Origin of the sequence: Robertmurraya korlensis (genome assembly GCF_023715225.1) — a bacterium.
Taxonomy (GTDB): Bacteria; Bacillota; Bacilli; order Bacillales; family Cytobacillaceae; genus Robertmurraya_A.
Window position 1 is genome coordinate 1 of the sequence record NZ_JAMBNS010000002.1, and the last position, 57,671, is coordinate 57,671.

At 37.1% G+C, this 57,671-nt stretch carries 63 protein-coding genes and 1 riboswitch (1 of these 64 running past the window's edge); of the genes, 22 read left to right on the forward strand and 41 right to left on the reverse strand.

The window, feature by feature from the left end; genetic code table 11:
* Positions 1-145: 145 nt before the first annotated feature.
* From M3175_RS04475 to M3175_RS04485, 3 genes are all read right to left on the reverse strand, one after another.
* Complete coding sequence (locus M3175_RS04475; RefSeq protein ID WP_251515332.1) at positions 146-2,494, reverse strand: putative bifunctional diguanylate cyclase/phosphodiesterase; 2,349 nt, start codon at positions 2,492-2,494, stop codon at positions 146-148.
* 12 nt (positions 2,495-2,506) lie between these two features.
* Positions 2,507-3,073, reverse strand: coding sequence for a hypothetical protein (locus M3175_RS04480; RefSeq protein WP_251515334.1), 567 nt, complete (start codon positions 3,071-3,073; stop codon positions 2,507-2,509).
* A gap of 612 nt (positions 3,074-3,685) precedes the next feature.
* Complete coding sequence (locus M3175_RS04485; RefSeq protein ID WP_251515335.1) at positions 3,686-4,357, reverse strand: YdcF family protein; 672 nt, start codon at positions 4,355-4,357, stop codon at positions 3,686-3,688.
* Positions 4,358-4,443: 86 nt separating this feature from the next.
* On the opposite strand from M3175_RS04485, the gene M3175_RS04490 reads away from it, so the two are divergent.
* Positions 4,444-5,409: a phosphotransferase enzyme family protein gene (locus M3175_RS04490; RefSeq protein WP_251515337.1), complete on the forward strand. Its 966-nt coding sequence runs from the start codon at positions 4,444-4,446 to the stop codon at positions 5,407-5,409.
* 5 nt (positions 5,410-5,414) lie between these two features.
* On the opposite strand, the gene M3175_RS24840 is transcribed toward M3175_RS04490, so the two are convergent.
* From M3175_RS24840 to M3175_RS04500, 3 genes are all read right to left on the reverse strand, one after another.
* The gene (locus tag M3175_RS24840) at positions 5,415-5,543 is read right to left on the reverse strand and encodes a hypothetical protein (protein WP_285852167.1); all 129 of its coding nucleotides are present in this window, start codon (positions 5,541-5,543) and stop codon (positions 5,415-5,417) included.
* A gap of 99 nt (positions 5,544-5,642) precedes the next feature.
* A complete protein-coding gene (locus tag M3175_RS04495) occupies positions 5,643-6,653 on the reverse strand; it encodes a DUF3231 family protein (protein WP_251515339.1) in 1,011 nt (336 codons plus the stop codon).
* 59 nt (positions 6,654-6,712) lie between these two features.
* Positions 6,713-8,641, reverse strand: coding sequence for an endonuclease MutS2 (locus M3175_RS04500; RefSeq protein WP_251515341.1), 1,929 nt, complete (start codon positions 8,639-8,641; stop codon positions 6,713-6,715).
* Positions 8,642-9,101: 460 nt separating this feature from the next.
* Between M3175_RS04500 and M3175_RS04505 the strand changes: the two genes are divergently transcribed.
* Positions 9,102-9,485 carry a GtrA family protein gene (locus M3175_RS04505; protein ID WP_251515343.1) on the forward strand — a complete coding sequence of 128 codons (384 nt, stop codon included), beginning with the start codon at positions 9,102-9,104 and terminating at the stop codon, positions 9,483-9,485.
* Positions 9,486-9,518: 33 nt separating this feature from the next.
* Here M3175_RS04505 and M3175_RS25135 read toward each other — a convergent pair whose 3' ends face one another.
* Complete coding sequence (locus tag M3175_RS25135) at positions 9,519-9,608, reverse strand: histidine phosphatase family protein (RefSeq protein ID WP_371321658.1); 90 nt, start codon at positions 9,606-9,608, stop codon at positions 9,519-9,521.
* 152 nt (positions 9,609-9,760) lie between these two features.
* On the opposite strand from M3175_RS25135, the gene M3175_RS04510 reads away from it, so the two are divergent.
* Together M3175_RS04510 and M3175_RS04515 are read left to right on the forward strand one after the other, a co-directional pair.
* Positions 9,761-10,225 carry a hypothetical protein gene (locus M3175_RS04510; protein ID WP_251515345.1) on the forward strand — a complete coding sequence of 155 codons (465 nt, stop codon included), beginning with the start codon at positions 9,761-9,763 and terminating at the stop codon, positions 10,223-10,225.
* A gap of 113 nt (positions 10,226-10,338) precedes the next feature.
* Complete coding sequence (locus M3175_RS04515) at positions 10,339-11,163, forward strand: DUF2935 domain-containing protein (RefSeq protein ID WP_251515348.1); 825 nt, start codon at positions 10,339-10,341, stop codon at positions 11,161-11,163.
* 236 nt (positions 11,164-11,399) lie between these two features.
* Here the strand turns inward: M3175_RS04515 and M3175_RS04520 are convergent, their stop codons facing one another.
* From M3175_RS04520 to M3175_RS04535, 4 genes are all read right to left on the reverse strand, one after another.
* Positions 11,400-12,263, reverse strand: coding sequence for a permease (locus tag M3175_RS04520; RefSeq protein ID WP_251515350.1), 864 nt, complete (start codon positions 12,261-12,263; stop codon positions 11,400-11,402).
* 74 nt (positions 12,264-12,337) lie between these two features.
* Positions 12,338-12,784 carry a MarR family winged helix-turn-helix transcriptional regulator gene (locus M3175_RS04525; RefSeq protein WP_251515352.1) on the reverse strand — a complete coding sequence of 149 codons (447 nt, stop codon included), beginning with the start codon at positions 12,782-12,784 and terminating at the stop codon, positions 12,338-12,340.
* 142 nt (positions 12,785-12,926) lie between these two features.
* Entirely contained in the window at positions 12,927-15,155 is a 2,229-nt protein-coding gene (locus tag M3175_RS04530) for a sensor histidine kinase (RefSeq protein WP_251515354.1), read from the reverse strand.
* Positions 15,133-15,825 carry a response regulator transcription factor gene (locus M3175_RS04535; protein ID WP_251515355.1) on the reverse strand — a complete coding sequence of 231 codons (693 nt, stop codon included), beginning with the start codon at positions 15,823-15,825 and terminating at the stop codon, positions 15,133-15,135. The genes M3175_RS04530 and M3175_RS04535 overlap by 23 nt, the downstream gene beginning before the upstream one ends.
* A 226-nt stretch (positions 15,826-16,051) precedes the next feature.
* Between M3175_RS04535 and M3175_RS04540 the strand changes: the two genes are divergently transcribed.
* The gene (locus tag M3175_RS04540; RefSeq protein ID WP_251515357.1) at positions 16,052-16,468 is read left to right on the forward strand and encodes an SRPBCC family protein; all 417 of its coding nucleotides are present in this window, start codon (positions 16,052-16,054) and stop codon (positions 16,466-16,468) included.
* Entirely contained in the window at positions 16,465-16,791 is a 327-nt protein-coding gene (locus M3175_RS04545; RefSeq protein ID WP_251516234.1) for an ArsR/SmtB family transcription factor, read from the forward strand. The genes M3175_RS04540 and M3175_RS04545 overlap by 4 nt, the downstream gene beginning before the upstream one ends.
* A gap of 74 nt (positions 16,792-16,865) precedes the next feature.
* Here the strand turns inward: M3175_RS04545 and M3175_RS04550 are convergent, their stop codons facing one another.
* Positions 16,866-17,390: a P-loop NTPase family protein gene (locus tag M3175_RS04550; protein ID WP_251515359.1), complete on the reverse strand. Its 525-nt coding sequence runs from the start codon at positions 17,388-17,390 to the stop codon at positions 16,866-16,868.
* A gap of 162 nt (positions 17,391-17,552) precedes the next feature.
* A riboswitch (cyclic di-GMP riboswitch) is annotated at positions 17,553-17,637 on the forward strand.
* Positions 17,638-17,732: 95 nt separating this feature from the next.
* Here M3175_RS04550 and M3175_RS04555 point away from each other — a divergent pair.
* Positions 17,733-18,806, forward strand: coding sequence for a DUF5667 domain-containing protein (locus M3175_RS04555; protein ID WP_251515362.1), 1,074 nt, complete (start codon positions 17,733-17,735; stop codon positions 18,804-18,806).
* Positions 18,807-18,857: 51 nt separating this feature from the next.
* Here M3175_RS04555 and M3175_RS04560 read toward each other — a convergent pair whose 3' ends face one another.
* From M3175_RS04560 to M3175_RS04570, 3 genes are all read right to left on the reverse strand, one after another.
* On the reverse strand, positions 18,858-19,535 hold the full coding sequence (locus M3175_RS04560; RefSeq protein WP_251515365.1) for an NAD(P)H-dependent oxidoreductase: 678 nt from the start codon (positions 19,533-19,535) through the stop codon (positions 18,858-18,860).
* 73 nt (positions 19,536-19,608) lie between these two features.
* Positions 19,609-20,328, reverse strand: coding sequence for a DUF421 domain-containing protein (locus tag M3175_RS04565; RefSeq protein WP_285852170.1), 720 nt, complete (start codon positions 20,326-20,328; stop codon positions 19,609-19,611).
* A 116-nt stretch (positions 20,329-20,444) separates the two neighbouring features.
* Positions 20,445-21,587: an MFS transporter gene (locus M3175_RS04570; RefSeq protein ID WP_251516242.1), complete on the reverse strand. Its 1,143-nt coding sequence runs from the start codon at positions 21,585-21,587 to the stop codon at positions 20,445-20,447.
* 328 nt (positions 21,588-21,915) lie between these two features.
* On the opposite strand from M3175_RS04570, the gene M3175_RS04575 reads away from it, so the two are divergent.
* Positions 21,916-22,671 carry a MerR family transcriptional regulator gene (locus tag M3175_RS04575; protein WP_251515369.1) on the forward strand — a complete coding sequence of 252 codons (756 nt, stop codon included), beginning with the start codon at positions 21,916-21,918 and terminating at the stop codon, positions 22,669-22,671.
* An 85-nt stretch (positions 22,672-22,756) separates the two neighbouring features.
* On the opposite strand, the gene M3175_RS04580 is transcribed toward M3175_RS04575, so the two are convergent.
* Positions 22,757-22,909, reverse strand: a complete 153-nt coding sequence (locus tag M3175_RS04580) for a hypothetical protein (RefSeq protein WP_251516296.1) — start codon at positions 22,907-22,909, stop codon at positions 22,757-22,759.
* 134 nt (positions 22,910-23,043) lie between these two features.
* Entirely contained in the window at positions 23,044-24,015 is a 972-nt protein-coding gene (locus M3175_RS04585) for a GNAT family N-acetyltransferase (protein ID WP_251515372.1), read from the reverse strand.
* Between the two features lie 209 nt (positions 24,016-24,224).
* Here M3175_RS04585 and M3175_RS04590 point away from each other — a divergent pair, with 209 nt between their 5' ends.
* The 3 genes from M3175_RS04590 (at position 24,225) to M3175_RS04600 (ending at position 27,205) form a co-directional block, all read left to right on the forward strand.
* Positions 24,225-25,070 carry an ABC transporter ATP-binding protein gene (locus tag M3175_RS04590; protein WP_251515375.1) on the forward strand — a complete coding sequence of 282 codons (846 nt, stop codon included), beginning with the start codon at positions 24,225-24,227 and terminating at the stop codon, positions 25,068-25,070.
* Between the two features lie 144 nt (positions 25,071-25,214).
* The gene (locus M3175_RS04595) at positions 25,215-26,201 is read left to right on the forward strand and encodes a FecCD family ABC transporter permease (protein WP_371321663.1); all 987 of its coding nucleotides are present in this window, start codon (positions 25,215-25,217) and stop codon (positions 26,199-26,201) included.
* Positions 26,198-27,205 (forward strand): FecCD family ABC transporter permease, encoded by a 1,008-nt coding sequence (locus M3175_RS04600; RefSeq protein WP_251515381.1) that lies wholly within the window; start codon positions 26,198-26,200, stop codon positions 27,203-27,205. Before M3175_RS04595 ends, M3175_RS04600 begins: the two co-directional genes overlap by 4 nt.
* A gap of 69 nt (positions 27,206-27,274) precedes the next feature.
* Here the strand turns inward: M3175_RS04600 and M3175_RS04605 are convergent, their stop codons facing one another.
* Together M3175_RS04605 and M3175_RS04610 are read right to left on the reverse strand one after the other, a co-directional pair.
* Positions 27,275-28,735, reverse strand: a complete 1,461-nt coding sequence (locus M3175_RS04605; RefSeq protein ID WP_251515384.1) for a PAS domain-containing protein — start codon at positions 28,733-28,735, stop codon at positions 27,275-27,277.
* Complete coding sequence (locus M3175_RS04610) at positions 28,732-29,142, reverse strand: ATP-binding protein (protein WP_251515387.1); 411 nt, start codon at positions 29,140-29,142, stop codon at positions 28,732-28,734. The genes M3175_RS04605 and M3175_RS04610 overlap by 4 nt, the downstream gene beginning before the upstream one ends.
* Before the next feature lie 233 nt (positions 29,143-29,375).
* On the opposite strand from M3175_RS04610, the gene M3175_RS04615 reads away from it, so the two are divergent.
* A complete protein-coding gene (locus M3175_RS04615) occupies positions 29,376-29,732 on the forward strand; it encodes a hypothetical protein (protein ID WP_251515390.1) in 357 nt (118 codons plus the stop codon).
* 62 nt (positions 29,733-29,794) lie between these two features.
* Complete coding sequence (locus tag M3175_RS24845) at positions 29,795-29,929, forward strand: hypothetical protein (RefSeq protein ID WP_285852171.1); 135 nt, start codon at positions 29,795-29,797, stop codon at positions 29,927-29,929.
* 123 nt (positions 29,930-30,052) lie between these two features.
* Here M3175_RS24845 and M3175_RS04620 read toward each other — a convergent pair whose 3' ends face one another.
* A complete protein-coding gene (locus M3175_RS04620; protein ID WP_251515393.1) occupies positions 30,053-30,481 on the reverse strand; it encodes a DUF1801 domain-containing protein in 429 nt (142 codons plus the stop codon).
* A 134-nt stretch (positions 30,482-30,615) separates the two neighbouring features.
* On the opposite strand from M3175_RS04620, the gene M3175_RS04625 reads away from it, so the two are divergent.
* Positions 30,616-31,593: a DMT family transporter gene (locus M3175_RS04625; RefSeq protein ID WP_251515397.1), complete on the forward strand. Its 978-nt coding sequence runs from the start codon at positions 30,616-30,618 to the stop codon at positions 31,591-31,593.
* A gap of 69 nt (positions 31,594-31,662) precedes the next feature.
* On the opposite strand, the gene M3175_RS04630 is transcribed toward M3175_RS04625, so the two are convergent.
* The 5 genes from M3175_RS04630 to lipP1 form a co-directional block, all read right to left on the reverse strand.
* A complete protein-coding gene (locus tag M3175_RS04630) occupies positions 31,663-32,139 on the reverse strand; it encodes a GNAT family N-acetyltransferase (protein WP_371321659.1) in 477 nt (158 codons plus the stop codon).
* Complete coding sequence (locus M3175_RS04635) at positions 32,129-32,668, reverse strand: P-loop NTPase family protein (protein WP_251515400.1); 540 nt, start codon at positions 32,666-32,668, stop codon at positions 32,129-32,131. Before M3175_RS04635 ends, M3175_RS04630 begins: the two co-directional genes overlap by 11 nt.
* A gap of 101 nt (positions 32,669-32,769) precedes the next feature.
* Positions 32,770-33,360 carry a histidine phosphatase family protein gene (locus M3175_RS04640; protein WP_251515402.1) on the reverse strand — a complete coding sequence of 197 codons (591 nt, stop codon included), beginning with the start codon at positions 33,358-33,360 and terminating at the stop codon, positions 32,770-32,772.
* Positions 33,361-33,465: 105 nt separating this feature from the next.
* Entirely contained in the window at positions 33,466-35,088 is a 1,623-nt protein-coding gene (locus tag M3175_RS04645) for a flavin-containing monooxygenase (protein ID WP_251515405.1), read from the reverse strand.
* A gap of 20 nt (positions 35,089-35,108) precedes the next feature.
* Positions 35,109-36,056 carry a LipP1 family hormone-sensitive lipase gene (gene lipP1, locus M3175_RS04650; protein ID WP_251515409.1) on the reverse strand — a complete coding sequence of 316 codons (948 nt, stop codon included), beginning with the start codon at positions 36,054-36,056 and terminating at the stop codon, positions 35,109-35,111.
* A gap of 162 nt (positions 36,057-36,218) precedes the next feature.
* Here lipP1 and M3175_RS04655 point away from each other — a divergent pair, with 162 nt between their 5' ends.
* A complete protein-coding gene (locus M3175_RS04655; RefSeq protein ID WP_251515412.1) occupies positions 36,219-36,893 on the forward strand; it encodes a response regulator transcription factor in 675 nt (224 codons plus the stop codon).
* A 51-nt stretch (positions 36,894-36,944) separates the two neighbouring features.
* Here the strand turns inward: M3175_RS04655 and M3175_RS04660 are convergent, their stop codons facing one another.
* Entirely contained in the window at positions 36,945-37,448 is a 504-nt protein-coding gene (locus tag M3175_RS04660; protein ID WP_285852173.1) for a GNAT family N-acetyltransferase, read from the reverse strand.
* 280 nt (positions 37,449-37,728) lie between these two features.
* Here M3175_RS04660 and M3175_RS04665 point away from each other — a divergent pair, with 280 nt between their 5' ends.
* Positions 37,729-38,343, forward strand: coding sequence for an acetate uptake transporter (locus M3175_RS04665; RefSeq protein ID WP_160545440.1), 615 nt, complete (start codon positions 37,729-37,731; stop codon positions 38,341-38,343).
* A 39-nt stretch (positions 38,344-38,382) separates the two neighbouring features.
* On the opposite strand, the gene M3175_RS04670 is transcribed toward M3175_RS04665, so the two are convergent.
* Both M3175_RS04670 and M3175_RS04675 read right to left on the reverse strand, forming a co-directional pair.
* Complete coding sequence (locus M3175_RS04670; protein WP_251515415.1) at positions 38,383-38,880, reverse strand: hypothetical protein; 498 nt, start codon at positions 38,878-38,880, stop codon at positions 38,383-38,385.
* Positions 38,877-39,377 carry a hypothetical protein gene (locus M3175_RS04675; RefSeq protein WP_251515417.1) on the reverse strand — a complete coding sequence of 167 codons (501 nt, stop codon included), beginning with the start codon at positions 39,375-39,377 and terminating at the stop codon, positions 38,877-38,879. The genes M3175_RS04670 and M3175_RS04675 overlap by 4 nt, the downstream gene beginning before the upstream one ends.
* A gap of 130 nt (positions 39,378-39,507) precedes the next feature.
* Here M3175_RS04675 and M3175_RS04680 point away from each other — a divergent pair, with 130 nt between their 5' ends.
* The gene (locus M3175_RS04680; RefSeq protein WP_251515420.1) at positions 39,508-41,175 is read left to right on the forward strand and encodes a ribonuclease J; all 1,668 of its coding nucleotides are present in this window, start codon (positions 39,508-39,510) and stop codon (positions 41,173-41,175) included.
* A 52-nt stretch (positions 41,176-41,227) separates the two neighbouring features.
* On the opposite strand, the gene M3175_RS04685 is transcribed toward M3175_RS04680, so the two are convergent.
* Positions 41,228-41,575 carry a DUF805 domain-containing protein gene (locus M3175_RS04685; RefSeq protein WP_251515423.1) on the reverse strand — a complete coding sequence of 116 codons (348 nt, stop codon included), beginning with the start codon at positions 41,573-41,575 and terminating at the stop codon, positions 41,228-41,230.
* Positions 41,576-41,743: 168 nt separating this feature from the next.
* Here M3175_RS04685 and M3175_RS04690 point away from each other — a divergent pair, with 168 nt between their 5' ends.
* Complete coding sequence (locus M3175_RS04690) at positions 41,744-42,064, forward strand: hypothetical protein (RefSeq protein ID WP_251515426.1); 321 nt, start codon at positions 41,744-41,746, stop codon at positions 42,062-42,064.
* 77 nt (positions 42,065-42,141) lie between these two features.
* Here M3175_RS04690 and M3175_RS04695 read toward each other — a convergent pair whose 3' ends face one another.
* Positions 42,142-43,572 (reverse strand): 6-phospho-beta-glucosidase, encoded by a 1,431-nt coding sequence (locus M3175_RS04695; protein WP_251515428.1) that lies wholly within the window; start codon positions 43,570-43,572, stop codon positions 42,142-42,144.
* 228 nt (positions 43,573-43,800) lie between these two features.
* Here M3175_RS04695 and M3175_RS04700 point away from each other — a divergent pair, with 228 nt between their 5' ends.
* Positions 43,801-44,679 carry a MurR/RpiR family transcriptional regulator gene (locus M3175_RS04700; protein ID WP_251515431.1) on the forward strand — a complete coding sequence of 293 codons (879 nt, stop codon included), beginning with the start codon at positions 43,801-43,803 and terminating at the stop codon, positions 44,677-44,679.
* Positions 44,680-44,734: 55 nt separating this feature from the next.
* Here the strand turns inward: M3175_RS04700 and ilvA are convergent, their stop codons facing one another.
* From ilvA to M3175_RS04720, 4 genes are all read right to left on the reverse strand, one after another.
* Complete coding sequence (gene ilvA / locus M3175_RS04705) at positions 44,735-45,904, reverse strand: threonine ammonia-lyase (RefSeq protein ID WP_251516248.1); 1,170 nt, start codon at positions 45,902-45,904, stop codon at positions 44,735-44,737.
* 637 nt (positions 45,905-46,541) lie between these two features.
* On the reverse strand, positions 46,542-48,044 hold the full coding sequence (locus tag M3175_RS04710) for a malate:quinone oxidoreductase (RefSeq protein WP_251515434.1): 1,503 nt from the start codon (positions 48,042-48,044) through the stop codon (positions 46,542-46,544).
* A 385-nt stretch (positions 48,045-48,429) separates the two neighbouring features.
* Positions 48,430-48,582, reverse strand: a complete 153-nt coding sequence (locus M3175_RS04715; protein WP_251515436.1) for a hypothetical protein — start codon at positions 48,580-48,582, stop codon at positions 48,430-48,432.
* 25 nt (positions 48,583-48,607) lie between these two features.
* Positions 48,608-49,171, reverse strand: coding sequence for a GNAT family N-acetyltransferase (locus tag M3175_RS04720; protein ID WP_251515438.1), 564 nt, complete (start codon positions 49,169-49,171; stop codon positions 48,608-48,610).
* A gap of 134 nt (positions 49,172-49,305) precedes the next feature.
* On the opposite strand from M3175_RS04720, the gene M3175_RS04725 reads away from it, so the two are divergent.
* Together M3175_RS04725 and M3175_RS04730 are read left to right on the forward strand one after the other, a co-directional pair.
* Positions 49,306-49,869 (forward strand): CBO0543 family protein, encoded by a 564-nt coding sequence (locus M3175_RS04725; protein WP_251515440.1) that lies wholly within the window; start codon positions 49,306-49,308, stop codon positions 49,867-49,869.
* 67 nt (positions 49,870-49,936) lie between these two features.
* Positions 49,937-50,281 (forward strand): DUF3889 domain-containing protein, encoded by a 345-nt coding sequence (locus M3175_RS04730; protein WP_251515442.1) that lies wholly within the window; start codon positions 49,937-49,939, stop codon positions 50,279-50,281.
* A 50-nt stretch (positions 50,282-50,331) separates the two neighbouring features.
* On the opposite strand, the gene M3175_RS04735 is transcribed toward M3175_RS04730, so the two are convergent.
* From M3175_RS04735 to M3175_RS04755, 5 genes are all read right to left on the reverse strand, one after another.
* The gene (locus M3175_RS04735) at positions 50,332-50,757 is read right to left on the reverse strand and encodes a hypothetical protein (RefSeq protein WP_306663941.1); all 426 of its coding nucleotides are present in this window, start codon (positions 50,755-50,757) and stop codon (positions 50,332-50,334) included.
* A gap of 128 nt (positions 50,758-50,885) precedes the next feature.
* Positions 50,886-51,521 carry an SCO family protein gene (locus tag M3175_RS04740; RefSeq protein WP_251515446.1) on the reverse strand — a complete coding sequence of 212 codons (636 nt, stop codon included), beginning with the start codon at positions 51,519-51,521 and terminating at the stop codon, positions 50,886-50,888.
* Positions 51,522-51,606: 85 nt separating this feature from the next.
* The gene (locus M3175_RS04745; RefSeq protein ID WP_251515448.1) at positions 51,607-53,301 is read right to left on the reverse strand and encodes a cbb3-type cytochrome c oxidase subunit I; all 1,695 of its coding nucleotides are present in this window, start codon (positions 53,299-53,301) and stop codon (positions 51,607-51,609) included.
* A gap of 19 nt (positions 53,302-53,320) precedes the next feature.
* A complete protein-coding gene (locus M3175_RS04750) occupies positions 53,321-53,782 on the reverse strand; it encodes a cytochrome c oxidase subunit II (RefSeq protein ID WP_251515450.1) in 462 nt (153 codons plus the stop codon).
* 11 nt (positions 53,783-53,793) lie between these two features.
* The gene (locus M3175_RS04755; RefSeq protein ID WP_251515452.1) at positions 53,794-53,937 is read right to left on the reverse strand and encodes a hypothetical protein; all 144 of its coding nucleotides are present in this window, start codon (positions 53,935-53,937) and stop codon (positions 53,794-53,796) included.
* Between the two features lie 215 nt (positions 53,938-54,152).
* Between M3175_RS04755 and M3175_RS04760 the strand changes: the two genes are divergently transcribed.
* A complete protein-coding gene (locus M3175_RS04760; RefSeq protein ID WP_251515454.1) occupies positions 54,153-54,638 on the forward strand; it encodes a hypothetical protein in 486 nt (161 codons plus the stop codon).
* 85 nt (positions 54,639-54,723) lie between these two features.
* Here the strand turns inward: M3175_RS04760 and M3175_RS04765 are convergent, their stop codons facing one another.
* Positions 54,724-55,521 (reverse strand): ABC transporter ATP-binding protein, encoded by a 798-nt coding sequence (locus M3175_RS04765; protein WP_251515456.1) that lies wholly within the window; start codon positions 55,519-55,521, stop codon positions 54,724-54,726.
* A gap of 114 nt (positions 55,522-55,635) precedes the next feature.
* Positions 55,636-57,671, reverse strand: the 3' portion of a protein-coding gene (locus tag M3175_RS04770; protein WP_251515458.1) for a M14 family metallopeptidase. 772 nt of this gene lie beyond the right edge of the window; only the last 2,036 of its 2,808 coding nucleotides appear in the window; its start codon lies beyond the right edge, outside the window; its stop codon occupies positions 55,636-55,638.

Consider the following 57,671-nt stretch of genomic DNA (forward strand, 5'->3'; position numbering starts at 1 on the left):
TCTTGGCCATGATAAATCCCCCGTTTTCGTATGAATTCATTATAAACGGGATTTTTTCTTAAGACATAAAAAACCCCGAATAAGGGGCACCTTTTTTAATAGTGTCCGTTATTCGGGGTATAGTTCAATGAAATGCTCCACTTTTTTATTTATTGGTAAGTTGCTGTTGCAAAAGTACTTCTGTATCTAGCTTGTTTAATGGAGGACTGTATAGATACCCTTGGTATTCGTCGCATTCAATGGATTGTAAGAATAGCTTTTGACATTCGTCTTCTACTCCCTCTGCAATCACCTTGTAATTTAATCCTTTAGCCATCAAAACAATTAATTTAACAATTTCAACATTTTTTTCACTTGTATTCAATGAAGAAATAAAAGATCGATCAATTTTCAAATGGTCAATTGGATACTGATTCAGGTATTGCAAGGAAGAATAACCTGTACCAAAATCATCCATAGCCATATGGAAGCCCATTTCCTTTAAAGAATTCAGTTTGGAAAGTGTTTCTTCTATTGAACCCATAGCCACACTTTCTGTAATTTCTAGTTCAATATTCTCGGGATTCGCTTTAGTTTCAAATAAAGTCTCGGTTACCTTTTCAATAAAGTTGTTTTGCTGAAACTGGATAGCTGAAATATTGACAGCAATTCGAATCGGTAAAAAACCTTTTTGTTCCCATTTCACAGATTGCAAACAAGCTTCTTTCAATACCCATTCACCTAAAGGAAGAATAAGTCCAGTTTCCTCAGCTAGAGGGATAAACTCGCATGGAGGAACCATCCCCTGATCAGGCCTAATCCAGCGCAACAACGCCTCTACCCCTACAATATGATTATTTTCAAGAGATACCTGAGGCTGGAAGTACAACTCCAGTTCATTCCGTTCAATCCCTTTACGTAAAGCGTTCTCCATAGTTACTTGAGGCTCTATGTCCATTTCAACATGATATATTTTGTAGTGATTTTTGCCAGCTTCCTTTACTTTATACATAGCTGTGTCAGCCTTCATTAGTAGGGACTCAAAATCGTCACCATGTTCTGGGAAAATCGCCACTCCTATACTAGGTGTTACATAGAGTTCTTCCTCTTTAATATCGTAAGTTTTACGGAGAACAGTAAGAATATTTTCCGCAGTCTTCTCAATTTGTAATTCGTTCGTATTTTCGAGTAATATTCCATATTCGTCTCCACCGATACGACAAACTAGCTCATTTGGTTTAAGACTCGCACTTAATCTATCTCCAACCTCTTTTAATAATAAATCCCCGTACGAATGTCCAAGACTATCATTGATATGTTTAAAGCGATCTAAATCTAGTAATAAGAAAGCAATCTTCTTCTTACTCCTTACATTATGGTTACTGATCGCTCTTGAAAGCCTTTTTTCAATAAATCTTCTATTTGGTAAGCCCGTCACTACATCATGATAAGCTAAATACTCCATTTGATTAATCGTTTCAACTAAACGGTCCGTTCTTTCTTTTACCTTTACCTCAAGTTGTTCATTTAAATCATTCAACTTAGAAACCAATTTATCATTTTCTAGTAACGTAAATAATTGCCTTAAAACCACTAATAATATTGTTAAAAACAATCCAACAACAACCGGAGCAATATGGTAAATTTGAGATATTACATACAATGATAACAACAAAACTCCCACATAAGGTAAGCTATGCTTAATGAAGAATTTGTTCCTGCTTTCAGTTTCGTATCCTTTCTCGCCTTTCACATGGGATGGAGTTTCATGATAAAGTCCAGCCAATGCAAGAATAAATAATGATAGGATCCATAATGGCTCTGATATACTTCCAACCGTGTATAAATTTTTTACGGTTAGAAAGGAAAAAATGGTATCAGCCGTGATTTGTACTAATAAACCTACTACTAATAGGTAGAGGGTCTTTTTATTAAAAACGGAATTCGAAGCAATAAAAAGACTGATAACCCCTCCTAAAACCCCAAGATCTAATATCGGGTACATAAGTTCTACAAGGTGAAATGGATTACCCTCCATTTTTAATAAGGGTGCGATAATAAACACCCAATTAAATGTAGCTGCAACAGCCATAATGATCAACATGTCAAAGGAAAATCGAATGGTAAGTAACTTACTTTTTACAACGTTCATCATGTATAAAAGGGCAACAAAATAAAACCCGTTCTGTCCAATCCAAAAGATTTTTGGTAGCAGAAGAGTGTCTCCATGAACACCTAAGATAAACTCGTAAAACACCCAAATAAGAATCCCTATTATATAACTTAAGATTCCTAATCCTAAATATAACCAAAACTTTTTAGCCATGCCGTCGTCATTTTTATATGTTGCTAAAAGCCAACCAAAGGATGTTAAGCAGGCAATGGTTTGGAATGTAACTCCACCCCAGTCCAAAAAAGCTTGCTTATGCTGGAAGAAATAATTCCATAAGAAGTTCGTAAGGATAAAAAAAGCAATAAAAAGATAAGCAAACTTTTTGTTTTTCAAGGCGAACATTATTTTCTCCTTTTAAGTATAAATCGGTTTCCTTTCGAACCCTTGATTAGAATGAATGATCCATGGATAGTCTTCCTTCTTTGAGTACACTTCACGGGAGTGAATAATTGCAGGTATCACGTAATCTCCTTTGTAATACATTTGATCTGCAACAGGCACGATAGGTATTTTGTATACATTTCTTAATGCTCTATAGAATACTCTCTCCAAAAGAACCACGCAATAGTTCATTTGGTAGAATTCTGTGTAATGAACAAACAGGGATAATAATCTTTCAAGATTTTTCCCTCTATATTCCTTTAAAATAGATACCTTATCTATTTCAATGACCTTCATAGGATTTGTTTCTAACATCTTAATCTCGTGAAACGGGAAAACTGTGTTAATGTAATTTTGCAACGTTGGGAAGTAGGATTTGAACTCAATTGTACCAATTTCTTTACCCTCTTGATCAAGAATAATAAATCGATCGGTCTGATCAAAGGTCGGATCTAGCATATAGCCCTTCTCGAGCCAACACTCCATCCAGATTTCATTAAATGTATTAAGTTCTGCCAATGACTCAACTTTTATATACATCTTATCCTCCACTAGTTCGAATAATTGTGTAGTTCAGAACTGTTGCAATGACAATCGAATTACTTTTATCCTACATTATACTACTACAATAGTATCATGAGGAAGTAGAAAAGTTGAGATTATCACATTTATTATTACTTATAGAATTAGCTACCACTTGTAATATTTTATCAGAATAACATTTTTCAGGATAACAAGTTAGATTTATAGCTTAAACAAAGGAATCTCCTTTAAATTATGTTTTATTCGGAACATTTATATTATTCTGCATTTAACTCAGGAATCCCTTTACTTTTCATCAAATTCGGAAAATAGACAAAAAAAATCAATTACCAAGTTTCATGTATTTTAAACCTGGTGATTGATTTTTGTTTGATACTTAAATTTAATTGGATTTAAATTGCCTATTTCTTTTTTTTACCCTTCTTTTTTTTCTTTTTATCCTTTGTTTTTTCTACTTTAGCAGCTTCTTTATACCTTTTGTTAAACTTCTCCATAAACAAAGACATTCTGTCACTCCTCCCTTCAAACTAATACACATAATATTGTATTTAGGAATGAAAAGATTGGTACAGGACAGTCATCCAATTTCATTTAAAAATCAAGTGCAACTCACAAAACGAAATCCTTTACCACACCAAAATACTCACGAATATAATAATTTAGTTTCACAAAGAATGGGGAATCTCCACCAAGCCCAAAGGGAGTTAAACCATATTCCTCTGCTAAAAGCTTTGAGCGAAACACGTGATAATCACTTGTAATGATAAGAATCTTCGGTTTTTCTACACCAAGTTCAGTCATCATCTCACTAGAAAACTTCAGGTTTTCGTTCGTGTCAGTGGATCGACTCTCATAATACACTCTTCCCTTTTCAACCCCATTCTCCACCAAAAATGTTCCCATTGCCTCAGCTTCTGTAATTGCCTCTCCAGGACCTTGACCACCGGAAACAATGACTGGAATATCTCGGTTATCTAACAAAAAACTCAAGCCCGCATCCAATCTTCCTTGCAAAGTTTTTGAAGGCTCCTCTCCTCGTAAACCAGCTCCAAGTATAATAACAAAATCTATTTCTTCCTTATTATATTTATCCTTTAAATAGGCCTCTCTTAAAATTAGTCCCTCCACAATAAAAAAGGAAATAAGAAATAGAATATAACCAGAAACAATTACTTTCCTAGCCATAACAAAAGAGCGAGAAGGTTGTTTATATTTTTTCAACCAACTAATAATGACAATAGCTAAAACATTTCCAATGATAAAAAGTATACCAAAGCTCACCTAATTAACTCCTAATCTAATAATAAATTTTAAAACAACAGCTTTGTTCATGGTATTATAGTGACAAACCTTAAGGGAGATTCCACATGACTAGACATTTAATTATAGAGAAAATAAAAACCTACTACGGTAACGAGAACACTGAGTATCATTGGATTTCTGACGGCTTCCAAAATATAGTGATTAAGTGCACTCATCCATCTAGAACTATATTTGTTCGAGTTGCTGCTTCCGGTCGTCGTACGATGGACATGTTAAAAGCCGAAATAGACTGGTTATTTACATTATCTAAAGCTAGCCTTCATGTTCCCACTGCTCTCCCATCACATCTTGGAAATTTAATTGAAAAGATTTTTATAGAAGATACCCCTTACTACTTAGTAGCTTTTCATGAAGTAATGGGAGAACCTCTTGATGTTACGAATAAAATAATATGGAATACACAGCTATTTAAAGAATGGGGTGCCGTACTTGGCTGTATTCACCGGACAACACCTAATAAGCTACTTTACAGACCTAATCAGTGGGAAGCTAGTTCAACCGTCATGGAAACCATTAACTATTTTGCACGTAACGAAAATGAAGATAAGAATGATAGATTACAAGAAATTGTTCATGAAATTAGTAAGCTACCTACCGACCCAGAAGTATTTGGTCTTATACATAATGATTTTCACCAAGGAAATATCATCATTCAGCCACAAGGGATAGGTGTTATCGACTTTGATGATTGTATGTATGGTTGGTACGCACAGGACATTTCGGTGGCACTGTATCACGCATACTGGCAAGCTACGGAAATTGCCAAATTAGATTCATCTTTTTCAATCGCTTTCCTGGATACTTTTATCCAAGGTTATAAAAAATCATACACACTTTCACATGATACAATAAAACTAATACCTCTATTTGTGCGCTGGAGAGAGTTTTTTCTTTATGCCCTATTTATGAAAAAGTGGTCATTACATGCTTTACAAGACTGGCAAAGCTATACGTTAAAAATGTTACGTAACAGAATTCTTAATGGAGAAACATACATTCCAAATATATAAAGGTCTTATAAAAAAGCAAAAATATAATTAACATCTTTTATTTGTAAATTTTCCAATTGATCCTTTTTGTTTGTTGGATCAATTCCAAGACGTTCAAACAACGCTTCCCATACGTTGATAGCTGTCAAATGCATAGCAGCTGATTCAGCACAGGTTACATCTATATAGATAGTTCGACAAATGGTCCCTTTTTCCTTCCAAAAAGAAAAGAGCTGCTATTACAGCAACTCCATCTACTTTACGTTTTTTAATTTATTTCTGTCTGGAGCTCCAGGTGGTTGTTCTAGCCATCCATAGTCAATGAGTAATTGCGCACCATCTTCAGCTAATAACCCTATTTCTGTGATCATCTTTACATAGCTTCCAGACAAATCTCTTCTTTGACACATCGACAATGCTTCCCCATAATACCCAATAGTTGCAGAGAGAAGTGTTGTTATATGATACATCATTAGTTTTTCAGAAAATGGTGCAACAGTGGTATCAGTGACTTCTTGTTCATATGATTTTGGCGCATGCAAATTATCGTCAGTTAACATTGTAGATAAAATATCCATATGTTTCTTGCACAGTTTTTCCCCTCGCGTCATAAAGTGCTCGATTTCTTTTAACTGAGTTACCTGCCTGAAGCCCATTTCTAGTACGACTTTTACCACGTTCTTATGCATATTTATATACGTGCCACCGATTTCAATTGAATTAATTGGACGGCGATCTCCAAACCATCCTGTCAAAAAGCTTTGTTTTGTCACATAATCCACTGTATGCTTGTTTGTCATGGTTGGCGGTTTACTGAGGATTCCCTTGTGCAACACCACTTCTGTTGCTTGATCATATAATTCTGTAGTTTCATTACTGCATTGAATAAAATACTTCCTAACATCTCCACGGACGCACGTTCCTATCGCACCAGAATATCTTGTCAAGCCATGGATGGACATCGTATGAATGTACACAATCATAAACGTATCCGTGAATAAAGGTGGCGCTTCCACATTAACATCTTCGTCTGTAAAACCAACTGGAATCGGAAGCTCTTCTTTTGTGAAAAACTCAATGATTTTCTCGAGATGAGTTTCAGATAAATTAAGGGCATAACGCAGCACATTTGCAATTGCTTCGTCCTTTACATGATAAATAAAATGGCGAAGAACACATTTGGACAAACTGTCACTTAAATACTGCATCCACAAGCTTCCTACCTCGGGAGCAGTTAATTTTACATCGTGATAGGTATGTTCCATGATTTCTCCTTTCCTGACTCTCTTTCTCTGTATTGTAACCAAATCAGGAATTATCATGTTTACGTTTCCCGTTTAATGCTCAGGCCCTCTATATGCCTCTTTGTTAACATTTTATCTAACTTTCGGTTTTCTTTTGTTTCAAATATTATATCGAAATCATAATCCGGAGGATACAACTCACTCGCCTCAATATGAAGCGTTAAACGTTTATGGTTATAAGATTCCTTTTCTCCTTTTATTTGTACAATATAGTTCCCTTTCTCGTCTGGACCTTTGTACACGATACCAAACACATTTTCTGGAGAAACTATGACATTATCTCCTTGATTAAATTTCGAAACAGGGGGTGATGATATCTTTACTCCTTTTTCTCTCGATTTATATTTATTGATAATGATTTGTTTTTCGAGTTCCCTTTTTTCTTGAAGTAATACATGCGGCTCTGGATACACCTTTTCTTCTTTATAGGTTATTTGATGAGCTCGCTCAATGATTTTCGGGTGAATGCCTAGCTTTAACGCAATCGCAAATGCTTGACTTTCTCCTCCCTTGCCTATAATCAAACGATACGTTGGACGGAGCGTGTCTATATCAAATTCCATCGATCCGTTAATGAATCCTTCCTGGTGATCGGCAAACTCTTTAATTTCACTGTAATGAGTGGTAGCTAATAATGTCGCTCCCTTTTTATATAGTTGCTCCAAGATGGCTGTTGCAAGCCCCATTCCTTCAGCTGGATCAGTTCCTGAACCTAACTCATCCAATAATACTAACGTTCGATCATTGGCCTCTTTTAAAATGTCAATAATGTTTACAATGCGCGAACTAAAGGTACTCAGGTTTTCTAAAATACTCTGGCCATCGCCAATATCCACTAAGATATTTTGAAAAATACTTACTGAACTACCTTCTGCAACCGGTAAGTGTAAACCTGCTTGGGCCATTAATGTTAAAAGCCCGACCGTTTTTATAACAACAGTTTTCCCTCCGGTATTAGGTCCAGTAATAACTAGCGCATGTTCAGGTGAACCTAGCTTAAAATTTAATGGGACCACCTTCTTACCTAATAAAGGATGTCTTGCTTCAATTAATTCAATATAGTGTGATTCATTTATGGATACACTTCGCCCATCGATTGCTCGGCTAAACTTTGCCTTGGCAAATAAAAAATCATAGTGAACCATTGTTTCCACTGCCAACCGGATTTGATGTTCTTTTTCTTCGACTAACCCGGTAAGATACATTAAAATCTTTTGTGTTTCTGCTTCTTCATCCATCCTTATCCAAGTAAGTTGATCTTGGTACGTAGTAATCTCTTCAGGTTCAATAAATAAGGTAGATCCTGAAGCAGAAGTATCTAGAACCGCCCCTTTTACTTTTTGACGATATTCCTTTTTCACTGGTATCACGTATCTTCCATCTCTTTGACTGATAACACTTTCCTGCAAAAAGGTTTTTAGTTTGGATGATCGTACGATTTGTTGAAGTTTTTCTTTTAATCGCTCTTCTTGTATTGCCAATTGCTTTCTAACTTTAAGTAATTCCTTGCTTGCGTAATCGTCTACTACTCCGTTTCGGATACAGCGATTAATTTCTTCCGCCAATCCAGGCAATTCATCAATGGAGTAAATATAGCTTGTGACTCGAGGGGCCATAAACTCCTTTTCTTTCATAAAGCGCCTCATTTTCCCACAGCAATCTAAAAAATCATGAAGTTTCATTAATGTATCAGCACGAAGAGCAACCCCTTTGTTGATACTATTTAGTAATGTATCAATTCCTTCAAGTCCATGAACGGGTACACTTGAGCTCTTTTTCATAATCGTTACTGCTTCAGTTACTTCCTCGATCCATGATTGGATTTGTTTTAAATGAAAGGACGGTGTAAGTTGTAACACCTTTTCTTTTCCTTGGCTGGTTAGCGCATAATGAGAAATTTCCTCTTTAATCACTTCAAATTGCAATGTTTCAAACGTATGATTGTTCAACTTTTTTCCTCCTAAAAATAAAAATAGCCGCGTTGAACGAGTCAACGCGGCAAGAAAACAGAATCCTTGTTAAAAAGCATTCTGTTCAGACTATTTAACCAAAATAAAAAGCTGTTACACAGTGGAACACAGCTACTTTCTCGGCTAAGGATAGTATGCTTGTTTTTGACCATTGTTCTTAACTACATTCGCAGGCATAGATAAATAAGCTTCCTAACCCTTGAAATTTTCAAGTTTAGAAAACTAGCCGGAATGCTCGTATCCAATTGATTGGATTAGTTAAGAACGACACCTAACATAAAACATACTCCCTTATCAAAATATAATGGGTTGGGTTACATTTCCATTGTATAGTATATCCAATTACCATGTAAATAGTTAATGTTTATTGAAAAAATATTTTCATTACGGAATGTACATGATATAAAAGAACTAACAGTCATTTAGAAAGGATGCCTATATGCTTGTTAGGAAACCTATTGTTCAAAAATTTATGATGTATAGCTTGGTTGGCTGCATCTGCACTTGTATCTATTTTCTTTCAATGTTTATTTTGGTAGAACTGGTAGATAAGGAGCCTTTAATCTCTTCAATTATTGCTTTTGTTATCATGACTCTTTTTTCTTTCTTTCTTAATATGAGGTTTACTTTTGGCGGTGAGTTTTCAAATCAGAAATTACTGCGTTTCTTCATTGTAGCCTCTATAGGATTTACATTGAATTTTACCATCATGTATACATTCGTCCAGGTATTTTCCTTTCATTATTTAATTGGAGAAATCGCTACCACATTGACGATTCCACTTGTAAACTTTTTCTTGAATCATTACTGGACTTTTAAATAATAAAAAACGATTTCCTTTTTGTGAGGAAATCGTTTATTTATTATTAGAATCGCACCATCCTTGTAGTCTGCCAGATTTATTCCATTCAGTTTCTCCATGCCGTGTTAGATATATTTTTCTCATATCAAGAACTCTCCCTTCATAAACCTTTGTTTCTTGTTTTACTATACCATTTTTTTTATATTATTTTTTCCTATTTTTCTAAATGAAACACATACGTTTCCATTTTTTGTGCCACACTAAATTATTATAAGTGAAGAAGGATGCTGATAGCGTTGAAGAAATTTAATTTGTATATAGCACTTCTTATTATATTACCTTGGTTGTCATTCCCTTTAATTGGTGGAAAGACAATAAAAAGGTTTCTTCCGGGTGCCAGTTTTATCTCACTCTATCTCCTTATCGAAGGAATGATTGCAGAAAAAAGAAAATGGTGGTGGTTTCCATCTAATATCAAACCAAATGTACTTAATGAATTCCCACTCATTTTCGGACCATTTTTCGTTGGTTCCATTTGGATACTAAAATACACTTTCGGAAAATTCAAATTGTACTTTATTGTTAATCTCCTCGTTGATTCATTATTTACTTATGGAATGATGCGGGGGTTTCGAAAAATGGGATATGTTACTCTTGTTCGATTAAATAGACTTCAACTGTCCATTATTTTCTTACTTAAGACAATGGCAATGTACGGTTTTCAAGTCATATACGAAAAATTTGTAACATCTAATAGATAATTCCAACCCGGGTGATTCCCCGGTTTTTTCCATTTGGTAATTAATCGTTCTTACCGATTCCCATCACTCATAAACTGTAATACTTGAGTTTTATTTTTGTAGGGGGTATGAACATGAGCTATGAACCCATTTCGGTTTTTGAAGAACACGCTTTTTGGCTTGAAGTATTAGAAGATCACGCCCATTTTATTCACGATTTTTTATCTCCTAGTGAAGTCGAGTATGTAAATACGGCCAAGCAATATATCCAATTGTTTCGTGGCTTGCTTTCGAAACTACCTAGCCTCCCACCGGCAGCATCCGTTTCATCCTCTGAAATGATCTCATTTGCAAGAGAAATCTATCCGATTGCCAATGGATATTTTCATTTTGAGGGCCATCTTCAGCGCCTACGCATTGAAAATAAAGTGAACTTGAATTTGACTCCAACCTATTTAAATGGAACACTAGGTGAAAACCACGAGTATTTACGAATGCTAGGATATTATGTAAACGGACAAACCCCTCCTATCCTTCCACTTGTCGATTTAATGGATTTATGGCTTGAAGATCAAGCGGGGCATGCGGCCTTACTCGCTCGTGCACTTGATGGGGTTGAAATGGCACTCGTTACTCAAACAAGAGAATACATGCAAATATTCCAGTCGTTCATTGTAAAAAACGAAGCTATTAAAGGATACTTACGATTTACACCAGAAGGCTTTCCGATACAACTTCAATTTGCAAGAGATGTTGTGATCGCGGTTATCGGATTCACCAGTTTAGTAGAAAAAATGGTTAAACTATACAAAGATGAGGAAGTATTAAATCAGTCCACATTACGATTTCTTGAACATCATTTTCCTGAAGCGTGTTATTTCTTAAAAAAACTGTCCTACTATGTTCCTGATATTACTTATCCTACTTGCTCACTATCAAAACCATCCTTTCGGTTGTAATAAAGACAGCTCCTATTCAACTACTTGAAAGGAGCTGTCTTTTACTTTTTACTCTCTTACTAATTCGGATACATTCAATAGTTTGATTTTGTATTTTTATTTTTTCTCATTCACTTTTTTCCTCTTCATCTTTACAACATGATTCCACTTCAACTTTCTCAACAATTTTTACCTCGCAGCAAGTTTGATCCTTTTTTCCAAATAAGCTTTTTAATACATTCATCTTTTCTTTCCTCCTATATTAAATAAAATAAAAAACCAGATAAAGTGGACATCAACATGACGGATGCGATAAAGGCTGCAACAAGCTTTTTTCGAAAAATGCTATTCAGTAGGGTCAATTCTGGCAAGCTTGCACCTGCCGAGCTAATCATTAACGCCATGACCGGGCCAAGTGCCATCCCCTTCAATATCATGACTTGTGAAATAGGAATCATAGTTGAAAGTCGAATATATAAGGGAATTCCAATGATTGCAGCGATCGGTACTAACCACCAGTCGTCAGACCCCATATAAGTAGTGATCCATTCAGTTGGTACAAGCCCATGTATTACTGCCCCAATAGCAGCACCAATTAGCAAGAATGGATAAACCGTCTTCATGAGCTGAAGGGTTTCTAATAACGCACCTTTCCAGTCTAGTTTTTTATTCGGATCTTTAAATCCAGTCATAATGACATTTTTCACCTGATTCTCAAAACCTAGTTTTTCTAGGCTGAAACCAATCGCTACTGATAAAATGCTTGTTAACAATGTATATACAATTGCTACCTTCCAACCGAGTGTAGCTGTCATTAACGTCAAAATTGTTGGATCTAAAACGGGAGATGCAAATAAAAAGATCATGACCGTAGCAAAGCGCACCTTTTTATTTAATAAATTCACCACAACCGGAATGGTCGAGCAAGAGCAAAAAGGAGTGACGAAGGCAAACACAAGGGCAATCAATGCACTAACTAGCGGGTGACTGCGCTCCATCATTTTTTCCATTTTTTCATAAGGGATATAGCCTTGTAAGACATTAATTAAGAAGGAAATCCCTATAAATAAGACGGTTAATTCTAGTGCAATACTTAAAAAACTCTTTACTAATTCTTCCACAAATCTTCACCTCATTTTATTTGCAAAATGCAAATATATTTTATTAAAAAATATAAGCAAGATAGGTTACCTGCTTATATGTATGGCTTACAACATACCGAGGATTTAGACATGACGATATTTAACAATTTAATGGATCGAATTACTGTGTCTTTTTCAAATTCATTCATATGAGAAAATACTTCTTGCAAGTATTGATTCATCTCCGTATCAATTGAGGTTGAGACAAATTTACCTTCTGTTGTTAGGGATAATACATATACTCTTTTGTCCTCAAGTAACTGTTGTTTTTTTACTAATCCCATCTTTGTTAAGGTCTGTATCTGTCGACTAAATGTTGTCACATCGATCCCTAATGAGTCAGCTACTTGCTGAACACTCGGATTGTTTTGCTTGTCAATTTCGTGGATGATATGACTTTGGACGAGTGAAATTTCCATTCCTCCTACTAAGCAGCAGTTTTTATTTAACATACCAAATCGTCTCGTTAACACCTGGAATAAATCACGTAAGTTTTCCAATATTTTCACCTCATACATTATTTATATCATATTATTTGCAAGATGCAACTATTTATTTTTTAAAAGTGGAACTTCTTAAAAAGAAGTTCGCACATGGTTATTTGGCCACTCAAAAACTTTCCTGTTGTTATCTATTTATTGTTTATTCTCTAGGCAGAGAAATAGTTACTTTAAATAAGTCTCCGTCCACTTCAATCGAGAGCCTTCCCCCATGAAGATCAATAATCGATTGGGCGATCGCCAATCCAAGACCTGACCCTTCTGTATGACGTGACGTATCACCACGCTTAAAACGCTCAAAAAGTTCATCACTATTTTCACTTAGTTCATATTTTGATACATTTTTGAAAGTAATGATTGCTTCATACCCCTTAGCATTCACGGTTATATATGCACGTGAATGCTGTATTGAGTATTTAAGAATATTTCCGATCAAGTTGTCAAATACCCTCCACAGCTTTTGACCATCCACAAAAGCAAGTACTGGTGTAGGCGGATTTGTGATTCGAAATTGTATAGTAGATTCTCTAATTTCTGTATCGTATTCGGCTAATGCTTGCTGAAGAAGTTGAATGATGTCTACCTCTTCCTTTTGTAAATCCATGTTCCCACTTGCCATTTTAGAAACCTCAAACAAATCATCAATCAACACTTTCAACCGTTTTGATTTTTGATCGATAATGTCAACATATGATCTTCGTTCCTCCAAAGATACCTCGGTGTTCTTTAATAGTTCCGTGTAATTTATGATGGAGGTTAAAGGTGTGCGCAAATCATGACTAACATTTGTAATGAGTTCTGTCTTTAACCTCTCGCTTTTGGCTTGTTCGTTTTGAGAGGTTTGTACCCCATGCTTTAACTGATTGATATTGCTTGCAAGGTCCGATAATGCTGATTTGCCTGAAGTTTTTAAATCTGCCCCTAACCTTCCCGCTGCTAATTCATTGGTTGTCTCTACAATCGAATTAAAGTAGGCAATTTTATTTGTAATGCTCATAATGATTGGATATCCCACGACAGCTAACAGGATCAGATAAACTAGAAAAAACGCAGGATGTATTGTAATGATAATGACCGCGAACCCGAGTCCAAATAGAGTAAACAAGATCAGCAAAATTTGAGTTGCAGTACTACGGTCATGAAAGGCTTCTTTAAGATTTCCAGCGGTGTCTTGATATACTCTTTTAAGAATCACATACCCTTTATATAAAAATGACTTTTTCCCCTCTGTTTTCACCGATTCCCAACTATCCAATTCCCCAGCTATGAAACGTGCTTGAATAAAAGCGAGTCCCCAAAGGATTGCGCCAATGACTATGCACAAAACCGTTTCAATGGAATCGTAGTAACTGCCATTTACTGCATTTTGATATCCATCTATTATGATAAATAGATTCGCGAAAGCAGCTATTATGGCAATAAGAAAGAATAAGACTCTAACATCTATCGGTAGCCTACTATAAAATGGCTGAATTCTCTTGAGTTCCTCACGTATGCCCCTTGACTTTTTTCCGATTAATAACGATAGCAGAAGTGCTAAGCCGCTTAAACCGATATTAATAAAAAATATAAGACGTTTTTGCTTAAAATTTTCAGCAGCCAAAATATATTTGTTTGATGCAGGCAAAGACTTCGCAAGTCCAATTTTCCCTTCATACATCGCAACTGTAGTTGGAGTAATAGAATCTAGCAACTCTGTATACTGATAATCATATACACCATAGTGAACAGCATAATCTCTCGTGACAGTAAGGTTTGTAACATAAAGAAAATCAGTATTATCCATTTCATCCCAATTAACATTTTCAAATACTTTTATATTATCTGAACTTGTTAAGGAATAGGAAAACGAGCGTTTATACTCCTCAAAATAAGGACGTTGCTTCTCTAATTCTTTATAAAGCTCTTCTATCTTCTGCTCTTTTTCCTTTATTATTTTTTCTTTTACGTGTTGATCACTTTCAAAGTTTTTCGTAATATCGGCTATTTTTGCATCTCTTTCCGCGGTGAAATTTTGAAGTGCATCTTTTTCCTCCGCCTCTTTTGCCACTTGAATTCTTTCTTCGTATTGGGCATTAATATTGTCGATTTGTTCGGAAAGACTTCCATATCGATACTTGTGTTCCTCAATTTCCTCACCTGATACCGTGAGTGCTTTCTTTGCTTCCTCAATCGGAATAGAGTAAAGGTCGAATAAACCTAGATAACTCGCAAACTCATCAAAAGCTCCTTGGAATTCCGGAGAGTGATAATAATCTTTGTATACATAATTGTTGCCATGAACAATTAATGTGAGTAACCCACTAACTCCATAACTAAATAGAGCGAAGCAAATAATAAGAATGGTTCTATTTTTCCATCTTGTACCCAATACCCCACACCACCTTCAAAAATCTTGGATTTTTCGGATCGATTTCAATCTTCTCCCTAATTTTCCTAATATGTACAGCCACCGTGTTTTCAGCGTTATATCCAGGCTCCTTCCAGACGAGCTCATAGATTTCATGGATTGAGAATACTCTTCCTGCATGAATCATGAGCAACTCTACAATTTTATATTCAATTGGTGTAAGTTTTACTTTTTCACCATGAACGGTTACTTCCTTTGCATCTTGATCCAGCATTAACCCATGTAAATCAATGTTTTTCTTCACACCTTCAAACGTACCTAGTGTTACGTACCTTCTAAGTTGCGATTTCACTCGAGCAACAAGCTCCATGGGATTAAATGGTTTTGTCACGTAATCGTCTGCTCCCACCTGTAAGCCTAATATTTTATCTGTATCCTCACTTTTCGCGCTTAACATGATGATGGGTATATTTTTTATTTCTCGTATTCTGTATGTGGCAGAGATTCCGTCCAAATTGGGCATCATAATATCTAAAATAATGAGGTGAATTTCTTGTTTTTTCAAAATTTGTAGTGCTTCCCTCCCATCACAAGCTTTAATAACTATTACCCCTTCATTCTTCAAATAAATTTCTATAGCATCACGTATTTCTTTTTCATCGTCTACCACAAGTACATTGTATGAATTCATTCTCCCCCTACTTTCTAGCAGCTTTCTTCTCTTTTTATAGTAAACGGTAAATCTTAACATTCAACCATTAAAAATCTTAAGAATTTCTTAACTCTTTCTTTATTTTAATCGATTTGGAAATAATAAGGGGAATTAAAAGAAGATAGTTGACACGTAACCAAAAGGTTTCGTATAATCACAACAGGAAACCTTTTGGTTACATATCATTTTAAAAGGATGGGAAAAAATGAAGGTTCAGGATATCCGAAAAACAACAGTGTTTCAAGCACCGATCCAAAAAGTATGGAATGCAGTAGCAACTGCAGAGGGAATTTCTTCATGGTTTATGCCAAATGACTTTCAACAAGAAGTTGGTAGTGAGTTTACGATTCAGTCTCCGTTTGGTCCGAGTCCATGCAAAGTGTTAGAGCTAGATCCGCCACACCGCCTCGTATTTTCTTGGGGGACAGATGGATGGGTGGTAACATTTGAGTTAAAAGAGCTGGACGAGAAGACAGAGTTTACCCTTGTTCATTCTGGCTGGGGAGACACAGAGGAAGTTATTCCATTGGCTAATGAAACGCATCAAGTTATTCGCGATCGAATGGATGGCGGATGGGGACCTCTTGTTGATGTGAAACTGCGTGGGGTTGTTGAGGCATAATGTCCGCTGTCCAAAAACACGATGTGTTTCAGGCAATTGCTGACCCAACAAGAAGAAAAATCTTAATGCTTCTAGCCAAGCAAGATTTATCGGTAACTGCGATCAGTGACCAATTTCCAATCACTCGAACAGCGGTATCTAAACATCTCCGAATATTATCTGAGTCCAATCTTGTCGGTATGACAAAGGCTGGACGAGAAAAAATCTACAAGCTCCACCCAGAAACCTTTGCAGAAATCAAAGACTGGTTAAGCTATTTTGATCAATTCTGGGATAATAAGCTTTCAATGCTTAAATTTCTTATTGAAGAACAGGAAAAATAAGGTAAAGAGTACCTTTGTCGGTACTCTTTTAATGTATTAGAGATCTTTTATTGCAACACTCTTTATGCAATGATCTATTTACTACTAGGACCTAATTTAATGATAAAAGAATCAATCTCTTCCTTCGTTTTAAGTACAATTACTTTTTTTCCCATTGACTCATACTGTTTTAGTTTCTCTTTCATCTTTTCCTTTCTCGCAAAATAGGTGGAAATAATAAATTTGATAAATTTCCAATCCAGTTTTTCTGTACAACCGATCGTCATATCAGGTCTCGTGTTACCGATGTTCGTGAGGAATCTCTTCACTACACGGTAAAGACAAGTACGTAACGGAAGTTCTAAATAAATAACTGTATCACAGCTTGATTCTCTGATTTGAATTGTTTTTGAGTAATTCCCTTCAATGATCCACTTTTCTTTCTCCACAAGCGTTCTTTGAGCTTCAGAAAATTCTTCATTTGATGCCTCAATCCAACCTGCTTTCCAGAAGTAGGTATCTAGATGATACACGGGGATATGTAACATCTGTCCAAGCTTCCTAGCAAACGTCGATTTGCCAACACCAGCCGATACCCCAATCACCATAACTCGATTCATTCTTATCCTCGCCCCCTGACCTTGTCATATTTTTCTATTTTCTCACAACATGAATATTTCCACATCATGATTCCTGAATTTTCTATGAGCTTTCAAGCGTTATGATACTATATTCCTATTATCAAGAAATAAAATGAATGGTACTATTGGATTAAGAATCGAATCCGAAAAAGGCAAACTTATAGAAATATAAGGGCGCAAAGCTACAGGAGCTAAGGTCCATAGACTATGCTTGCCAGTTACCGAAGATTGTTAACCAGGATAAAAGAACTATTTGTTCATGTGTATCATTTTCCTTCTCTGCCGGGTTTTGGTTCAATACTTGTTGAGGAGAGTTATTATATGAAAAAATTAATTTTACCTTTCGTTATTTCAGTTGTCTTTGCCTTCGGCTCAACTGTCTCAGCATCAGAATTAAATTCTTCGAGTCCAGGAGTAACACCTGACCAGCTTCTATACTCAGTAGATCAACTACTAGAAGACTTCCAGCTTTATCTTACTACTAATTCCAAAAAAGAAACGGAAATTCTTCTGGAACTTGCAAACGAAAGACTGGCTGAAGCACAAGCTATGACAGAAGAGGGTAAACATGAATTCATTGATATTCTTATGAAAAATTACGTAGAAAAACTAGCTTTAGCTGAAGAACAAATAGCAAAGTTACTTATCAAAGATAGAATTAATGAAGAAACATTATCAGATTTTGAAACGTCAACCGAAGAGGTCACTCTCATTAATGAGGATATACAAAAAGTTTTAACTGAAGAGGTATTAGAAGAAATTGAAAGTCAACAAGCAAGTATTAAGCAATTGCCAGCGGTAGTTAGAAATATTGATGAAGAATCTGTTTCTGTGTTGAGAAATCAGGGTTTTGGATTTGGACAGATTGCTCATATGTATATATTATCTGAGGCCTCAGGTAAAACAATAGATGAAATCAGTAGTATCTATACAAGGGATGATAAGGGGTTTGGAGAGCTAGCAAAAGAACTTGGACTTCACCCGTCCGATATCAAGGATAAAATTGCATACAAAAATCTCTCAACTGACGAAGAAAAAATAAGCAGTACGGTAGAGGAAGAAGAAGAAATATCAGTCCCTATTGATACCGAATCAAACAAGGCTGAAGTTATAACGACTACACTGTCTGCTCAACCGAAAGTATCCGAAATACAATTAAAAACAACAAATGCAAGCGCACCAAAGGCCGTAGTAACAAAAACATTAGCTGAACAAGCAGCATTAAAAACCGAGGATGCCAAGAAACAAACGGCACAAGTACGACTAACTGCTGAGCAAAAAAAGGCTGAGGAAGCTAAAGTAAAAGAGGAACAAAGAGAAGCTGACACAGTAAAGAAAAATACAGAAGGAAAAAATCAGCAGACGCAAAAAGTAAATGAAAACAAAAATAACTAATAAATCCAAGGGGAAAGAACTACATTCGTTCTTTCCCCTTTCACATACATCCTAATCAATCCACTGAACGACATCATTCATGTCTTTTCTAATTTTTGGTCGAGGTTCTTTCTCTCTATATCCAAACGCTACCATGACAGAAACAGCCAAATGTCCATCCTCAAGTAAATTTTCCTCTTCCAGAATTTTCTGTACTTGATCAAAACTAAATCCTTCAATCGGACAGGAATCAATTCCAATTAAAGCCGCTGCTGTCATCATATTTGCTAAAGCAATATACGTTTGCTTTCCAGCCCAGTCCAACATCGTTCGATCATTATCCAATAAGTGAAGATCGTCTTCTTGAAAGCTCTTATACCTTTCTAAAATTTTCCCAAAAAGCTCTTCAGGAAATTTTTTCACTTCTAGCATTTGATGTCTAACATAGTCCGAATCATACTTTGTATCTTTAATGGTTCTTGCCAAAATCACAACAAAATGACTTGCTGTTGGAAGCTGTCCTTGTGCTCCCCATGACACTTCCCTTAGTTTTTCTCTTAAGGTGGCATTCTGAACAACTACAAATTTCCAAGGCTCATACCCAACAGAACTTGGTGATAATCTCCCAGCTTCAAGTATATACTGAAAGTCCTCATCGCTGATTTTTTTGGAAGCATCGAAGGATTTTGTCGCATGTCTAAAACGAAATGCATCTAGAACTTCCTCTCTTTTTTTCGAATGATCTGTCATATGTATCGTCTCCTAAAAGTTTGTGATATATTGATCATAGTATAATCCTAACATGATGGGAAGTAAAATGCTTCTAATGGTTGATGTAGTTTGGCTTCTCTTGATTTTGAAGAGAAATGTGTAGTACAAAATTCTCATTAATGGATGCGAAGAATACGTCACTTAATTTAATTTTCTTTTTTGAGAGTTCCTCTTTTAGCCATGTCTCATCTTTATTCAAATGTTCAAGAGTCGTTGTATCAATTTTGCCCTCAATAATAACAGGTAAACTAATTTGATGGTCTACTTCAGTAAGGCCTAGATCCTTTTTGACAACTGGTGCCTCTTTAGCATACTTAAATAATGAGAGTCGACCATTCGCTTCAATGATTCCGAGTTGAACAATGGATAAATCAAATACTTCCTTCTCCCTTAGCATCTGTAAAATATTATCGATGGAGTAGTTGATTTTTTTTAAGTTACTTACAATTAGCTCTCCATTTTTTATAACAATTGTGGGTTCAAAAGTAAGTGCCTTCCCTATTCTCCGATATTTAATCACTGTGGCTGTCACAATCTTTTGTAGGATTGCAAGTGCAATTACCGCTGCCGCAGTAGGGATTTGCTTGATTGTTGGGTCGGCAATATCCGCTCCGACAATAGCTCCAAGCGTAATGATTACTAAAAAATCAAAAACAGGAAGTTCTCCGATTGATCTCTTCCCCATGAACAATGTGGCCATTAATAAAAGGGGCATAATAATAAAGATTCTACCATAAACCAATAAAATGTCCTTTAGTATCTCCACATTCATCTACCTCTTTCTGGAATAAAGCTCCCTTTTAGCGTAACCATTCACAAGTACTACTATTTAATCCAATAAGAAAAAACCTGATTCCATTTAATATAGAATCAGGTTTTATGTAAGATTTAAGTTAATTCAATTTGCTTTGTCTCTCTGCCTAAGAACGCTAATACTACCACGCCCACTACGATACTAATACAGAATATCGTAAAAATAAAGCCAATAGAATAGCCTGCAGCAACTAGTGATCCTACTAATAATGGACCAAGGATTCCACCCACACGACCGATCGAAGCGGCCATCCCAGAGCCTGTCCCACGAATCACAGCTGGATACTGTTCTGGAGTGTATGCATATAGTGCTCCCCATGCACCAAGATTAAAGAACGATAATAGAATCCCCGCTGTCATTAAGACGGCAGTCGTTTCAGCATTTCCGAATACTAGTGCCGAAGCTGCTGTTCCTAATAAATATGTAACTAATACAAATTTACGACCTAGTTTTTCAATTAGCCACGCAGCTGTATAATAACCTGGTAATTGGGCTAACGTCATGATTAGCACATATTCAAAGCTCTTGATCATGCTGAAGCCCTTCATCACCATCACACTCGGTAACCATAAAAACATACCGTAATAAGAGAATACAACGGTGAACCATACAACCCATAATACCAAGGTTGAACGTGAATGATCTTTTGACCATACGTCTTGAATATTTTGAAGCACGGTTCTTTTTTCTACTTTCTTTTTTGAGAATGCGGGTGAATCCGGTAATTTTAGTCGTAAATAAAGTGCATAAAGCGCTGGAATTGCGCTTATAATCAAGGCAATTTTCCAACCGTAGGATGGTATAACAAAATACGAAATAAGTGCAGATAAAAGCCATCCAAATGCCCAAAAGCTTTCAAGCAGAACAACGACACGTCCACGATCTTTAGCAGGTACACTTTCAGATACAAGTGTTGAGGCAACAGGTAATTCTCCACCCAACCCCATTCCTACAAAGAATCGCAAAACGAGAAAAGCTGCTAAAGTGGTTGTAAAGGCTGAAGCTCCACTCGCTAATGAGAATAATAGAAGTGTAATAATAAAAATATTCTTTCTTCCAATTCGATCAGCCCAAATACCAAATAGGAGAGCACCAACAGCCATTCCTATCGAATTCACACTTCCAATCCAACCCATTTGTTCAGGCGTTAATCCCCAATCCGCATTTAGAGCTGCAATAATGAAAGAAAGCATCCCGACATCCATTGCATCAAACATCCAACCAAGACCAGCAATGCCGAGTAATTTCTTCTGTGAAATTGTTTTATTTTCCAACTATGTAACCCTCCTCTTGTCTTGACATCTGTCATTACTAAATAACTATAGTCCTCGTTATAAAAAAAAACAAGCACAATTATTACATGTTGGTTCTTATAGTTTTTATTTTAAACGGTACTTACCGTATTCATACAATTATTGATAAAAGGAAAAGGTACGCTATTTACAATCCCTATTTCTTCTAAATGCTTTTTTATATTTTTCATTCTACCTATTTACATTAACGTTACGTAAAGGTTTATAGTGAGCTTATCAGGAGGTGAAACAATTGGAGTACACGGTTCAAAAGCTCGGACAATTGGCAGGAGTTAGTACGAGAACACTAAGGTATTACGACCAAATTGGTCTTCTTCAGCCAAGCAGGGTGAATTCGAATGGCTATCGAATTTATGGGCAATCAGAGGTGAATCGTCTTCAGCAGATTCTTTTTTATAAAGAGCTTGGCGTTAGCTTGGATACGATTAAAGAAATACTCTCCTCCCCTACGTTTGACGCTGAGGCAGTACTAAGAGAACATCGTTTAAAGCTAATAGAAAAACGGCAACAAATAGAAACGTTAATTTGTAATGTGGAAAAGACCATTGCAGAATCTGAAGGGAGAATAACCATGTCAAATAAAGAGAAATTTGAAGGATTTAAACAAAACTTACTTGCTGAAAATGAAAAGAAATACGGAAAAGAGATTCGTGAAAAGTATGGAAAAGAAACCGTAGAACAATCCAATGCCAAGCTTATGAACCTGTCTGAGGAAGACTACCAAAAGGTGACGGCTTTAGAGAAACAAATAAGAGACGTTTTGTCTCAAGCTGTTACAAGTGGTGATCCCGCAGGTCCACTTGCACAACAAGCAGCCGAGCTTCATAAACAATGGATTTGTTATTTTTGGCCAACGTACAGCAAAGAGGCACATGCTGGTTTGGCCCAGATGTACGTTGATGATGAGAGATTCACTGCCTACTATGATAAAGATCAACCTGGAACAGCCGAGTTTTTACGTGATGCGATAGCCATCTATACGAAATAAAAGGAGGAGCGATTTGCTCCTCCTTTTTTCATTGCATGACCCTGAAAAAACCAAATCTGACTGAAAAGATTTGGCTTTTGTTTTCTTACTTATACTTTTTTGACACTTGAGCCGGTTTCGGCATATCGCCTTCTGTCATTCCTGTTAATGTTGCTCGATTCATTTTACTAGTGTCTTTTCCAGCACCAGGTAATGTATTTGCCATTGGTAATTGTTCTAGTTCTTTTCCTCTTGGCAAGTTTAACACCTCCCTTGTCATTATTAACATGCTCTCATTCTCTTTGAATACACAGTAAATAGAGAATATTCCCTAAGAGAACATCCTTGCTTTTACCCCAAACAAAAAAAGAAACAGCCCTAATCAGGCTGATTCTAAAGGTCATATCCAAACTCTATAATGGTATAAAACATGCGATATCCAAGCGATTGGTATAGGGAAATCGCCTTTCGATTATCTCCAAACACTCCTAATGTTGCCTCTGTTTTCCCTTTTTCCTTCAAAAAAGTTAATGCTTCAGTAATTAAAGCCTTTGCTATTCCTTTTCGTCTCCAATCAGGCAATACAAAGATATTTTCAGTGGCACTTCTCTCCTCTCCGAGTCCCCATGTCATAACACTACCCACTACATTATTTCCGTCAAATGCTGTAAATGTATCCCATTCGGCGCCAGACTTTGTCCATCTTAAATGATTCAAGCTCCAACAAATACCGTTCGGATCTCCAGCAGCTTCTGCACGCAAATACATTTCCTGCTCTTCTTGCGTCTCCATTTTCCAATTCATGATCTTAATATTGGCTGGTAAAGGAAATTGAGGGATGGGTTCCGTTAAATCTCTTTTCATCACTAAATGATTCTGTTTCGCAATAAACCCTCTTGATAAATAAAAATCCATCTCCTCTATATCATCAGAAGAAATCGTATGTCGAAGAGTAATTTTTTTATTTGGGTATTGGCTTCGGATCTTTTTTGCTCTAATCATAACTGCAGTTATTAACTCGTCCACTGCTTCTTGCGGAACAGTCGTTTTCTCATTTATCGCTAAATCCATCTGTAACTTAAATTCAAAGTCCGAAGACTTGTTCGTATCTTCAATTAAACCCCAAGACTGATCAGGAGCAATATGTGAGGAAGCAAGAACTTCTCCCTCTTCACTTACGGCACAGAAAATATTATCTGAAGTATAGTCCCCATTGTATCGATAAGCTAACATTGAGATAAAATCAAAGTTGGCGATTTGATTTGCATCCTGTTCCTCATAATTTCTTATTATATATGGCTTCTTCACTTTCTCCATTTGTACATCCTTTCGTTCACAATCTCTAATAAGAATTTCGCCATACATTTAATTATTCCTCTATATGTCAAACTAACACCAAGTGTCCACTCCACACGGACAAATACCCCAATTCTGTCCACGAAGGGTGTCTGTCACCGCAAAGTCATCGCAGAGGGGAAAGATTTTATTGACAGGGGGGGGAATGCGTTTTATATTTAATATATCCGATACTGATAATCATTATCAATTAAATAAATTACATAAGGAGGTTTCCAATGGTTCGCTTATATACTGACCAACTTTCCGTTGCTTATGGAGAACGAACGATAGTGAAAAACCTCAGCATCCATATACCAGATAATAAAATCACGACCATTATTGGTTCAAATGGCTGTGGAAAATCAACTTTGCTCAAAGCCATTACACGAATAATTGCTCAACAAGCTGGGACCGTTCTTTTAGATGGAGAGGATATTGCTAAGCAGCATACAAAAGAATTAGCTAGAAAAATGGCCATACTCCCTCAGTCACCTGAAAGTGTTGGTGGACTTACTGTCGGAGAGCTTGTCAGCTATGGACGTTTTCCATATCAAAAAGGGTTTGGCCGCTTAACCAAACGAGATTTTGAAGTAATTGATTGGGCTCTTGAAGCAACAGGAACAATGGATTTTAAATTCCGACCAGTTGATGCCCTTTCTGGTGGACAAAGGCAACGGGTATGGATTGCCATGGCACTTGCTCAGGAAACCGATATTATTTTCCTGGATGAACCTACCACGTATTTGGACATGGCTCATCAACTTGAGGTTCTAGAACTGTTGCAAGAGTTAAACAAAAATGAAGGTCGAACGATTGTCATGGTTCTACATGATTTAAATCAGGCCGCTCGTTTTGCCGATCATTTAATTGCCTTAAAAGCAGGGGAAATTGTAAGAGCTGGGACTTGCGAAGAAGTGATTCAACGCGAGGTGTTACGAGAGGTGTTTCAAATTGATGCAGAAATTGGAAGAGATCCTCGTACAAATAAACCAATGTGTATAACCTATAACCTACTTAAAGGAAATTCACTAAATGAACAACACATCCATACTACTCTTACTCCTGTAAGTGTGAATTACTAATGTACGCCTATTAAATAGAGTTCTTTACTAAGAGTTTTCTTGAAAAATAGTTTACTTACGTGGAGGAATTCATCAACGAATTCCTCTCTTTCTTTTGACATGTAAAAAAGTGAGGTGACTAGATTGCTACATAATAACAAACCTATATCGTTTCTCTTCAAAACCATTGTTGCACTCATTTTATTTATACTCATGTTTAGCATTGCAATGGTTTTCGGAGCTGCTGATACAACTTACAAGGATGTATGGCTTGCCTTATTATCCAATCAGACAAGTGAAAAAATATTAATTTTACAAGAAATTCGATTGCCACGAGAAGTTGCTGCGATAGTTGTTGGTGCTGCCCTATCTGTATCTGGGGCAATCATGCAAGGAATGACCCGAAATCCGCTTGCTGATCCAGGTTTATTAGGACTTACTGCTGGCGCGAATGCAGGTCTAGCGATCACCATTGCCCTGCTTCCAGCCGCAAATTACTACGGAATTATGCTTGCTTGTTTTATCGGTGCGGCTGTTGGGGCTCTGCTTGTTTTCGGTATAAGTGCAGTAAAAAAAGGTGGATTCTCTCCTTTTCGTATTGTTCTAGCAGGATCAGCAATATCTGCCTTTCTTTTTGCTATTTCAGAAGGTATTGCTATCTTCTTTAAAATCTCAAAAGATGTATCAATGTGGACGGCTGGAGGAGTGATTGGAACTACCTGGGGTCAACTTCAAATTGTGGTCCCATTCATTATTATTGGAATCCTTCTTTCCATTTTTCTTTCAAGACAACTAACCATTCTAAGTTTAAATGAAGAAGTGGCGGTAGGCTTAGGACAGAATACAACTCGTGTAAAAGCTATTTTATTTGTGATTGTCATCGTTCTTGCAGGGGCCGCTGTAGCCTTAGCTGGTAATCTAGCTTTTGTTGGTTTACTGGTGCCCCATATCGTGCGGGCAATTGTCGGAACGGATTACCGCTTTATTCTTCCGATGTCGACCATTTTGGGTGGAACATTTATGCTCCTCGCAGATACGATTGGACGTACATTAAATTCACCTTATGAAACACCTGTAGCGGCTATTGTTGCCATGATAGGGCTCCCCTTCTTTTTATTTATCATTCGTAAAGGAGGGAAAGAATTCTCATGATTCATCAAAACCTTATAAAAAAACAAAGAGCCATTGTGATTGCTCTGCTCATACTTACCCTTGGAACTATGATTGTGAGTTTAAGTCTTGGTTATTCTTCTGTTAGCTATGATCGAATCCTACCAACCTTATTAGGGAATGGATCATTTAAAGAAGAATTTATTCTCTTTGACATCCGTCTGCCCCGTATAGTCATTACCTTGTTAGCCGGAATGGCTCTCGCACTATCCGGTGCCATTCTTCAAGGAATTACAAGGAATGAACTAGCTGACCCAGGCATAATCGGAATAAATTCTGGGGCTGGTGTTGCAATAACTGTCTTTTTTCTATTTGCACCCATCGACGCAGCAACATTTGCTTACGCCATTCCGATCCTTGCATTTTTTGGAGCTATCCTAACATCAGCACTTATTTATCTCTTTTCTTATAAAAAAAGTGTTGGCCTTCAGCCTGTACGATTGGTATTAGTTGGGGTAGGTTTCTCGATGGCACTTTCCGGTGCTATGATCGTTCTTATTTCATCTGCCGAACGAGCTAAGGTAGACTTTATTGCTAAGTGGTTGGCAGGAAATATATGGGGGACTGATTGGCCATTTGTATGGGCCATCCTCCCTTGGTTACTTGTATTAATTCCCTTTACTTTATACAAGGCGAATCGCTTAAATATTTTAGCCTTAGGGGAGTCCATTTCTATCGGAGTCGGTATTTCAATTGAAAAGGAAAGAATCACTTTATTAATTACAGCTGTTGCTTTAGCAGCATCTGCCGTTTCCGTGACAGGTGGAATAAGCTTCATTGGTTTAATGGCCCCACATATGGCTAAAGCGATGGTTGGACCCAGAAACCAGCTGTTTATTCCCGTGGCAATTCTTATAGGAGGATGGCTACTGTTGTTTGCTGATACCATTGGGCGTAATATTATTGAACCTGAAGGAATTGCCGCTGGTATCATGGTCGCCCTTATTGGAGCACCTTATTTCTTATATCTTCTATTAAAAAAATAAAAAAATGGCCCTCTTTTTATTTGAAAGAGGGTTTTGTTCTGCGATATCAACTATTGTTATTGTAAACCCTTAAAGTAATTTCACTTGGATAAAACATACATCATCTAGAAGTTGTTTGGTTTTCAACTCTTTGGACAACTGGTGAAAGAGGTTTTTATCCTTTTCTTTTTTCTTCGTTAATTCTGCTAATGAAGTATTCAAATACTCTAAGAGACCATCAGTATAAAGAAATAACTCTGTCATATCTTTATAATTGAGAGTCTCTGCTTGAAATTGATGATTTGGAAGAAATCCTACAGGTATTTCATTGGATGAAATTTCTCTTAGTCTTTCCCCTTCTTCAAGGATAAAAGACGGATGTCCTGCATTGATGTAATCTATGGTTTTGTTTTTCATATCAATCAAGAGCACAATACATGTAAAGTACATTCTAGTCATTTTTTCATTTTCGCTCTCTGAGAATAACTCTAGCATATGTTGATTCAGTCTATTTAAAATATAAGTAGGGTGGCATGTATCATATTTTAATATTGATGTAAGCTCTGCATTAATCGACATGGTTAGTAAAGAAGAAGCAATTCCGTGTCCCATCACATCCATGATCATAACAAAATACAGATCTTCATCAATTTTCTGCCATTTATAAAAATCCCCACCCAGTTCATGTGACGGAAAATATGAACCATGAATCGTGATAGATTGATCATCAATATCCTTGCTTAGTATTAATTGCTGAATGGTACGAGATAAAGAAATATCTCGCTTTAAATCAAGTCCTAAAAGCTTTTTCTTTGTTACATCCATTTGAATCCCTATAAAATGACTTACTTCTCCTTGTTCGGTAAGAACTGGATTAATACAGACCTCATTCCAGAAAGTAGTTTGATCCTTCCGATAATTTAATATCTCAACTTTAACTTCTTCCTTATTCGCCACTTTTTCTCTAATGTTTCTTATTGTTTCCTTACTCGTTTCTGGGCCTTGTAGAAACCTGCAATTTCTCCCCATAATCTCATCTGAACCATATCCAGTTAGACTTTCGAATCCTTTATTGTGGTAAATAATAGGGTTATCTTCTTGATGTGGATCAGTGATCGTAATTCCTACCCCGGTATGGTCAAGCACGCCCGCCAACAGCTTATTCATTTCTGCTAATTCACTTTTTTGTTTCTTTAATTTTTGTTCCTCTGTGATATCGCGTAAAACAATTTGTAGAAACCCTTCTTCTATTAAAGGCGTGTACTTTACATTGAATGTTAATGGGTATCCTTCTTTATGATAGATTTTAACTTGGAAATCATCTCGTTTTTCCCCAGAAAGTACGGCAGAAAAAATAGCAAGAGTATATTCTAACGAGTTAGGGTCAAGTGAAATTACCTCTGAAAAATGCTTGCCTAATAATTCTTCCCGCTTGTACCCAAGCACCTTCTCATACGATGAATTCACATACACACAAATACCTTCTGTATCTAATACTGAAACTAGATCTGGGGAGCCTTCAATTAATGATTGATAAAAGTTCATATTCATTTTTCCAACCCGAATAGTAATGTTAGTTTTCTTCCACCTTCAGAGTAGGAAATATGCTTTGCACATTTTTTCATAATGGCAATTCCTCTTCCCCTCGTGCTCAATAATGATTCTATAAAATATTGATCAGTATCTTTAACCGACATGATCTTTTCTTCGTGATTGAACCCATCTCCGTTATGCTCAACTTCTATAATTATTTCACTTCCGTTTATTTCTGCAGAAACCGTAATATCAAAAGTAGAATCTCTTTTTATGCCGTGTTCAAACGCATTATTAACCGCTTCTCGAATAGAGTACATAACCAAATGTAAATTTCCCACTGTGTAATTCCCTATATAATCTTCCAATTCTCGTTCAAGTATCTCGTATTCTTCATATGTAGATATGTGTATTGATTTTTGCATGTTCTTCTCTTTCACTTCCCTTATTAATACCTTCCCCTATTATGAACCAACAATAACCTTTGTTAGTCAATCATTCTAAATTATAAAAAAGAGAACTTCTATAAAAAGTTCTCCCTATCTCACTTAACTATTCAAATGTAAAATAACTCAACCTACGAAGGCTAACAGCTTGGTCTATTTATAACAACTTTGCATATAGTTTAATAGATATTGTGTGAAGGAGTTATTCATTTATGAAAAAATATATGTATTTACTTAGTGTAATTGCACTCATAGCACTTGTAGCTTATTTGGAATCTCCAAACTCTACATTCACTCATCCAAATGAAGGAACAAATATGTATTCTTCTATTCCCTCCATTGAGGATGACGACATTTCCGAAACAACAGAAGCTAATTCTGATGTAGAAAACGAAGTGGGAGAGGCTGTTCTTGCATCATTGGAGCTAAAACTAGAAAAAACAGAACTCGAAGATGGTTATATCATCGAAACATACAGGGAATACGAGATCTATAACAATGAAGCTGGTGAAGTAATTAAATCTGTACCTACAGATCATTACGAATACTTAAAGTATTTAGATGAATAACTTAAAAAGTTATGTATCTAAACATACCTAATCACCCACCCTACTAATGGGAGGTGAAGATGATGGCAGACGAAAGACCAATCGAATATAGCGAAAAAGTTCTTGATGAGAGAAACACATTAACTGGACCTGATAAGGGGAAAAATGGCTTTCCAAAAACTCCAAAACATGTCCCGATTCGTAATAATCAAAAATAAAGCTAACCCCATGACAATTTGGAGAAGACTGTTAAATGCAGTCTTTTTCCTCTACACCTCCACCATGTAAAAAGTCCCCTCCTCTGGTTGTTCAAATCACCAAAATTTCCATCATAATCCACTCTACTCCTCATTGGTAGGGTATGTAGTTTGTAAAAAGTCAATCGTGTGCACAATTAATTGTTTTAATACCTCAACATTCACATCATCAAGTTTATTGATATAGACGCAGCCCTTTCCTTGCGTATGTTTTCCAAATCTTTCAAGAAGCTGCTGTCGATTGGAATCACCCGTTGCAAAATATAAGCTTATTTTGGCTTTTCTTGGAGAATAACCGACAAGTGGTGCTTCCCCCTCATGACCTGACTCATATTTATAATGGTATTTCCCAAAACCAATAATACTCGGTCCCCACATCTTTGCTTCGTAACCACTTGTAGCAGAAAAAATGTCTAACAATTTATAGGCATCCTCTTTTTTCCTCGGTTGTTCCACTTGTTCAATAAACTCAATCACACTGCGGTCTGTTTCTTTTGTCTTTTGTTCGTACATCTTTAAAACCCCTTTCTAAAAAAAATTTACCATTAATTCTTAGGAAAAGCGAATTCTCCAAAAATTTGGAATGTTATGGTATTATATAAGAATTATATATTATAATGCTGTTATGTTTGAGAGGATGTGCTCATATGAGAGAAATTACATTAGGGATTTTAGCTTCTTTATTTTTTGCTGTTACCTTTATTTTGAATCGTTCAATGGAACTATCAGGAGGCAGTTGGCTATGGAGTTCCTCGTTACGTTACATTTTCATGGTACCCTTTTTATTTATGATTGTCATGTATAGAAGAAATCTAAAACATATGTGGAAAGAAATGTGGTCTAATCCACTTCCTTGGTTTTTATGGAGCTTCGTAGGTTTTGTTTTGTTTTATGCACCTATAACCTTCGCCGCTGCATTCGGGCCAGGCTGGCTCGTCGCTGGTACTTGGCCACTTACCATTGTGGCAGGAGTACTTCTAGGTCCGCTTTTTTATAAAACGGTGGAATCAAAAAATGGACCGATCAAGGTTCGACAGCAAATCCCGATCCAAGCCTTATTCATATCGTTTTTCATTTTAATAGGTGTTGTTCTGATTCAATGGCAGCACGCCCAAAGTTTAACCTTTGGAATTGTGATAGCAAGCACTTTTCCTGTCCTTGTGGCAGCTTTTTGCTATCCGCTTGGAAATAGAAAAATGATGGAGATTTGTGGGGGAAAATTGGATACTTTTCAGCGGGTGTTTGGTATGACCCTTGCTAGTCTCCCTTTTTGGCTTCTACTTGCTGGAATTGGATATGTTCAGGTGGGTCCACCCTCAACTGAGCAAATAACCCAATCATTTATCGTCGCAATTTCCTCTGGGGTGATTGCCACAACATTATTCTTCATCGCTACAGATCGTGTGAGAGATAACCACGATAAACTAGCAGCCGTTGAAGCAACACAGTCGACTCAAGTTATTTTTGTTATTGTGGGTGAAGTCCTCCTTTTATCCACCCCATTACCAAGTACACTCGCAATTATAGGACTATTTATCGTCATGTTCGGTATGCTTTTGCATAGTTTTTCATCAAAAAAGGCACAAAAGCCAAAGATAAATGTAAAAAAAGAGACATTTTCTTAAAGAAACTAAAGACCAAAAGATGAGTTATACGACTTTCCTAACTCAACCAAAACTGCCAAGTAGAAACAGCTACTTGGCCATCTTTTTTTCAAAACAAGTAAGTGACAACTGCTCATTCACTTGTACCACCTTTTCAACTGTAAATCCTCTTTGCAAGTAAAACTCGATAGCTGGTTTATTTTCAGACCCAGTAGATACAATGAGCTTCTTCATGCCCTCCACTTGCTCTTCAATAAAGGCTAAAAGTTGATTGGCAATCCCTTTTCGAAAATGATTGGGATGAACAGTCAGTCTGTGTATATCCAGAGTCTTTCCTTCTACTTTAAAAGATATAGCTCCACAAAGCTCATTCCCTATAAAGTAACCAAAAAATTTTTCCCCACAGTTCTGAAGCGTTTCCACTGTATCTTTAATCGGGGGAATATCATAAAAATTGATCAATTTTGCCTCCACCATATAGGAGGGGATTTGTAACTTGAGTATGATGTCAGCTACTTTTTCGTCCGTTACATCCAAATATCTTATCTGTGATACCCTAGATTTCACTATGTTTCTCCTCCCCAGCTTCCTTCTGTCTTAAATATGTTTCTAGCTCATTGTGATCACGGATAATAATGACTTTATCATCGAATTCTTTTAACAGCTCAATAATTTCTCTTTTACTTACTTTTTCAAAATATGTATTCCAACGAAACATTCGCATAAACATAGAAAAGGAGGACTTGTAATTGCTTTTTTCTAGACCAAGTTGCTGGAGAAGATATCTCTTAATAATTCTGTACGTGCGTATAGAAAAGCGTGTATCTAAAAATATAATTAATTCTGCATTAACAAAGCTATCTGTTACCCACTGATAATGGACCCCTTCGTTAATCCATGCATCACTATTCACAATATTTCTCAAAAATATATCTCTTTCCTTTTCTGATCTTCTAACATCACCTGTTTGAAACCTTTTCCACACGACATTATCTAATTCATAATGCGGAATGTTAAAATCTATTGAAAGTTTTTTAGCAAGAGTTGTTTTGCCACTCCCGACAGAACCGATTATATGTATTTTCTTAACCTGCATGTAAATCACTCCGCAATTCCTGTGTAAAAATCTACTGTTTCTAGTCATATTATACGATGAAAAGAGTGCCCAAAGACACCCTTTAACTACCTACTTATCTATTACTCCTGCAAATGCGTCGAACTATTCGTAAACAATACGAGTTTCCCATGTTCGGTAATTTCTAAAAGGGAGATTCCTGTATCGTCCGTCTTAAAAAAGGATTGATGCACAAATGGAATGTTTAGGAAGCTTTCTATCATTCTAGAAATCATTCCACCGTGCGTAACAATGGCAATACGCTCGTACTCCCTACTTTCAGCAAGAATATGTGAAAAGATTTGTTCCCCTCTTGCCCGAAACTCCATCGCTGATTCCCCATATCCCCCAAACTTTTCATGTGGTAGTAAGTGCCACGGGAAAGGAATCTCTTCGAGTGGCTTACCTGCCATCTCTCCATTGTCATGTTCTCGTAGCTCATGAACGTATTCAATAGGACAGCCTATGGCGTCAGCTAATATGGAAGCCGTTTTGGATGCCCTTTTATAAGTACTCGCCCAAATCATTTGAGGCGGAAATTCTCTTTTCACCCGAATTGCCATCTTCACCGCTTGTCTTATTCCCTCTTCTGTCAGTGCGTAATCTGCGCTACCTTCATGTACATGTAGTAAATCAGCTTCTGATTGTCCGTGTCGTATCAGTAATATTTGCATTTTATTGCCTCCTGGATTGCAGTTCTATTTACTAATTCGACACCAATTTCCTTTTTCCTATTAAAAAAGAAGAGATTATGCGCTTACATAATCTCTTCTAGTCTATTAACCGACTGTTTGGTTCATTAATGTAATCGTAAACCCTTCATACCCATTAGCTGCAATCTCCTCACATTTTTTGCGATAGGCACCAACCCCACCTAGGTAAATTAAGAATCCACGTGGCTTTCCAGGGATGTTAGCACCTGTGTACCAGGAGTCCGTTTTTGTAAAGAGGGTTGCTTCTGCTACTTCGCGGCAATGCTTGCTCCATGCCTCTTCTGCCTCAACTGCCGCCTCAATTGTTTCAACACCTTGCTTCTCAAAGTGCTCAATGCAGTCACCGATCCATTCTACATGCTGCTCAATCGATACAGGCATATTACTTAAGACGGACGGACTTTCAGGACCGGTAATCATAAAGAAGTTAGGAAACCCAGCATTAGCTACTCCTAAATACGTTCGGGTGGAAGCTCCGCCATTCCATTTTTCCTTTAATGAAACACCGTCCTTTCCACGAATGTCAATCTTTAGTAGAGGTCCTGTCATACCATCGTACCCTGTCGCAAAGACAAGCGCATCCAACTCATACTCTTCTTCAGATGTACGAAGCCCTGAAGCTGTAATTTCCTCGATCGGATTTTTCTTTACGTCTACCAGAGATACATTCTCCCTGTTAAAAGTTTCATAATAATTCGTATCAATAATCGGACGTTTCGTTCCATAATAATAGCTTGGTAGAAGTTTGGAGGCAGTCTCAGGATCTTTAACGATCTCTGCTATCTTTCCCCGGATAAACTCGGCAACCGTTTCATTCGCCTCTTCGTTTACCGTGATATCATAGTATGCTGCAAAAAGACCTAACCCACCATTTTCCCATGCATGTTCATAGACTTTTTGTCTTTCTTCAGGAGTTACCTCCAGTGCTGATTTATCTGGGGGTACCGCCGGCTGACCACCTGCTGATTCTCGCATTTGTTTTTTGATTTCTAAAAAGTTTTTCTTCGCTTGTTCCACATATCCTTCACTATATGGGTGATTCCTAGCAGGAGCACTATATTGAGGAGTTCGCTGGAAAACAGTTAAATGTTCAGCTTCTTGTGCAATTACTGGAATCGCCTGGACTCCACTTGATCCAGTACCAATAATACCCACTCTCTTCCCTGAAAAGTCAACTCCCCCATGTGGCCAATGTCCGGTATGGTAGAATTCCCCTTTAAAGTTTTCTAACCCATTAAATTTAGGTAGATTCGCGGCAGAAAGGCATCCAACCCCAGTGATAAAGTATTTCGCTGTAACACTTGTACCGTTATCAAGTTGTATCTCCCATTTTTTTGTATCTTCATTATAGTGAGCAGACTGGACACGTGTCTTAAATTGAATGTCCTTTTTAAGATCAAACTTATCTGCTACAAAATTTAAATAGCGTAATATCTCTGGCTGGGCGGGATATCTCGAAGTCCATGTCCATTCATTATATAGCTCTTCAGAAAACGTATAATTATAGTAAATGCTCTCTGAGTCACAGCGGGCACCAGGATAGCGGTTCCAATACCAAGTACCTCCAACACCATCTCCTGCTTCAAATACTGCTGTTGAAAACCCTGCTTCTCTTAATCGATACAGCATATACAATCCTGAAAATCCAGCACCAATAACGACTGCATCATATAGTTTTGTTGAACTCATTTCATTCCCCTCCACTCTTTTTATGACTGGCGAACTTCTTTATTAATCGTATTTAAAAATTCAGCAATGTTTGAGATGGAAGCTTTAATTCTGTCTGGAAAAACGGCCATATTCGTAAAATAACCATGGACAAGTCCTTCTTCACAGATTGTTTCAACCTGAACTCCTGCATTCCTTAATTTTTCTGCATAGGCTTGCCCTTCATCTCGTAGCACATCATATTCCGCCGTTATCACATAAGCAGGAGGGAGACCAGATACATCTTCAGCTTCTAGTGGAGCAACAAGCTTATTTCTTGCATCCTCTTCTCCGTTAATATAATAATTTCCAAACCAAATCATTAGGTCACGATCTAATCCAAAACCTTGCTGAAACTCAAAATATGACTTAGTATCATAGGTTAGGCTTGTCACTGGATATATTAATATTTGACCTTCAATCTCTGGTCCATTTTCATCTTTTGAAAGGAGGGTCATGGCTGCTGATAGATTTCCTCCAGCACTGTCACCTCCTACTACAATCTTGGAAGCGTTTCCGTTTATTTCCGTTGCATGTTCTTTTACCCATTTCAGCGCAGCATATGAATCTTCTACTGGAACTGGAAACTTGTATTCAGGAGCAAGACGATAATCTACTGACACAACCACTCGCTCTGTACGATTTGCTAACATCCGGCAACTTGCATCCGCTGTTTCCAAATCCCCTATGACCCATCCACCTCCGTGGTAATAAACAAATAGCGGAAAAGGACCCTCTCCTTCTGGTGTATAAATTCGGACATTGATTTCTGTCTCGTTTCCGACTGGTATTAATCTATCTTCAACGCTTGCTAACGGAGCAAGTTCTGCTTCTACTGGTGGTACTAGTGCAAACAAATCTCTTACTGCTTGTGCTTCCATTGAGTGAAGGGCAGGCATTTGATTGAACGCTTCTAAATAAACTTTTGCTTGTGGATCTAAATTAGCCATCTGACATCTTCCTCTCGAATAGGTATTTTTACATATTTAGAAATTCCTTCTTAATATGCTACCTAAATCGTAATATTTTCTGTATAATTTGAATATTCCCAATTTTAGATATAGACACTTCCTAAAAAGGAGATGATTCTTATACCAACCCATTACTCCGTTTTGGAACATGTTCGAAAGCTTGAAGTTCAAGCTAGCCATGAGGAACAGCTCTATCATATTCTCGATATCTATTTGAAACTCTTCCCAACTAGAAATGCCTTCTTATTTCGTTACTCACCTTTAGGATATTTAGGCGAAGGAATTATCCAGTTAACCTCTACTCAACTCATACATATTAGAGAGATCAGGGACGATATCCGCGCTCTTCCCATTATCCACTCAGCCATTAAAGAACGCGAGGCAAAATATTGTTCTGGTATTGAACACCTAAAACAAATCAGCAGTAGATACGTTTTTCCTTCGAATATAGATTCTATGTTGGTCGTACCTATTTGTTTTGGCACTGTTGTTGTAGGTTACATTTGCTCAACGGAATTTCAGGAAGGGGTAGTATTCGACGAGAAAACACTATCTTCACTCTCTTTATACGGAAAACTAGTTGGAAAATATCTTCATAGTTCCATAGAAAATGATACTCCGACTTCGTTAAGTAAGAGAGAATTAGAGGTGATGAAGAGAATTTCTCAAGGAGAAAGCACGAAAGAAATGGCTGATTCCATGAACATTAGTGAATTGACAGTTAAGCAGTACGTGAAAACGGCGATAAAAAAACTCGGAGCAAACAACCGCTCACATGCGGTGGGAGAATTGTTTCGAACGGGTATCCTTTCATGATTTTTATGTAAGCGCTTTAACAAAGAAAAGAAAGCGAGTTTCCTCGCTTTCTTACTTGAAGTAAAGAGCCATCGTATCTTCCCCGATATAAGTATTGTCTATTTTCATGGAGCGATGATCACTTCCAATCCGTTCAAAACCAATAGATTCATACAAGTTTTTAGCAGCTGTATTATTCGATGAGACCGTTAAATATATCTGCTCCACTCCACCGATTTCTTTTGCCTTCTCAATCGCAGCATTCATTAATCGTTTCCCAATTCCATGCCTTCTTACATTAGGCGAGACATACATTGCAAAAATATCAGAGCGATGTTTGAGTTTTCTTTTGAGTTCTGTAACAAGGGTAACTACACCAACAAGTTTGTCTTCTTCAAAAGCACCAAATGTATATGCGTTAACTGCGCGAAGTCTAGAAGCATGTACTTCTATGGAATACTCCATTTCTTCTTCCACACTCGAGCTAAACGCCTCTGGGTGATTTTGTAGTGCTTCTATTCTTTTTTCTTTGTATGCTACTGCATCGTTCTCATTGAGTAAACGAATCTTTATCATTTCTAATCTCCCTCACCTTTTTGTATTACTCGTATTATACATGGAAATAAATGTTTACGATATGAGGTATGAAGTTTCTCCTTTTACTGGCTAAAGAGAAGAAAATAGAGCAAAAATAATGATATATAAGGTGGAGGAACGAAAAAACGTTCCTCCTTCATGTTTTTACTTGTAAGTCAAGATGAAAACTTCGCTTACATCTATTTTTTTTCATTGAAGTGTCTCATTAATTTTTGTATCTTATGTAAGTATGTTTGTAAATTAGGAGGAACATTTCAACATGAATCAAAATCAAACACAAAAAATCCAAGTTGTTACGGCTGATCCCTCTGCCCTAGGCTTGTTTGGATTAGCTATGGTAACCTTGGTTGCATCATCACAAAAACTTGGCTGGACAGACGGAGTTTCCTTTGTTCTACCTTGGGCCATTTTCCTTGGTGGTTTTGCACAACTATTCGCTGCGATCAATGATGCGAAACATAATAATACATTCGGCACAACCGCATTTGGTGCATTTGCCCTTTTCTGGTTCGGTGTTGGTGCTTCATGGTTAATCAACCTTGGTGTTTTTGGAGAAAATGCGGCTCTTGCTGTTGATCCAAAGCAGCTAGGGATTGCATTTATTGGCTATTTATTGTTTAGCTTATACATGACGATTGGTGCGATGGAAACACATAAAGTATTATTTATTATCTTTGTTCTTATTGATTTCTTATTTATCGGTCTTTCTTTATCTACTCTTGGTGTGGCACCTGAATTTTTCCATGAGGTAGCTGCAATTTCCGAATTACTGATTGCCATCATGTCTTTTTATGGGTCAGCCGCTGCAGTATTAAACAATCATTTTGGAAAAGTGTTCATTCCTGTCGGAAAACCATTTGGGATTTTCAAATAAATCACACGTAAGGGAAGCAGCTTTAACACTGCTTCCCTTTCATTTTCTTTTAAACAGATAATGGTATAACCAGATTTGTAATGCTTGAACAAATAAGTAGATAGGATAAGAATATGTGATTTTATATCCATTTTTGTAGTGAAAAATACCTGTAAGAATCCCTATGTATTCGACACCAATCCCAACAGCAGACCAGAAAAGAATATATAAGATCAGCCAATATTTTTTTTCAGGTAATTGTAATTGTTCATATAAATAAATATATAGGTAGCCCACCGGTGCATACATCGTATAGGAAAAGAGATCAAATAACTGGTATTTGGATTCATCTCCCACATCGTAGAAGTCAAGCGGTTCAATTGCTATTGTATGATCAAATACAAGACCAATAACTACCCCATATAACAGGTTCACAACTGTAACAGTTGATGAAAATTTTTTAGGTAGAAGAAAGAAAATGGTAAAACCTAAACTGATAATGATTAAAACCGTCCACTCATTCCAATTAAATGCGTCATCATATATGATGTTAGTCATATTGTTTTTCCACCGTCAAGTCTTGTCGTTATACGTGCAGTTAAAAGGGTTATTCCTATTAATGCTGCAATACAAATTATTTCATAGTAAATGGTCCAACCTGTATATTGAATAATATTATATGCTCGTAAAACTTGCGAACCAGCCAATAGTAGGAAGAATGTAAGAATGGTTATCCCCCATTTTCCCCTCTTTGCCTGTGTTGTGAAGTAGACATTAACAAAAATTAATAAGATGATGCTCATCGTTATATCTCGATACACGACCAATGCTAACCAATGGCTATATGTAACAATTGGCTTAATTAGACTGAATGTTGATATGTTTAACGTAAGCTTATTAATATCCACAATAGATGTTACAAAAAATACAATCACATTTGTCACTCGGTTTACTTTTTGTGGGAGTAGAGCAAAAAATAGAATCGTCAACCACGCCGTAATGGTTATATAAACAAGACTCAGATAGACCCTCTCCTTTTGTCTAATACCTATCATTATTTTCCTCAAATATCACTCAGTTATGTAAAAAACGCTCATTCGCGTACTTCCCTTCGAATGGTAATAATAACCCATCTATATATGGGAACACTATTCCTAAACTACATTGGTAAAAGGAGGTTTTCATATGAACCAAAATAGATTATCCATTTTCGCTCTTGGTGGAGTAAATGAAATTGGTAAAAATATGTATGTCGTTCAATATGGAGATGACATGCTCGTCATTGACTGTGGAGGAAAATTCCCTGATGAAAGCTTATTAGGAATAGACTTAATCATCCCTGATACCACTTATTTAGAGGAAAACAAAGAAAAAATCCGAGCCCTCATTGTTACACATGGGCATGAAGATCATATTGGTGGAATTCCCTATTTTCTCAAAAAACTAAATGTTCCTATTTATGCAACTCGTTTTACTTTAGGTTTAATTGAATTGAAGTTAGACGAACACCGTTTAACAGGAGATACCAAACTCGTCGAGGTACACGCTGAATCAGAGCTAACTTTTGGAGAAGTCGGAGTATCCTTTTTTAAGGTTAGTCATAGTATTCCTGATTGTCTTGGAATTGTCTTCCATACCCCTGAGGGAAATGTGGTACATACCGGCGACTTCAAATTCGATTTAACTCCTGCCAACCATCAGCATTCTGACATACACAAAATGGCCGAAATCGGTAAAAAAGGTGTACTCGTATTAATTTCCGAAAGTACAAATGCTGAGAGAAAAGGATTAACTCCTTCTGAAGAAATGGTAGGAAATCATATGGACGAGGCTTTTCTGCGTGCAGATGGTAAAATCTTTGTCTCTACCTTCGCCTCCAATGTAAATCGCGTTCAACAAGTAGTGGATGCAGCGATTAAAACGAATCGAAAACTGGCCTTAGTTGGACGCAGTATGGTAAATGTCGTACAAGTAGCAATGGAAAGGGGCTATGTTAATATTCCTGAAGGTATGATTATCGATGCAAGATCGGCAAATGAATTGGCACCAGAAAAAGTAGCTGTTCTTTGTACCGGTAGCCAGGGGGAACCAATGGCTGCCCTCTCTCGGTTATCTACTGGAAACTACAGAGATATGGTGATCTATCCTGGGGATACAGTTATATTAGCTGCTTCTCCCATTCCAGGTAACGAAAAGGATGTCTCGCGCATTATTGATAATCTATTTCAACTCGGAGCAAAGGTAATTTATGGGTCTGGTAGTACAACTGGGATGCACGTTTCAGGACATGGTTATCAAGAGGACCTGAAACTCATGCTTACCTTAATGAAGCCTACATATTTTGTCCCTATTCATGGGGAATATCGAATGCTTCACCATCATCGATTATTAGCAGAGTCCGTTGGCGTCGAAAAAGGAAACACCTTTATAATTAAAAATGGTGATGTTGTTGATGTTGAGAATGGAATGGCTGTTCAGACTCGTAGCATCCCTAACGGGGACACTTATGTTGATGGAGTCAGTGTGGGAGATGTAGGAGAAATTGTCCTTAGAGATCGAAGACAACTGTCTGAAGATGGAATGGTCGTTATTGTTATTACCCTTAGTAAAGCGGATCGAAAAATCATCCAAGGTCCTGATACAATTACAAGAGGTTTTGTATATGTTAAGGATTCCGAAGATCTAATTAGAGAAATCAACCGTTTGACGAAAAAAACGGTTAATGATTTACAGGCAGAAAACGTTCGACAGTGGAATGTTATGAAACAAAATATAAAAAAATCAGTTGGTCATTACTTATTTACTCAAACAAAGAGAAAACCAATGATCTTACCGGTAATTATAGAAATTTAAGTATCCTGAAGAATAAAAAGGAACCACCTATTTAAAATAGGTGGTTCCTTTTTCATTGACCCTTTGGATTGGGTCCATATTTATTTTCACCTGGCTGGCTGTCAAGCACTGCAAAAACTAATAGCACGATTAATCCGATTACAGGGATAAAGGAGAGCAGCATCCACCACCCTGTCCTTCCTATATCATGCAGACGGCGTACACTAACAGCTATTGAAGGTAACAAAACAGCTAATCCGTATATCCCGGATAGAATTCCTCCAAGACCGAGCATCGTTTCGATCAATGAGAGCAAAATGGTAATGAGAAAATTAAATAGGAAAAACATCCAGTACTCTTTTCTCCTAGCTCTCCCTTGAAACCCAATATAATTCTTTAGAACTTTCATATACCATTGCATTTTATGACCCTCCAAGAACGAAGTGTGCTAAACAGGTATAGATTATATTGTACAAACCTTCTTAAAGTTATTCACTACGTGATTTCAAGTCTGTTTTGACTATTTAAAAACCTTCTTCTATACACCTGAATATATATATTCTAAGGGGAATTTTAGGGAGGGATGAAGGTGAATGTTCGGTATTTAGGTGCTTTAGGATTTGGGATAGGAGGGTTAGTTGTTGGACTGTCAGGTGACTATTTCATCTTTGTGATTTTTTTTATGGGGTTAATCGGTAGTGCTATGCTAAGTATTCCCGTTAGGAGTATTAAGTTTACGATTCTCACTTCCTCACTAGCAGCCTTTGGTTTTGTTATGGGGTTACTTATCAATATTTATAGACCTATCAATGATAGTTTACCTCCTGTATTTATTACACTCATGGCGTCTGCAGTTGTTGGAATCCTGTTAGGTCACGCCGCCCTTTTATCTAGAAAAGTTCGAAAATAATGTAAGAAATACTTAATTGCAATCATAACTAAAAAACTGACTTTGGTATCAAGCCCAAAGTCAGTTTTTATTATTAACTAAAGCTCTTTTCCATTTGTTGCAATGACATTTTTATACCAGTCAAAAGACTTTTTCTTGGATCTTTCTAGAGTTCCATTACCTTCGTTGTCTTTGTCAACATAGATAAAGCCGTAGCGCTTTTTCATTTCACCTGTTGTAAAAGATACACAATCAATACAGCCCCATGGAGTGTAACCCATTAACTCAACTCCATCTAGCTCAATGGCTTTCTCCATTTCTTGAATATGTGAGCGTAGGTAGTCGATACGATAGTCATCATTTACACTTCCATCTTCTTCCTTCACATCAACAGCACCAAAGCCATTTTCAACGATAAATAATGGAAGTTCGTATCTTTCCCATAATTGATTTAGAGAATATCTTAAACCTACTGGATCAATTTGCCAGCCCCAATCAGATGCTTTAACGAATGGGTTTTTAACACTTGAGCTAGAACCCACGACATCATTTTCATCTACCTGATTTACACCGCTTTTTACTGCATCAGACATATAGTAACTGAATCCGATATAATCTACTGTTCCTTCGGCAAGAATTTGTGCATCCTCAGGCTCCATTTTAATGTTGTATCCTTTTCTTTCCCACTCTTTTAGGGCATATGCACCGTAATGTCCTCTTGCATGTACATCCGCAAAGAACCAACGGTCATGCATCGATTCAACTTGTAGCATCATATCGTCTGGATGACATGAGAATGGGTAAATAGGTACGAACGAAACCATACATCCAATTTGGAAGTCAGGGTTAATCTTGTGGCCCTCTTTCACCACTAGTGCACTTGCAACCAGCTCATGGTGAACCGCTTGGTACATGACTTCTTCTCTATTTTCGCCTTCCTTATATTGAACACCAGAGCAGGTCCAAACAAACAGAGGATTGGCTGTATTCTTTTGGTTATTAATTTCGTTAAAGGTCATCCAGTACTTTACTTTGTCTTTGTAACGTTCCATCACTGTTTTTGAATAATGTACAAAGAATTCAATCACTTTACGGTTACGCCAACCACCGTATTCCTTCACTAGGTGATAAGGCATTTCAAAGTGACTTAATGTAATGACAGGTTCAATGCCATGCTTTAATAGTTCGTCAAACATATCATCATAGAATTGTAAGCCTTCTTCGTTCGGTTCCACTTCGTCACCTTTTGGAAAAATACGCGTCCAAGCAATACTTGTACGGAAGCATTTAAAGCCCATTTCTGCAAATAGTGCAATATCTTCTTTATAATTGCCGTGGAAATCAATGGCTTCATGATTAGGATAGAACTTTCCTTCTAAAACTCCATCCGTAATTTGTCTTGGGACACCGTGTGCGCCAGCAGTCATCACGTCAGCCACACTCGGGCCTTTTCCACCTTTATTCCATCCACCTTCTACTTGATGTGCCGCAACTGCACCGCCCCATAAAAAGTTCTCTTGAAATGCCATGGTTTGTTCCTCCGTTTACTATTGAAATCACTCCGCTTATCATACCCGAAACTACCCAGGCTATAAGCTTCATGTTTATTTCATTCACTAACTTATAGTGATATAGTATAGGAAGAATATTTGAAGTGAAAGACTTTCCAAGTAGATTAGAATGGCATTCTATTTTTTTCTACTTTTTATAATCAAATAATGAAATACCTTTTTAAAAAGGAGTAAAATAATTACATTATGATCATTTCGAACAAGCTTGAATCAATGGACTCTTTATCAAAGTCCGAAGAAGTACTTGCGTCATATATTTTAAAAGAAAAGGAAAATATCCAGCACTTGTCAACAAAGGATTTAGCACAAGCTACCTTTACTTCCCCTTCCACTGTTGTTCGGTTGTCACAAAAATTAGGATTTAGCGGCTGGAATGAATTAAAAGAGAAATATCTTGAGGAGATCCACTATTTAAACCAGCATTTTTCTAATATTGATCCAAATTTCCCTTTTGAACCACAGGATAGCTTGATGAGCATCGCTTCAAAAATTGGTCATTTAGCAACCGAAACGGTCCAAGATACATTGGAACTATTAAAAAATGAAGAATTAAGAAAAGCGACAGAGCTACTAGCTAAGGCTGATATCATTAATATATATGGAATAAGCAATTCCCTGTTAATGGCGTATGACTTCAAGCACAAAATGCTTCGTATTAATCGCCATGTGGAATTAATGAATGTTCCTGAAGAGCAGATATTTGTAGCTAACAACTCTACACCTAAAAACACAGCGATTTTAATCTCGTATTCTGGAGAATCCGATGAGGTTATTAAAATTGCCAAGGTATTGAAGGATAGAAATACACCTATTATTTCTTTAACGAGTCTTAGCGAAAACAGTTTAAAAAACTATTCAGATTGTACGTTATACATTTCTACCCGTGAAAAACTGTATTCAAAAATTGCCTACTATTCAACCAATAACTCCATTCATTTAATTTTGGATATCCTTTATTCTTGTATTTTCAAAATGAACTATCACGAAAATCTAGAATACAAAACGAAAATTGCCAAGAATACAGAAGAAAGAGTGGTCAGCAGTATCGTATTAGAAGAAAACTAAAAAGCCTGCTTTAGCCAACATCCGTTAAAGCAGGCCCCTAAAATTACTAAGTAACTTATGATTCCATCGTTACTTGAATCTCTTTCTCTTTTAGAACACGATACAGCTCTTCAATATGCTCATTATTTTTGGTTTCAACCGATAGATCGAGTTGTGCGTATCCAGGATAAATATTCTTCCCCACATGATGGAGATGAACATCTTGAATATTGGCATCTAATTCCGTTATCGAGCTGACCACCCGTTGAAGCTCTCCAGGCTTATCCTTTAAAATGATAGAAAAGTTCGCGTACCTTCCTGACTCAACAAGTCCACGCTCAATAATTCTAGAAATAAAATGAACATTTACATTTCCCCCACTTAATACAGCGGCCACCTTTTTATTTGTTATATTTATTTTTTTATACAATAATGCGGCAAGAGAACTTGCCCCTGACCCCTCAACTAGTAATTTATTTCTTTCTAAAAGCATAAGCATGGTCCGTGCTATTTCCATTTCATCCACGCACACGATATCATCTACATATTTTTTTACAATTTCAAAATTGCTCGCTCCTGGTTTTTGTACAGCAATTCCATCTGCCATAGTTGGTGCAGATTTAATGGCAACGGGCTTCTGTTCCATTAACGATTGCTTCATACTAGGACAGGCCATGGTTTGAACACCATATACAGCAATATTAGGATTTTTTTCCTTCACCGCCATTGCTACACCAGCTATCAGTCCACCACCGCCAACCGGACAAATAACTGCCTCTACTTCAGGAAGCTGATCAAGAATCTCTAGCCCCACTGTTCCTTGTCCTGTGATGACTGCCTCATCATCAAAGGCGTGAATGAATGTCGCACCTCTTTTTTCGTTCAGTTCTATAGCGAAAGCAAGGGCTTCATCAAACACATTTCCCTCTAATATTACCTCTGCCCCATATTGCCTTGTTGCAAGTACTTTACTGAGCGGCGCTCCCTTTGGCATGACAATCGTACATGGAATTCCAAGCATTTGACTGGAATAGGCAACACCTTGAGCATGATTACCAGCAGACGCAGCTACCACTCCTTTTTTTAATTCCTCTTCAGTTAAAGAGATGAGTTTATTATAAGATCCTCTCACCTTAAAGGATCCTGTCTTTTGAAGATTTTCTAGCTTTAAATATATTTCGTTTTGAGCAAGGTCACTAAACGTTTTGGAATAATCCAAAGGAGTTTCATGCACAATGCCCTTCATCTTCTCTCGGGCAATAATGATGTTATCTAGGTTCACAGCAACTCCTCCTAGGTCCTATTATTTAGTAGTAGGATGTGCATCATTATTGGAAATATGTAGTGACAATCCGCTCATCAAAATTCCTTCACATATTCTTATAAGAAAGTATTAGATTATATTATAATTAATTTATTTTTCACTAAAATTAGTCTATAATAAGGGTAGATCATCCAGATATTTAAAATAAGCATGTGCTTTGAACACATGCCTACCTTAACAATGCATAATCGCAGAATGTGCGATTGGCGATCAACAATACGGTTTCTTTACAAGGTAAAGCCCACCTGTTCCGGCCAAAGATACAGGGTGGGTTTTACTTTTTTATTTTATCAATTAAAAGTACGATTAGAGTTACCAATGCTATTATGAACATTGCTGAATCTAAATCCACGCTTGTCACCTCCCATAAGGAAGGCTCAATCGCCCCACCCTGCAACTATGCTATTGTCGTTTCTATTATATCATACCGAACATACGTTTTCATTCTGGGTTGTTAAATTTTTGTAGGTCCAATTAATCAAATTAATAGAAGCGGTCTTACCCTTACACTATAAAAAAAGAACCTCAATCAAAATTCGATTAGAGGTTCAGTCTATTACTAACTAAAAACCAGTTCTTTTTCGGTTAAACCTAGTGTTTCAGCGGTGGAGTCATGAATTCTTCGCAATAGGTGTGGGTTTTCCATTAATGATTGGCCATAAGAGGGGATCATCTCTTTAATTTTTGGTTCCCATTCATTTATATGTTGTGGGAAGCATTTTTTCATGATCTCTAGCATGACGTGAACGGCGGTTGAAGCACCCGGAGAAGCTCCTAGTAATGCTGCAATGGAACCATCTTCTGCAGTAATTACTTCTGTACCAAATTGGAGCGTTCCTTTGCCTCCATCTTCTGTGTCCTTTATCACTTGCACACGTTGACCTGCTACAACTAAATCCCAATCTTCGCTTTTGGCATTGGGGATAAACTCACGTAATTCTTCCATACGTTGTTCCTTTGTTAACATCACCTGCTGAATCAGGTACTTTGTCAAAGACATTTCTTTAGCCCCAGCAGCCAACATCGTTAAGAGATTATCCGGCTTAACAGAAGTGACTAAATCAAATATAGAACCTGTTTTTAAAAACTTAGGTGAGAAGCCAGCAAACGGGCCAAATAATAAGGATTTTTTATTGTCAATAAATCTTGTATCTAAATGCGGCACAGACATTGGCGGTGCCCCAACTTTTGCTTTTCCGTATACTTTTGCATGATGTTGCTCTACCACAGTTGGATTATTACAGACCATAAAAATTCCACTTACAGGAAAACCACCAATATGTTTTCCTTCTGGAATACCTGATTTCTGGAGTAAATGTAAGCTTCCTCCTCCGCCCCCAATAAAGACGAATTTGGCTGCATGATGTTCAACCGTGCCACTTTCAAGATTCCGCACTTTCAATTCCCACAATCCATCGTTAGTACGTTTAATATCAAGCACACTTTGGTTATGGTTTATTTGAACATCTTTACTCTCTAAATGAGCAAACAGCATGCGTGTTAACGCACCAAAGTTGACATCTGTTCCAGAGTCAATTTTTGTAGCCGCTATAGGCTCATTGGATGAGCGGTCTTGCATGATTAGAGGAATCCATTCCATTAATTTTTTGGGGTCCTGGGAAAACTCCATCCCTTGAAATAATGGATTATTTGTCAGCGCATCAAAGCGCTTCTTTAAAAACTCAATATTCTCTTCTCCTTGAACTAAACTCATATGAGGCAGAGGCATAATGAAATCCTGTGGATTATGTATCAGCCTGTTTTTTACAAGATATGACCAAAACTGCATAGAAATCTGAAACTGTTCATTAATTTTTATGGCTTTACTAATATCTACAGATCCATCCGGTTTTTCAACCGTATAGTTCAGCTCGCACAGCGCGGCATGTCCTGTACCCGCATTATTCCATTCGTTCGAGCTTTCCTCTCCTGTTTTCGAGAGCTTTTCAAACACTGTAATTTTCCATTCTGGTACTAATTCTTTCAGAAGTGTTCCCAACGTAGCGCTCATTATTCCGGCACCAATTAAGAAAACGTCTGATGTAGTTTCTCTTTTTCTCATTTTTACCTTCCTTATCTATATCCTAAATTCGCAGAAAGGATGTGAGCGCTACTTATGAACACACCTATTCTGTCTAATTTCTAATCCTATTATAGTCTATTATAATGAATTATAGATTAAAATATCTAGTATTATCTGATAATTATAAATTATTTCAAGCAAAAAAAATGAGAATTCATTCCACTAAAGCCTTTCACCACGCAAAAATTCAGCTTGATTCAGCTTCTTTCAATATAGTTAATTCGCATACTTATACAGTGGAGTCATAGTTAAAGTTTGAACATATCATTATTTCAGGATACTGGTTATAAAAGAACAAATTTCTTTTGATATCTGGGAAACATCCATTAGAAATAGGCCTTTGCATAATAGCAAAGCTTATTTCTTAACCAATGGGACGATTCACTTCTGTTAAGAAGGGTTCATTCATTTTCATTAATGTTTCGTTAACGAAGGCACCAATTCTTCCCCCGTCATTCATTTTTCCACTCCAAGTAAGTAATTCCCACTCCACCAATTGATTTATTCCATTGCTCAATTCAACTGTAACACCTTCTGCGTGGTTATCCAGTTGGTTTTTTCCCACCACCACGAAATGATAGGCGATGAAAGGTATTGATAAACCTAAACAGCTCTTCTCCTGTTACCTTCCTCGATTCGGCAATGAGGGGAACATACATGGCGTGATAGGTTTCCGGGACCCAGATATAGTGATGGACATACTCTGTGAGGAAAAAGCCACATGATTGCCAAAAGTGGATCCGCCTTCTATTATCTGATGTTTCCTCTGACTCTGCTTCGATAATCAATTTCTGATACCCCTCAGCAGCTGCTTTCTGTCGCAGGTAATCAACAAAGTGCTTACCAAGCCCATGGCCTCTCTCTATTTCAGATACCGCTATATAATCGATGATCATCACCTTGTCAGATACTAGCTTCCCAGTGAGAGCCATAACAACCGCTACTGACTCGTTATAACCCACATGAAGCTCGGCAATTCCTTGTGAAAACATATTTTTGATAATCTGAATCGGCTTGGCCCCCTTATCTTCAAATGCCTCCGAATAGAGGGGACTTGCGTCTTGCCAAAGTTCATCGTTCCACGTATCAACAGTTTTAATTTTCATATAGATTCCTCCCATCTAACTTGACTTTCCATCGTGAGGATTTGGTTTTTCTTTTTTTATAATAGATCCCAATACATAAGTTAGTACATAACAGAAAAAAATATATTATTACTTCACTCGGGAGTTGTTAGGAAATGGCATTTGAGAAAGGTCTCGATCAATCAGAAAAAGCTTATAACGAGTTAACTGATATCAGTTCTTTATTTGCAAAAATTGTATCGGAAGAATTTGTTTCTACTTGGCAATGGTGGCTTGGTTTCGCCCTATTTATTATTCCATGGATTGTCTGGTTTGCGTTCAGAAAGAAGGATAGTACTGGACGTCTTCTTTTAGGCGGTTTGATGACAATCATAATGTCACTAACAATAGACCTTGCTGCTTTATCTTTAGGACTCTGGTCGTATCCTATGGTAATCATCCCTTTAGCACCTTTTCTATTTTTACCTTATCACTTCTCTTTAGCACCTGTTGCAGTAATGTTTGCACTACAAATAAAACCAAACATGAATCCCTTATTAAAGGGAGTTATATTCTCATCCATTGCTGCTTTTGGAGGAATGAATTTCTTTGATGCTATTGATTTTTACAATCCTAAAAATTGGTCCACTTTGTATGATTTTATTATTTTTTTAACTATTTACTTTACAGCCTATTGGCTTACAAAGATTAAAAGCTATCGTTCATTTGATAATGGATAAAAATCATAGCATTTCGTATATCTTGAAGACACATGAAAAAGACTAAAATAAAAAAGAGGTTTTGGTCATGAAAATAATTCTCTCCGTTCATTTGCTTTTTGGTTTATTCTTATTTGGAGATTTTTCAATCATTAATACTAGCCAAGAAACACATGCTGAACAACAACAAGGACCTCCCTATGCTAAATGGGGCCAGATAGCTATGAAGAAAACAAAAGAAAAATATCCCCAAGCTAATATTATTGATTATCTTCACATCGGTAGAGAAAAAGGAACCAAATACTCTACAGAAAAATTTAAGCTTTGGTTAAAAACAGACAGCAAAGAATTCGGTGTGTTTGTTGATATTACTTTCGATAATAAAACCGAACAAATTAAAGATATTAAATATAGGGAGACGACTAGGCAATAGTGATTAAGCCCAACAAAAAAATTGTTGGGCTTTTTATATCTATATCTGTATTACTCATAGTCTGAAGGGTCTATCATAAACAAATAAATGAAGTAAAATAATAGGCAAAGAGCGGTGGTTATAAATCCCCAGCCGAGGGTGAGTTGGTCAATTAATAGATAGTTGTTGCACAATTGACTTGGCCACCAAATATAGAGAGCTCCCATCCCAAAGTATTTAATCATAAAAATGACAATCACCATATTCCTTCCAAGGGAGCTGAGTTTGCTCCAGCTGTCTCTTAATGGAATTCCTGCTAGAAATGGCAAACTTAAAAATTTGAACGCTTCAACACTTTGTACCGTTAGTGCCTCGTCCATCGTTCGAGGGATCGTCCAATAGATAATAATGATTAAAAATAAGGTGATTCCAGGTATTCCATTGCTATTCCATTTTTTAAAGAAAAGCGGAAATCTTTGTTGAAAGAGTTTGCCCATTAAGAACCCCGCTATAACAAGGAAGGGCATTTGCATATGCATATGTGTAATCATTATGGATTCGACTAAGTTAGCTACCGGGGGTATCATGAGAAAAAAATATAACAACAGGCCATATATGAAGGATGTCATTTCTTATTCCCCTTTTCACTCTCAATCAAGGTGGCAATTGTATCAGCAGCTTCCTCAATTCTTGTATAATCCATGACCTCACTTAATCTCCCTGTTTTATCTACTAAATAGAAGGCAGAATTATGGGTAAAGTTTCCGTTTCCATCTGGAATAACAATGACACCAAATCGCTCCAGCAACAAATCTAATTCGTCCTTATCGACGATTCTTGCCATTCTCCATGTGTCTCCATCACTACCAAAAGCCTTTCGATACGTTTCTAATCTATCTGGGTCATCTCTAGTGGGATCAAAACTTATACTTAGAAATACGATTTCTTTTCCTACATATTGAGGAAGTCTCTCATAAAGTTCTGCCATATTTTTTTCTAACTGAGGACAGACAGTACCACAGGATGTATACAGAAAGGTAATTAATACATATTTATTTTCAAATTCGGAAAGAGAATACGTTCGGCCTTTGCTGTCCTCCATTGTTACCTGTGGAAAGACAGGCTTTTCCTCCTTTAGCTCTTTCAACCTGGCAGTTTCTGCAGTAAATGCTTTAAATCCATCTGTTCCGATGTAAAACAAAACAAATCCAAACAAAATTACCACGATAAGTGAGATAGTAGTATGTCGGTTTTTTAGCACGGAGATCACTTCCATATCCTAAGCAGAGTAGATAAAATCATAAATAGATAGCCCACACTTTCGAGCTATCTATTTATCAAATTTGTTACCATGTTTTAAATGGTGGCGATCCTGGAGGTGCATTAACGATCATATCTGTTAATGGCAATACATAGGCCATTGCAACAACGATTAACATCGTGATGACCCAAATACCCCAGCGTTCGGTTAAATATGGTGTTGGAAATTCTCCTGCTTCAACCTCGGCAATAGGGAACTCTGTTTCCCCTTTTGGAGCGAAAAACATCATATTAAATATGGCGTACACTTGAATGATAACTGCAATTAATAAAAACGTTGCGCCAATTCCAATCATTATCATATATGGGTCCCAAGCTTGGGCTGCCACATGCTCGCCATATGTGGTATAAGATGTTCTACGTGGAGAACCTAGCAACCCTACAATATGCATAGATGTAGCCATGATGACCATTCCCATCGTCCAAATAATGGTTTGGATTACCCCAATTCTATTCATTTGAGGAGTCAATACACGTTTTGAAACGAAGGGAACTAACCAATAACTAATACCGAAAAATGTCATCACTACTGTCATTCCAAGAGTTAAATGAAAGTGACCTACGATCCACATCGTATTATGAACAACCTGATTTAATTGGTTGGTGCTCTGAACGATTCCTCCAGCTCCAGCAGGGGCGAATGCTGCCATGGCAATGAAAGGAGATAGAAAGCGCACATCCCCCCAAGGCAGTTTCTTCAACCATCCTAAGGCTCCTTTTCCACCTTTTCTTCTACCGGTACGTTCGAAAACCCTAAACATGGCATACGCCGTCATTAAAGAAGGAAAACCAATAGCCAAACTCATAAATACATGCATGAATTTAATCGGGAGCGAAATACCTGGATCAATAATTTGATGGTGAAATCCACCGGTGATATTCATAATAACCAAGGCAATGACCACTACACGGGTTAAATAATCATTAAATCGGGTGCCTCCGATAATCTTTGGCACAATGACATACCAGGCAGAAACAGCTGTTAAATACCAAATATTTACTGCCGTATGTCCAAATGCCCAGAACAGTGTACGTGCCACCATTACATTAATCGTATCCACCCAACCTAGTGACCATGGAATAATCATAAAAAGTACTTCTACCGCAACAAACGCTGTTGCACCAACTAATAGAACAAATACACCTGTAGCAAAGAAAGCAAGAATAGGGAGATGCTGTCCTTTATGATTCTTTCTCCAGTGGGAAACATTCACAAAAGCTCCAGCTGCAAGTATCCATACCCCAAGTACAATAAAAACGAGTCCAAAATAAAACATAGGGTGAGCGGCCATAGGTGGATAAAATGTATACATAACAGAAGCTTCATTCATTAAAATAGGAATGACAACTAAGACAAAACCAAACATTTTCATCCAAAAACCAATCCACGCCATTTTTCTCACTTTAGGAAGAAGTCCTCCTAACGTATGTGATAATCCTGCATAGAAATAGCCGATTGTAAAAAAAGCCGAAAGCACCACTACCAGTAGTAGTCCATGAGCTGTAAGAATTTGATAGTAATTGAGCCATACAGGTAGTTCCAATACACCCGCTCGGTTCAGTCCCTGTAACAAGCCAAGAAATCCGCCAAGAAGTAATGCGATAAAAGCAACCAATAAATATGATTTCGTGATTCTTGCATCCTCTAAGTGAATTCCAAGCACTTGATTGGCTTTGTTAAAAACCGTCACTTTTTCCTTTGAAGTTATTACTGTTTCCAATATACGTCCCCCCTTTTGATTATTTCACGCTAATGGTCATGCTCATCATTTGATGGCCAGCCCCGCAATATTCATTACATAACACTAAATACTCACCTGGTTGATCAAACGTTTGTGTAATTTTCTGAATATGTCCTGGCATAACCATGGCATTGATGTTTGTGTTAGCTACTTCAAATCCATGTACCACATCCTTTGAAGTTAGAATGAAGTGAACCTTTGATCCAGCAGGAACTTCAATCGTATTCGGAGTAAAGCTAAAAATTTGCAATGTCATCACCACTTCATATTCGTTCTCACCAATTTTCTTTATTCCTGGTTCATTAAAGGGTGCGGTTTGATCTACCTTCTCGGGATCAATCGTTTCCTGATGACTTGGTGGGCCCATCTCAAGAGCAAAGGTCTGATAACCTGTGATTAACATAAATATCATAATCATGCCGAAACTTAGTGTTAGCCAAATTTTTTCATCCAGATGCATGTTTTTCCCCCCTACACTCGACTCATATAAAATCCAAATAAAATAAAATAAGAAACAAGTATTACTCCTGCAACCATCCCGACAGAAATCCAAGTCCCTACCTTTGATGTTGTCAAATGACTCTCCACTTGATTTTCAACATTGTTATCGCTCATAGTGATTCCCCCTTAATGTTCTTACTTCCATGATAATTTGAGAATGATAATCACTGTAGTGAACCAAATCACAGTTGTGAAAAAATCTTTAACAACTTTGCTCATGTAAATAAAAAAAGCTGCCTTCTCTTTGGAAAGCAACCTTTCTTGGATTTCTAGTATATATAATTTGCCATGAGAAAAAATAAGTCTAACTTTATTAAGGAGTATATAAAATGCAGAAAATCATTGAGAATTTAGATTTTGGAGCACAGGGCTTATGGTTTCCTGTAATTATAAGCATTTTATTAACCGCTACAGCTCTATTGGTACGTAAAAAGTATATTACTTGGAGGGAAATCTATATTACATTCGGGATTGTCGGTTTTGCTACATGGTTTTCCGATGCTATGATTGCTAGGGTCATTGATGTTTTTGATATTGGTCACCCAAAGAAGGCTGGCATTGGAGATATTCTCAGTTATACCTTTATACCCACCTCACTTTCTATTCTTTACTTAAATTACCTAACAAAGAAAAATAAATGGAAATTGACAATTATTTTTACTTTTCTATCCCTTTTAATAGAATTGGGGATGATCCATTCTGGATATATGAAATACAAAGGATGGCATTGGTCTATTTCCATTTTCGTTTTCCTTCTAACTTTCGGCTTTTTATTACCTAAGCATATATCGATAATTAGGAATAGTAGCAAGTAATATCTTTACCACTAAAAAGGGGAATCTCTCTAAAATGGATCAAGCAATCCCCTTTTCACTGGAATTCTTTTAATCATTAGAAGGCTTAGGAGATTTGTTCACTTGTTATACGTTTAGAAACCAATGGTCTACCGTTCTTCCAAATCACCTCTACATCCATAGTAAGGAAGCGTGATAATATAGAGCTTGAAATTATTTCGTTTGTTTCTCCTGCCGAAAAAACATGTCCTTCTTTTAATAGCAAGGTTTTATTAAAAAAAGGCAAAATTTCATCTACATGGTGAGTTACATAAACCATTGTTGGTGCATCTTCTTTTTTAGCAATTTCCTCAATTGTTTCTAAAAATTCTTCTCGTGCAATGAAATCTAAGCCATTCGTAGGTTCATCCAGAATTAGTAGAGACGGATTTGTCATTAAAGCACGTGCGATAAGAACCCTTTGCTTTTCTCCTTGCGAGAGATTCTCATAATTACGATTCGCATAACGGATGCAGCCAAGCTCCTGCAATAAAGTGATGGCGTTTTCTCTAACTTCCTCTGAGGGTGTTTCGTAAAGACCAATGGAAGCAAAAGCACCACTTAATACGACCTCAAAGGCATTATCACCAGGATGGAATTTTTGTTGTAAAGAAGACGATACAAACCCAATATGCTTTCGGAGTTCGCCTCCAATAGGATCTCTTCCGAATTCTCTACCTAGCACGTTGACTTTCCCTTTTGTTGGATAATAATAGCCATTTACTAAATTGAGCAATGCAGTTTTTCCCGCACCATTTAGCCCAAATAGTACCCAGTTGTCTCCTTTGAGAATGCTCCAATTAATACGCTGTAATATCCACTTTTCTCCTCTAATTAACGAAACATCTTCCATATGTAATACCATCTGGTTTCTCCCTTCACTGCCTTACTTACCGTTATATTATCACATTATTTAAAATTTTCATTAAAAAACAGAAGGTTCTCAAACTTAGAGTTGAGAACCTTCCTTTTTTTGTTTCTACTCTCTATCTCTTCCTTTTTCAAAGAAGGATGAATCCACCTGGTTGTTCTTTTTAGTGACCTTATCCTTTACAGAGCCTTTACCCTTCTTCGTTACTTCGGATCCAACCGAAGCAAAGATGCTGTTAGCTAGTAGACGATAGCTATGCTGTGTATGTGCTCTAAAAGCTAAATCATTCGCAAATAAAGTGATGTTCGTGTCTTCAAGATTTTGTGTAAAGGCTAGTGTTTGACCCTTTGCCTCTTCATGTCCTGGCCACCAGCCAGCAACGTAGAAATCATCACTGCTACTTACAGTTGCAAGTACCTCTGCTTCTTTAGGAACAGACGTAATCCATGCTCCATTGGTTGTATACAGAAGCTCATCGGCCTTATAGCCAGAAGTTAGTGCATGATCATTTACTTTTGCTTTTAACAGACCTTCGTGACCTGCGCTAGTGTAATCCCACTCATAGCCTGGTAGCAAACCACTATTTTTCACAGCATTAAGCGCATAAACACCCATACCAACATATGATTTCCCTGCAAGACTACTAGCATTAAATGTACCACTATCACTTACAATTACATCTGCATCCGCTTGGCTCACTAGTTCAAATCCTAATTCCTTCACCGAGAAGATTAATTGGGATGACCCCGTTACAGCCACCTTAGGAAGAGTTAATTTTTCTGTTTTTACATTTTGTGTCGTACCAACTGGGGAAGCTTCGTAGTAATAGTCAGCATATCCAGCTAAATCTTTTGTACTCACAATATAATCGCCTTTATTCACCTTGCCTTTTGTTTCTAATGCTTTTTCAACGACTTTACCGTCTTTTAGTAGTTCATTTACTAGTTTCACTGTGTCATTATTTGTGTTTGATAATACTTGCTTTGGTGTTTTACCAACTACTTCACCTGTTGGTAATGTAATATTTTCTACTTCTGTCGTTTTGTTTTCAAAAGCTTTGGATACACGTACTTCATTAATATCAAAACCTCTTAAAGCAGGGAAGTTTACAACGATCGGATCGTACATAGCTCCCCAGTCAGATACATCGTCACCTTTATAAAGCATCGCATTAGCCAATCCACGTTTTGCTTGGTTCATAGGCACTACATATGTTCCTTTTGAATAAGTGACACCATTAACAACTGTGTTTGTTGTCGTTTGTTCGACCTTTACACCATTACGAAGTAAATACTCCACCATTTTCGTTGCTTCTAAAGTATTTTTTTGCCCCGCTACATCAGCAGGTATTACATAATATTCTGGGAAGAAGTTTTCGTTGTCTCCTCTTACACGACCAATGGATTCTCCGTCAGCATTGACAAAGTATTCATCCACAGCACGATTGTCTTCCCCATTTACTCCACGCTTAAAAATTTCAAGCTGGTTTTTGTACAGTTCATCTTTGTTTTCAGTAACATAGAGCGTTGCACCAAGACCTGTACCATACATAGCATCATATCCATTCTGACTTAATGCTGGTGTTTCAATCGTGTGGCCAAGTGAACCATGCAGCATCGCATACATTGCTGTATAAGCTGGAGTCATATCGTCCCATCCATCACCGTAGTCAAGAGCAGGAATTTCATAAGAATTATAAGCAGAATTACTAATCCCTGCTTTCCCCATCGCATGAGCTTGGTCAATCATATTTCCGTAAAGTAAATCGTATTCAAAGTTCGGGTTATGCGGAGGAGTAGTTGGTTCAATTAAGAAGCCACTTACGTAGCCATGCATATCAAGGAAGGAAAGCGGAGTCCACTTCGCAATCTCTTGAGTGACTTCCTGTGTTTCGATTTGAGTTTGATAGTGATTATCACGGTTCAAATCAAGTCCATTTGCATTTGCTCTAGTATTTAGAACTCTGCCATCAGGGTTATTCGTAAACATATAAAGGAAGATGACATCATCAAGAACTTCATCCACATTCAATGTCACAGGTTTTTCTTGATCGTCAACAACCGTATTAAATGTGACTTCCTCTTCAAGAGCAAATTTCTTAAATAACTCAACCTGTGCATCCACACCCTCTACTTCATCCGGGT

Bases quoted from the DNA above. Each gene is read 5' to 3' on its own strand.
- M3175_RS04635 (WP_251515400.1), bottom strand. From the start codon at position 32,668: ATGCAGGTTAAGAAAATACATATAATCGGTTCTGTCGGGAGTGGCAAA.
- M3175_RS04505 (WP_251515343.1), top strand. From the start codon at position 9,102: ATGCTTGTTAGGAAACCTATTGTTCAAAAATTTATGATGTATAGCTTG.
- M3175_RS24845 (WP_285852171.1), top strand. From the start codon at position 29,795: ATGGCAGACGAAAGACCAATCGAATATAGCGAAAAAGTTCTTGATGAG.
- M3175_RS04675 (WP_251515417.1), bottom strand. From the start codon at position 39,377: ATGATAGGTATTAGACAAAAGGAGAGGGTCTATCTGAGTCTTGTTTAT.
- M3175_RS04475 (WP_251515332.1), bottom strand. From the start codon at position 2,494: ATGTTCGCCTTGAAAAACAAAAAGTTTGCTTATCTTTTTATTGCTTTT.
- M3175_RS04565 (WP_285852170.1), bottom strand. From the start codon at position 20,328: ATGAATGTGGAGATACTAAAGGACATTTTATTGGTTTATGGTAGAATC.
- M3175_RS04620 (WP_251515393.1), bottom strand. From the start codon at position 30,481: ATGTACGAACAAAAGACAAAAGAAACAGACCGCAGTGTGATTGAGTTT.
- M3175_RS04590 (WP_251515375.1), top strand. From the start codon at position 24,225: ATGGTTCGCTTATATACTGACCAACTTTCCGTTGCTTATGGAGAACGA.
- M3175_RS04555 (WP_251515362.1), top strand. From the start codon at position 17,733: ATGAAAAAATTAATTTTACCTTTCGTTATTTCAGTTGTCTTTGCCTTC.
- M3175_RS04490 (WP_251515337.1), top strand. From the start codon at position 4,444: ATGACTAGACATTTAATTATAGAGAAAATAAAAACCTACTACGGTAAC.
- M3175_RS04660 (WP_285852173.1), bottom strand. From the start codon at position 37,448: ATGATAAAGATTCGTTTACTCAATGAGAACGATGCAGTAGCATACAAA.
- M3175_RS04695 (WP_251515428.1), bottom strand. From the start codon at position 43,572: ATGGCATTTCAAGAGAACTTTTTATGGGGCGGTGCAGTTGCGGCACAT.
- M3175_RS25135 (WP_371321658.1), bottom strand. From the start codon at position 9,608: ATGAGAAAAATATATCTAACACGGCATGGAGAAACTGAATGGAATAAA.
- M3175_RS04515 (WP_251515348.1), top strand. From the start codon at position 10,339: ATGAGCTATGAACCCATTTCGGTTTTTGAAGAACACGCTTTTTGGCTT.
- M3175_RS04665 (WP_160545440.1), top strand. From the start codon at position 37,729: ATGAATCAAAATCAAACACAAAAAATCCAAGTTGTTACGGCTGATCCC.
- M3175_RS04765 (WP_251515456.1), bottom strand. From the start codon at position 55,521: ATGGTATTACATATGGAAGATGTTTCGTTAATTAGAGGAGAAAAGTGG.
- ilvA (WP_251516248.1), bottom strand. From the start codon at position 45,904: ATGAAGGGCATTGTGCATGAAACTCCTTTGGATTATTCCAAAACGTTT.
- M3175_RS04735 (WP_306663941.1), bottom strand. From the start codon at position 50,757: ATGGGCAAACTCTTTCAACAAAGATTTCCGCTTTTCTTTAAAAAATGG.
- M3175_RS04730 (WP_251515442.1), top strand. From the start codon at position 49,937: ATGAAAATAATTCTCTCCGTTCATTTGCTTTTTGGTTTATTCTTATTT.
- M3175_RS04755 (WP_251515452.1), bottom strand. From the start codon at position 53,937: ATGAGCGATAACAATGTTGAAAATCAAGTGGAGAGTCATTTGACAACA.
- M3175_RS04615 (WP_251515390.1), top strand. From the start codon at position 29,376: ATGAAAAAATATATGTATTTACTTAGTGTAATTGCACTCATAGCACTT.
- M3175_RS04585 (WP_251515372.1), bottom strand. From the start codon at position 24,015: ATGTATGGCGAAATTCTTATTAGAGATTGTGAACGAAAGGATGTACAA.
- M3175_RS04600 (WP_251515381.1), top strand. From the start codon at position 26,198: ATGATTCATCAAAACCTTATAAAAAAACAAAGAGCCATTGTGATTGCT.
- M3175_RS04570 (WP_251516242.1), bottom strand. From the start codon at position 21,587: ATGTTTGATGCAATGGATGTCGGGATGCTTTCTTTCATTATTGCAGCT.
- M3175_RS04725 (WP_251515440.1), top strand. From the start codon at position 49,306: ATGGCATTTGAGAAAGGTCTCGATCAATCAGAAAAAGCTTATAACGAG.
- M3175_RS04645 (WP_251515405.1), bottom strand. From the start codon at position 35,088: ATGAGTTCAACAAAACTATATGATGCAGTCGTTATTGGTGCTGGATTT.
- M3175_RS04685 (WP_251515423.1), bottom strand. From the start codon at position 41,575: ATGCAATGGTATATGAAAGTTCTAAAGAATTATATTGGGTTTCAAGGG.
- M3175_RS04610 (WP_251515387.1), bottom strand. From the start codon at position 29,142: ATGCAAAAATCAATACACATATCTACATATGAAGAATACGAGATACTT.
- M3175_RS04680 (WP_251515420.1), top strand. From the start codon at position 39,508: ATGAACCAAAATAGATTATCCATTTTCGCTCTTGGTGGAGTAAATGAA.
- M3175_RS04760 (WP_251515454.1), top strand. From the start codon at position 54,153: ATGCAGAAAATCATTGAGAATTTAGATTTTGGAGCACAGGGCTTATGG.
- M3175_RS04495 (WP_251515339.1), bottom strand. From the start codon at position 6,653: ATGGAACATACCTATCACGATGTAAAATTAACTGCTCCCGAGGTAGGA.
- M3175_RS04710 (WP_251515434.1), bottom strand. From the start codon at position 48,044: ATGAGAAAAAGAGAAACTACATCAGACGTTTTCTTAATTGGTGCCGGA.
- M3175_RS04560 (WP_251515365.1), bottom strand. From the start codon at position 19,535: ATGACAGATCATTCGAAAAAAAGAGAGGAAGTTCTAGATGCATTTCGT.
- M3175_RS04625 (WP_251515397.1), top strand. From the start codon at position 30,616: ATGAGAGAAATTACATTAGGGATTTTAGCTTCTTTATTTTTTGCTGTT.
- lipP1 (WP_251515409.1), bottom strand. From the start codon at position 36,056: ATGGCTAATTTAGATCCACAAGCAAAAGTTTATTTAGAAGCGTTCAAT.
- M3175_RS04640 (WP_251515402.1), bottom strand. From the start codon at position 33,360: ATGCAAATATTACTGATACGACACGGACAATCAGAAGCTGATTTACTA.
- M3175_RS04605 (WP_251515384.1), bottom strand. From the start codon at position 28,735: ATGAATATGAACTTTTATCAATCATTAATTGAAGGCTCCCCAGATCTA.
- M3175_RS04535 (WP_251515355.1), bottom strand. From the start codon at position 15,825: ATGAATTCATACAATGTACTTGTGGTAGACGATGAAAAAGAAATACGT.
- M3175_RS24840 (WP_285852167.1), bottom strand. From the start codon at position 5,543: ATGCATTTGACAGCTATCAACGTATGGGAAGCGTTGTTTGAACGTCTT.
- M3175_RS04670 (WP_251515415.1), bottom strand. From the start codon at position 38,880: ATGACTAACATCATATATGATGACGCATTTAATTGGAATGAGTGGACG.
- M3175_RS04550 (WP_251515359.1), bottom strand. From the start codon at position 17,390: ATGAATCGAGTTATGGTGATTGGGGTATCGGCTGGTGTTGGCAAATCG.
- M3175_RS04750 (WP_251515450.1), bottom strand. From the start codon at position 53,782: ATGCATCTGGATGAAAAAATTTGGCTAACACTAAGTTTCGGCATGATT.
- M3175_RS04700 (WP_251515431.1), top strand. From the start codon at position 43,801: ATGATCATTTCGAACAAGCTTGAATCAATGGACTCTTTATCAAAGTCC.
- M3175_RS04720 (WP_251515438.1), bottom strand. From the start codon at position 49,171: ATGAAAATTAAAACTGTTGATACGTGGAACGATGAACTTTGGCAAGAC.
- M3175_RS04540 (WP_251515357.1), top strand. From the start codon at position 16,052: ATGAAGGTTCAGGATATCCGAAAAACAACAGTGTTTCAAGCACCGATC.
- M3175_RS04480 (WP_251515334.1), bottom strand. From the start codon at position 3,073: ATGTATATAAAAGTTGAGTCATTGGCAGAACTTAATACATTTAATGAA.